Origin of the sequence: Halochromatium roseum, assembly GCF_016653315.1 — a bacterium.
Lineage (GTDB): Bacteria > Pseudomonadota > Gammaproteobacteria > Chromatiales > Chromatiaceae > Lamprobacter > Lamprobacter roseus.
The window spans coordinates 35,143-91,502 of sequence record NZ_NHSH01000040.1; the positions used below are offsets into that span (position 1 = coordinate 35,143).

54 protein-coding genes (1 of these 54 running past the window's edge) are annotated in these 56,360 nt (G+C 62.4%); 36 read left to right on the top strand and 18 right to left on the bottom strand.

Going from position 1 to position 56,360, the window contains the following annotated elements:
* Nucleotides 1–1,944, top strand: a 1,944-nt coding sequence (locus CCR96_RS04165; protein WP_201217716.1) for a hypothetical protein, incomplete at its 5' end; no start/stop codon positions are given.
* A 2-nt stretch (nt 1,945–1,946) separates the two neighbouring features.
* The gene (locus CCR96_RS04170) at nt 1,947–2,885 is read left to right on the top strand and encodes a sulfotransferase family protein (RefSeq protein WP_201217719.1); all 939 of its coding nucleotides are present in this window, start codon (nt 1,947–1,949) and stop codon (nt 2,883–2,885) included.
* 1 nt (nt 2,886) lies between these two features.
* Here the strand turns inward: CCR96_RS04170 and CCR96_RS04175 are convergent, their stop codons facing one another.
* From CCR96_RS04175 to CCR96_RS04210, 8 genes are all read right to left on the bottom strand, one after another.
* Nucleotides 2,887–4,146 carry a glycosyltransferase gene (locus CCR96_RS04175; RefSeq protein WP_201217721.1) on the bottom strand — a complete coding sequence of 420 codons (1,260 nt, stop codon included), beginning with the start codon at nt 4,144–4,146 and terminating at the stop codon, nt 2,887–2,889.
* On the bottom strand, nt 4,139–5,269 hold the full coding sequence (locus CCR96_RS04180; protein WP_338035805.1) for a glycosyltransferase: 1,131 nt from the start codon (nt 5,267–5,269) through the stop codon (nt 4,139–4,141). The genes CCR96_RS04175 and CCR96_RS04180 overlap by 8 nt, the downstream gene beginning before the upstream one ends.
* A gap of 8 nt (nt 5,270–5,277) precedes the next feature.
* Nucleotides 5,278–6,390, bottom strand: a complete 1,113-nt coding sequence (locus CCR96_RS04185; protein ID WP_201217723.1) for a class I SAM-dependent methyltransferase — start codon at nt 6,388–6,390, stop codon at nt 5,278–5,280.
* Nucleotides 6,391–6,511: 121 nt separating this feature from the next.
* Nucleotides 6,512–6,976, bottom strand: coding sequence for a peroxiredoxin (locus CCR96_RS04190; RefSeq protein WP_201217725.1), 465 nt, complete (start codon nt 6,974–6,976; stop codon nt 6,512–6,514).
* A 155-nt stretch (nt 6,977–7,131) separates the two neighbouring features.
* A complete protein-coding gene (locus tag CCR96_RS04195) occupies nt 7,132–8,460 on the bottom strand; it encodes an ATP-binding protein (RefSeq protein ID WP_201217727.1) in 1,329 nt (442 codons plus the stop codon).
* Between the two features lie 12 nt (nt 8,461–8,472).
* Nucleotides 8,473–9,195: a response regulator gene (locus CCR96_RS04200; protein WP_201217730.1), complete on the bottom strand. Its 723-nt coding sequence runs from the start codon at nt 9,193–9,195 to the stop codon at nt 8,473–8,475.
* A 400-nt stretch (nt 9,196–9,595) separates the two neighbouring features.
* The gene (locus CCR96_RS04205; RefSeq protein WP_201217732.1) at nt 9,596–10,633 is read right to left on the bottom strand and encodes a class I SAM-dependent methyltransferase; all 1,038 of its coding nucleotides are present in this window, start codon (nt 10,631–10,633) and stop codon (nt 9,596–9,598) included.
* A gap of 26 nt (nt 10,634–10,659) precedes the next feature.
* Nucleotides 10,660–11,619: a glycosyltransferase family 4 protein gene (locus CCR96_RS04210; protein ID WP_201217734.1), complete on the bottom strand. Its 960-nt coding sequence runs from the start codon at nt 11,617–11,619 to the stop codon at nt 10,660–10,662.
* Nucleotides 11,620–11,945: 326 nt separating this feature from the next.
* Between CCR96_RS04210 and CCR96_RS04215 the strand changes: the two genes are divergently transcribed.
* From CCR96_RS04215 to CCR96_RS04255, 9 genes are all read left to right on the top strand, one after another.
* A complete protein-coding gene (locus CCR96_RS04215; RefSeq protein WP_201217735.1) occupies nt 11,946–12,563 on the top strand; it encodes an SOUL family heme-binding protein in 618 nt (205 codons plus the stop codon).
* A 181-nt stretch (nt 12,564–12,744) separates the two neighbouring features.
* Nucleotides 12,745–13,692: an alpha/beta fold hydrolase gene (locus tag CCR96_RS04220; protein WP_242518458.1), complete on the top strand. Its 948-nt coding sequence runs from the start codon at nt 12,745–12,747 to the stop codon at nt 13,690–13,692.
* A 67-nt stretch (nt 13,693–13,759) separates the two neighbouring features.
* Complete coding sequence (locus CCR96_RS04225; RefSeq protein ID WP_201217736.1) at nt 13,760–15,145, top strand: isochorismate synthase; 1,386 nt, start codon at nt 13,760–13,762, stop codon at nt 15,143–15,145.
* Nucleotides 15,142–17,079 carry a 2-succinyl-5-enolpyruvyl-6-hydroxy-3-cyclohexene-1-carboxylic-acid synthase gene (gene menD / locus CCR96_RS04230; RefSeq protein WP_338035806.1) on the top strand — a complete coding sequence of 646 codons (1,938 nt, stop codon included), beginning with the start codon at nt 15,142–15,144 and terminating at the stop codon, nt 17,077–17,079. The genes CCR96_RS04225 and menD overlap by 4 nt, the downstream gene beginning before the upstream one ends.
* A 171-nt stretch (nt 17,080–17,250) precedes the next feature.
* Complete coding sequence (gene menB, locus CCR96_RS04235; RefSeq protein ID WP_201217738.1) at nt 17,251–18,099, top strand: 1,4-dihydroxy-2-naphthoyl-CoA synthase; 849 nt, start codon at nt 17,251–17,253, stop codon at nt 18,097–18,099.
* Nucleotides 18,100–18,160: 61 nt separating this feature from the next.
* Nucleotides 18,161–19,081, top strand: coding sequence for a 1,4-dihydroxy-2-naphthoate octaprenyltransferase (menA, locus tag CCR96_RS04240; RefSeq protein ID WP_242518460.1), 921 nt, complete (start codon nt 18,161–18,163; stop codon nt 19,079–19,081).
* 165 nt (nt 19,082–19,246) lie between these two features.
* Nucleotides 19,247–20,410, top strand: a complete 1,164-nt coding sequence (gene menC, locus CCR96_RS04245; protein WP_201217740.1) for an o-succinylbenzoate synthase — start codon at nt 19,247–19,249, stop codon at nt 20,408–20,410.
* Between the two features lie 94 nt (nt 20,411–20,504).
* A complete protein-coding gene (locus tag CCR96_RS04250; protein ID WP_201217744.1) occupies nt 20,505–21,116 on the top strand; it encodes a DUF3782 domain-containing protein in 612 nt (203 codons plus the stop codon).
* Between the two features lie 131 nt (nt 21,117–21,247).
* Nucleotides 21,248–22,102, top strand: coding sequence for an alpha/beta fold hydrolase (locus tag CCR96_RS04255; protein WP_338035807.1), 855 nt, complete (start codon nt 21,248–21,250; stop codon nt 22,100–22,102).
* Nucleotides 22,103–22,109: 7 nt separating this feature from the next.
* On the opposite strand, the gene speA is transcribed toward CCR96_RS04255, so the two are convergent.
* The 3 genes from speA to CCR96_RS04275 form a co-directional block, all read right to left on the bottom strand.
* A complete protein-coding gene (speA, locus tag CCR96_RS24415) occupies nt 22,110–24,170 on the bottom strand; it encodes a biosynthetic arginine decarboxylase (RefSeq protein ID WP_242518465.1) in 2,061 nt (686 codons plus the stop codon).
* Entirely contained in the window at nt 24,157–24,390 is a 234-nt protein-coding gene (locus CCR96_RS24420; RefSeq protein WP_242518466.1) for a hypothetical protein, read from the bottom strand. Before CCR96_RS24420 ends, speA begins: the two co-directional genes overlap by 14 nt.
* 270 nt (nt 24,391–24,660) lie before the next feature.
* On the bottom strand, nt 24,661–24,960 hold the full coding sequence (locus CCR96_RS04275; protein WP_201217746.1) for a nucleotidyltransferase domain-containing protein: 300 nt from the start codon (nt 24,958–24,960) through the stop codon (nt 24,661–24,663).
* 187 nt (nt 24,961–25,147) lie between these two features.
* Here CCR96_RS04275 and CCR96_RS04280 point away from each other — a divergent pair, with 187 nt between their 5' ends.
* The 6 genes from CCR96_RS04280 to CCR96_RS04305 all read left to right on the top strand — a co-directional run bounded on the left by CCR96_RS04280 (nt 25,148) and on the right by CCR96_RS04305 (nt 33,618).
* Nucleotides 25,148–26,149, top strand: coding sequence for an AAA family ATPase (locus tag CCR96_RS04280; protein ID WP_201217748.1), 1,002 nt, complete (start codon nt 25,148–25,150; stop codon nt 26,147–26,149).
* 128 nt (nt 26,150–26,277) lie between these two features.
* Nucleotides 26,278–27,321 carry a DUF58 domain-containing protein gene (locus CCR96_RS04285; protein ID WP_201217751.1) on the top strand — a complete coding sequence of 348 codons (1,044 nt, stop codon included), beginning with the start codon at nt 26,278–26,280 and terminating at the stop codon, nt 27,319–27,321.
* Between the two features lie 108 nt (nt 27,322–27,429).
* Nucleotides 27,430–28,032: a DUF4381 domain-containing protein gene (locus CCR96_RS04290; RefSeq protein ID WP_201217753.1), complete on the top strand. Its 603-nt coding sequence runs from the start codon at nt 27,430–27,432 to the stop codon at nt 28,030–28,032.
* A gap of 70 nt (nt 28,033–28,102) precedes the next feature.
* Nucleotides 28,103–29,131: a vWA domain-containing protein gene (locus CCR96_RS04295; RefSeq protein ID WP_201217755.1), complete on the top strand. Its 1,029-nt coding sequence runs from the start codon at nt 28,103–28,105 to the stop codon at nt 29,129–29,131.
* Between the two features lie 213 nt (nt 29,132–29,344).
* Complete coding sequence (locus tag CCR96_RS04300; RefSeq protein WP_201217758.1) at nt 29,345–31,405, top strand: VWA domain-containing protein; 2,061 nt, start codon at nt 29,345–29,347, stop codon at nt 31,403–31,405.
* A gap of 206 nt (nt 31,406–31,611) precedes the next feature.
* Nucleotides 31,612–33,618, top strand: coding sequence for a BatD family protein (locus tag CCR96_RS04305; protein WP_201217761.1), 2,007 nt, complete (start codon nt 31,612–31,614; stop codon nt 33,616–33,618).
* A 40-nt stretch (nt 33,619–33,658) separates the two neighbouring features.
* Here the strand turns inward: CCR96_RS04305 and CCR96_RS04310 are convergent, their stop codons facing one another.
* Nucleotides 33,659–34,849 carry a S1C family serine protease gene (locus CCR96_RS04310; protein WP_201217763.1) on the bottom strand — a complete coding sequence of 397 codons (1,191 nt, stop codon included), beginning with the start codon at nt 34,847–34,849 and terminating at the stop codon, nt 33,659–33,661.
* 89 nt (nt 34,850–34,938) lie between these two features.
* Here CCR96_RS04310 and CCR96_RS04315 point away from each other — a divergent pair, with 89 nt between their 5' ends.
* The 6 genes from CCR96_RS04315 to CCR96_RS04340 all read left to right on the top strand — a co-directional run bounded on the left by CCR96_RS04315 (nt 34,939) and on the right by CCR96_RS04340 (nt 39,962).
* Nucleotides 34,939–35,691: a Nif3-like dinuclear metal center hexameric protein gene (locus CCR96_RS04315; protein WP_201217772.1), complete on the top strand. Its 753-nt coding sequence runs from the start codon at nt 34,939–34,941 to the stop codon at nt 35,689–35,691.
* Between the two features lie 298 nt (nt 35,692–35,989).
* Nucleotides 35,990–36,589, top strand: coding sequence for a ubiquinol-cytochrome c reductase iron-sulfur subunit (gene petA, locus CCR96_RS04320; protein WP_201217775.1), 600 nt, complete (start codon nt 35,990–35,992; stop codon nt 36,587–36,589).
* Nucleotides 36,589–37,848, top strand: coding sequence for a cytochrome b (locus CCR96_RS04325; RefSeq protein ID WP_201217777.1), 1,260 nt, complete (start codon nt 36,589–36,591; stop codon nt 37,846–37,848). The genes petA and CCR96_RS04325 overlap by 1 nt, the downstream gene beginning before the upstream one ends.
* Nucleotides 37,845–38,588: a cytochrome c1 gene (locus CCR96_RS04330; protein WP_201217780.1), complete on the top strand. Its 744-nt coding sequence runs from the start codon at nt 37,845–37,847 to the stop codon at nt 38,586–38,588. The genes CCR96_RS04325 and CCR96_RS04330 overlap by 4 nt, the downstream gene beginning before the upstream one ends.
* Before the next feature lie 320 nt (nt 38,589–38,908).
* Nucleotides 38,909–39,514 carry a glutathione S-transferase N-terminal domain-containing protein gene (locus tag CCR96_RS04335; protein ID WP_201217783.1) on the top strand — a complete coding sequence of 202 codons (606 nt, stop codon included), beginning with the start codon at nt 38,909–38,911 and terminating at the stop codon, nt 39,512–39,514.
* Nucleotides 39,515–39,530: 16 nt separating this feature from the next.
* The gene (locus tag CCR96_RS04340) at nt 39,531–39,962 is read left to right on the top strand and encodes a ClpXP protease specificity-enhancing factor (RefSeq protein ID WP_201217785.1); all 432 of its coding nucleotides are present in this window, start codon (nt 39,531–39,533) and stop codon (nt 39,960–39,962) included.
* Nucleotides 39,963–39,979: 17 nt separating this feature from the next.
* On the opposite strand, the gene CCR96_RS04345 is transcribed toward CCR96_RS04340, so the two are convergent.
* Both CCR96_RS04345 and CCR96_RS04350 read right to left on the bottom strand, forming a co-directional pair.
* On the bottom strand, nt 39,980–40,297 hold the full coding sequence (locus tag CCR96_RS04345) for a DUF3301 domain-containing protein (protein ID WP_201217787.1): 318 nt from the start codon (nt 40,295–40,297) through the stop codon (nt 39,980–39,982).
* Nucleotides 40,294–40,728, bottom strand: a complete 435-nt coding sequence (locus CCR96_RS04350; protein ID WP_201217790.1) for a hypothetical protein — start codon at nt 40,726–40,728, stop codon at nt 40,294–40,296. The genes CCR96_RS04345 and CCR96_RS04350 overlap by 4 nt, the downstream gene beginning before the upstream one ends.
* A gap of 208 nt (nt 40,729–40,936) precedes the next feature.
* Here CCR96_RS04350 and CCR96_RS04355 point away from each other — a divergent pair, with 208 nt between their 5' ends.
* A complete protein-coding gene (locus CCR96_RS04355) occupies nt 40,937–42,148 on the top strand; it encodes a TraB/GumN family protein (protein WP_420827249.1) in 1,212 nt (403 codons plus the stop codon).
* A gap of 66 nt (nt 42,149–42,214) precedes the next feature.
* Here CCR96_RS04355 and CCR96_RS04360 read toward each other — a convergent pair whose 3' ends face one another.
* Complete coding sequence (locus tag CCR96_RS04360; protein ID WP_201217792.1) at nt 42,215–42,436, bottom strand: DNA gyrase inhibitor YacG; 222 nt, start codon at nt 42,434–42,436, stop codon at nt 42,215–42,217.
* A gap of 19 nt (nt 42,437–42,455) precedes the next feature.
* A complete protein-coding gene (gene zapD / locus CCR96_RS04365; RefSeq protein WP_201217795.1) occupies nt 42,456–43,223 on the bottom strand; it encodes a cell division protein ZapD in 768 nt (255 codons plus the stop codon).
* A 238-nt stretch (nt 43,224–43,461) separates the two neighbouring features.
* Between zapD and CCR96_RS04370 the strand changes: the two genes are divergently transcribed.
* The 9 genes from CCR96_RS04370 to CCR96_RS04410 all read left to right on the top strand — a co-directional run bounded on the left by CCR96_RS04370 (nt 43,462) and on the right by CCR96_RS04410 (nt 53,085).
* Nucleotides 43,462–44,211: a YebC/PmpR family DNA-binding transcriptional regulator gene (locus CCR96_RS04370; RefSeq protein WP_201217797.1), complete on the top strand. Its 750-nt coding sequence runs from the start codon at nt 43,462–43,464 to the stop codon at nt 44,209–44,211.
* 191 nt (nt 44,212–44,402) lie between these two features.
* Nucleotides 44,403–44,957 (top strand): crossover junction endodeoxyribonuclease RuvC, encoded by a 555-nt coding sequence (gene ruvC / locus CCR96_RS04375; RefSeq protein WP_201217800.1) that lies wholly within the window; start codon nt 44,403–44,405, stop codon nt 44,955–44,957.
* Between the two features lie 24 nt (nt 44,958–44,981).
* Nucleotides 44,982–45,599 carry a Holliday junction branch migration protein RuvA gene (gene ruvA / locus CCR96_RS04380; protein ID WP_201217803.1) on the top strand — a complete coding sequence of 206 codons (618 nt, stop codon included), beginning with the start codon at nt 44,982–44,984 and terminating at the stop codon, nt 45,597–45,599.
* 155 nt (nt 45,600–45,754) lie between these two features.
* Nucleotides 45,755–46,834 carry a Holliday junction branch migration DNA helicase RuvB gene (gene ruvB, locus CCR96_RS04385; RefSeq protein WP_201217805.1) on the top strand — a complete coding sequence of 360 codons (1,080 nt, stop codon included), beginning with the start codon at nt 45,755–45,757 and terminating at the stop codon, nt 46,832–46,834.
* Between the two features lie 391 nt (nt 46,835–47,225).
* Nucleotides 47,226–49,190: a dynamin family protein gene (locus tag CCR96_RS04390; protein WP_201217808.1), complete on the top strand. Its 1,965-nt coding sequence runs from the start codon at nt 47,226–47,228 to the stop codon at nt 49,188–49,190.
* Nucleotides 49,183–51,063, top strand: coding sequence for a dynamin family protein (locus tag CCR96_RS04395; RefSeq protein WP_201217811.1), 1,881 nt, complete (start codon nt 49,183–49,185; stop codon nt 51,061–51,063). Before CCR96_RS04390 ends, CCR96_RS04395 begins: the two co-directional genes overlap by 8 nt.
* Complete coding sequence (locus CCR96_RS04400; RefSeq protein WP_201217813.1) at nt 51,060–51,974, top strand: dynamin family protein; 915 nt, start codon at nt 51,060–51,062, stop codon at nt 51,972–51,974. The genes CCR96_RS04395 and CCR96_RS04400 overlap by 4 nt, the downstream gene beginning before the upstream one ends.
* Nucleotides 51,975–52,013: 39 nt before the next feature.
* Nucleotides 52,014–52,754 (top strand): hypothetical protein, encoded by a 741-nt coding sequence (locus CCR96_RS04405; protein ID WP_201217815.1) that lies wholly within the window; start codon nt 52,014–52,016, stop codon nt 52,752–52,754.
* The gene (locus tag CCR96_RS04410; RefSeq protein WP_201217817.1) at nt 52,729–53,085 is read left to right on the top strand and encodes a hypothetical protein; all 357 of its coding nucleotides are present in this window, start codon (nt 52,729–52,731) and stop codon (nt 53,083–53,085) included. The genes CCR96_RS04405 and CCR96_RS04410 overlap by 26 nt, the downstream gene beginning before the upstream one ends.
* Before the next feature lie 58 nt (nt 53,086–53,143).
* On the opposite strand, the gene CCR96_RS04415 is transcribed toward CCR96_RS04410, so the two are convergent.
* Entirely contained in the window at nt 53,144–53,308 is a 165-nt protein-coding gene (locus tag CCR96_RS04415; protein ID WP_201217820.1) for a hypothetical protein, read from the bottom strand.
* Between the two features lie 142 nt (nt 53,309–53,450).
* On the opposite strand from CCR96_RS04415, the gene CCR96_RS04420 reads away from it, so the two are divergent.
* On the top strand, nt 53,451–53,777 hold the full coding sequence (locus CCR96_RS04420) for a hypothetical protein (protein WP_201217822.1): 327 nt from the start codon (nt 53,451–53,453) through the stop codon (nt 53,775–53,777).
* Between the two features lie 115 nt (nt 53,778–53,892).
* Here the strand turns inward: CCR96_RS04420 and CCR96_RS04425 are convergent, their stop codons facing one another.
* On the bottom strand, nt 53,893–55,176 hold the full coding sequence (locus CCR96_RS04425) for an ATP-binding protein (protein ID WP_201217824.1): 1,284 nt from the start codon (nt 55,174–55,176) through the stop codon (nt 53,893–53,895).
* Nucleotides 55,177–55,471: 295 nt separating this feature from the next.
* On the opposite strand from CCR96_RS04425, the gene ybgC reads away from it, so the two are divergent.
* Both ybgC and tolQ read left to right on the top strand, forming a co-directional pair.
* Entirely contained in the window at nt 55,472–55,939 is a 468-nt protein-coding gene (gene ybgC / locus CCR96_RS04430; RefSeq protein WP_201217825.1) for a tol-pal system-associated acyl-CoA thioesterase, read from the top strand.
* Nucleotides 55,929–56,360, top strand: partial view of a protein TolQ gene (tolQ, locus tag CCR96_RS04435; protein WP_201217828.1) — the 5' portion only. Its footprint extends 243 nt past the window's final position; only the first 432 of its 675 coding nucleotides appear in the window; the start codon lies at nt 55,929–55,931; its stop codon lies off the right edge, out of view. Before ybgC ends, tolQ begins: the two co-directional genes overlap by 11 nt.

The window sequence follows — 56,360 nt, forward strand, 5'->3', positions numbered from 1 at the left end:
GCCGAGAAGCAAGCCCAGCAGGTGGCGCAGCATAAAGCCGAGGCCGAGAAACAGGCGAAGCTCGCAGCCGAGCGTGGCCAACAGCTGCAGCAAGCGACTCAGGCGCAACAGCAAGCGCAGGCCAAGGTCGAGGAACTGACCAAGACCCTGCAGCAGACGACGGAGGCCAAGAATCAGGCTGAGGTCAAGCGCGACGAGCTTGCCAAGGCAGTGGAGCAAGGTGCACAGGCCAAGAGTCAGGCCGATGCTAAAGCCAACGATCTTGCCAAAGCGCTTGAGGCGGCCAAAGCAGAGTCGAAACAGCAGGCTGAATTAGCCTCGCAGCACAAAGCCGAGGCTGAGAAGCAAGCCCAGCAGACGGCGCAACATAAAGCCGAGGCCGAGAAGCAAGCCCAGCAGACGGCGCAACATAAAGCCGAGGCCGAGAAACAGGCGAAGCTCGCAGCCGAGCGTGGCCAACAACTGCAGCAAGCGACCCAGGCGCAACAGCAAGCGCAGGCCAAGGTCGAGGAACTGACCAAGACCCTACCACAGACGACGCAGGCCAAGAATCAAGCCGAGGCCAAGCGCGACGAGCTTGCCAAGGTAGTGGAGCAAGATGCACAGGCCAAGAATCAGGCCGAGGCTAAAGCCAACGATCTTGCCAAAGCGCTTGAGGCGGCCAAAGCAGAGTCGAAACAGCAGGCTGAATTAGCCGCGCAGCACAAAGCCGAAGCCGAGAAGCAAGCCCAGCAGGTGGCGCAGCATAAAGCCGAGGCCGAGAAACAGGCGAAGCTCGCAGCCGAGCGTGGCCAACAGCTGCAGCAAGCGACTCAGGCGCAACAGCAAGCGCAGGCCAAGGTCGAGGAACTGACCAAGACCCTGCAGCAGACGACGCAGGCCAAGAATCAGGCTGAGGTCAAGCGCGACGAGCTTGCCAAGGCAGTGGAGCAAGGTGCACAGGCCAAGAGTCAGGTCGAGTCTAAAACCAATGATCTTGCCAAAGCGCTTGAGGGGGCCAAAGCAGAGTCCAAACAGCAGGCGGAATCAGTCGCGCAACAAAAAGCCGAGGCTGAGAAGCTAGCCCAGCAGGCCGCGCAACATAAAGCCGAGGCCGAGAGGCAAGCCCAGCAGGCCGCGCAACATAAAGCCGAGGCCGAGAAGCAAGCCCAGCAGACGGCGCAACATAAAGCCGAGGCCGAGAAACAGGCGAAGCTCGCGGCCGAGCGTGGCCAACAACTGCAGCAAGCGACCCAGGCGCAACAGCAAGCGCAGGCCAAGGTCGAGGAACTGACCAAGATCCTACAGCAGACGACGCAGGCCAAGAATCAGGCTGAGGTCAAGCGCGACGAGCTTGCCAAGGCAGTGGAGCAAGGTACGCAGGCCAAGCATCAAGTCGAGGCTAAAGCCAACGAACTTGCCAAAGCGCTTGAGGGGGCCAAGGCAGAGTCCAAACAGCAGGCTGAATCAGCCGCGCAGCACAAAGCCGAGGCCGAGAAGCAAGCCCAGCAGGCGGCGCAGCACAAAGCCGAGGCCGAGAAGCAAGCCCAGCAGGCGGCGCAACAAAAAGCTGAGGCCGAGAAACAAGCGAAGCTCGCCACCGACCGAGCGCAACAGCTCAAGGCCCATGAAGAAGCGCTAGCTGAACTCCAGCGCGACAACGCCATTGCCTTGCGCCTGCAATCCCTGCGCGAAACCGATCTCAAAGACCTCCAGCAGCGCCATGCCGAAGTCGTTGAGCAAAAGAACAAACAAGCGGCGTTACTCAAACAGCTTACCGAGCGCTTAACCCTGGCCTCGCGTTACCTGCATCAACTGGAGCATCAACCAGCCAATGGTGGCAGGGCGCAGACTGATGATCTGAAGCTTGCAGCATCGGCCGCGGCTTCAACTGAGCCACGGGCGGCGCCCTCAACATCAAGGCCCGCTCAAGCAACCCGGCGTTGGTGGCCTTTCGGGAAGTGACGATGACCCAACGCATCTCGGAAAACAGTCGCTTTCACGAAGCCATTGATGATGCGCTTGAGCTGCTTCACGACTATGCGGATCAGGCCACCGGCGACGATCAGGACCTTGCGCTACCGCTGCCAAGTCTGCTTGAGCAATGTCAGCAGTTACTTGCCGAGGCCGGGGTCCATGAGCCACCACCGGTGCGTACGCTGCATCATCTGGCCTGCACCGGCGGCACCCTGATCAGCCGCTGTCTCGCCGCGCAACCCAATAGCTGGGTGCTCAGCGAGGTCGATCCCCTGAGCCCCTTTGTGCCGGGTGGTTTTTTGCCGACCGATCTGATTGGCCTCAGTCGATTCAGCTCGCGTCCTGCCAGTATCGAGACGCAAGCGGAACTCTTTTGCGCTGGTTTACGCGTACTCTATGAGCAGGCGATCCATCAGGGGCAGCAATTGATCCTGCGCGATCACAGCCATGGCCAATTCAATTTCGGTGAGGCGGTTGTTGAGCGGCCGACGCTGCGGGAGCTTGTCAGCCGGAATTATCCGGTGTTGTCCGTGATCAGCGTGCGGCATCCGCTGGATTCTTATCTCAGCCTGCAAGAGACCGGCTGGGTGCAGCATTTCAGCCCGCCTACGCTGGCAGAATATGCACGACGCTATCTCAGCTTCCTCGATGCCTATGACGATTGCGAGTTCATTCGCTACGAAGATTTTGTCGCGAGCCCGGACACCGAGATGGCGCGTCTGTGTAGCCTGTTTGGGCTGAGTTTTGACCCTGATTTCCAACAGACCTTTTCCGCCATCCATTTATCCGGCGATAGCGGCCGACGTGGTGATGTGATTCGTCCACGACCAAGGCGGGCTTACGCGCCTTCGCTGGTGCAAGAAGCCAAGGACGCAGAACCCTTTATGACGTTGTTGGACCGCCTTGATTACGCCTTCGATTTGGACTGATTCATTTCTTGGCTTTCTTGGCTGGCGCCTGCGCCTGCACAGCAGGCCGCGCAAGCTGTCGATACAGTGCAGCGAGCTGCTGCCCCAGCGGCTGAGCAGCAAATAGCTGCTGAAAGCGCGCATGCGCGGCGCTGCCAAAGGCCTCCGCGCGTGTTGGGTCTGTGGTCAGCGAGAGCATCGCCGCTCGCAATCCTTGCGGATCATTCGGCTGTACCACAAGCCCGGTCTCATTGTGTTGGTTGACGAAGCTGGTGCCGGTCCCGAGTTCGGTGCAGATCAATGGGCGCTTGAGCATTGCGCCCTCGAGTAGGGTGATGCCAAAGGCCTCGGAGCGTGCATTGGATGGAAACACAATGCCGCGGCAGTTGCGGATCAATGCAACCTTTTCCGCGTCGGAGACGATGCCCGCAAACTGGATGTTGGACGGGGCGGCTTGGTGGGCGAGTTGTTGTAGGCGCGCGCGTTCAGGACCATCGCCGGCGATCACCACCTTAAGCGAGGTGCCCGCGGCGGCTTGGATCAGTGTATCCAGCCCTTTGTAGTAGCGGAGCACGCCAACAAACAGAAAGTAACCATGGCCAAAGCGCGCCTCGATCGCCTCGCGTTGCCGCGGCGATGGCCGCGGATAGGCGGTTGGGTCTAAGCCGAGCGGTATGATCTCAAGCTTCGCTCGATAGTGCTGCAGAACCTGACTGGACTCGGCATAGGCGGGTGAGGTGGCGATGATGCGGTCCGCCTGGCTTAGAAAATGCCACATCAAGGGCCGATAGAACCGCAGCCAGAGTTGCTGCCTGACAATATCTGAGTGATAGGTGATGATGCGCGGCTTGTCGACCTTGCCAAACAAGTCGAGCACATCGGCAAAGGGCCAGGGAAAATGGTAGTGCACGATGTCTGCCCAGCGCACCAACGCGCGAAAGGGGCCAAGCGCGGAGAGCGAAAACCCGGACGAGGTGATCTCTAGGTGTTGGTTGGCACGATAGACCAGGCCCTCTGGCCGGCGGATGATGCGCGGCTCGGCCCTTGGGCTGAGGGTGAAGATGCGGTGGCGAATGCCATGCGGGTGCGTTGCCAGACAGGCTTGGCGGATCGCTTCTTGCAGACCGCCTTGGGGGTCGGGGAAATAGGTGCGATAGACCTGCAAGACCCGCAGCGGGCGCTGGCCGTCGTTGGGCAGCTGCTGTGTATCCTGCTGCTGCGTCTGCGGGGCATGCGGCTGCTGCGGCTGTTCTGACGCCAGCGGCTCAATGGGCTCAGGCATCGACCACCTCAGCAAGAGCGTCGCGCATTCTGGCAGTGAATCGGGCCTTGCTAAACTGCTGCGCGCGCTGCTCACAGGCCGTGCGCATCTGTAGGGCGCGTTGTGGGCTGAGTGAGCGGACGCTGGCGATGAGCTTCGCCACATTCAGCGGTGGCTGAATCAAGTAGCCGGTCTCGCCGTCCTTGAGCGTTTCCAGTAGCCCGCCTTCGGCGACGCCGATCACTGGCTTGCCAGCCGCCATCGATTCGACCGGTGACATGCCAAAGTCCTCGTCCTTGGCGATGTAGAGGGTGCCGATGCACTGGCCGACCAGCTGGCTTAACGCGCCTGCCTCGAGCCAGCCGGTAAAGCGGATATTCGGCGCATCCTTGGCCAAGCGTTGCAGGCGTTGCTGCTCAGAGCCGCCAGAGGCCACGACCAGTTGGAGATCCGGCAACTGGCGAAAGGCCTCCACGAGCAGGTCAACCCGCTTATAGGGTTCCAAGCGCGCGGTTGAGAGATAATAGCTCTGTTGTCCCTGCCAGCGGTGACGGCTGAGATCGCAAGGTGGATGAATCACGCGCGCATCTAGGCCGAGATAGCGTTGCAGCCGACGGCGAATGTTCTCGGAATTGGCGATGATCAGATCCATCCTATTGAGCGCCTTCTGGTAGCGATGACGCATGCCAGCGGCAGCGAGACTCAAGGCGGGGCGCGCCGCGCGCGGCAGCCGGGAGGTGTAGTCTTGTTGCAGATCGTAGGCGAATCGCGGCACCGTGTGGCAGTAGTACAGATTGTATCCCCGTGGCCGTTGATGTACGGCCTCTACCGCCACCGAGCCACTGAACAACGCCCAATCATAGCGAGCAAGGGCGCTTGTGCGAAAGCGAAAGCCGAGTAGACCGAGCAAGGTCCGGCCACCCGGAAAGCGTGCTGGTAACTTGAGGTCATGCAGCCGTATCCCTTGCAGCCGCTGGTCTGAGAACCAGTGCTGATCCCGATAGCCCACCCAGAGGTCAGCGTCGGGAAAGCCCTCGAGTAGGTCGAGCGTCAGCTGTTCAGCGCCACCCTGGCAGTGAAGAAAGTCGTAGAGGATGGCGCCCCGGCTAATGCTTGCAAGTGGCGGCGGCTGGGTCGCAAGCACTGGCTCGCTCAATCAGTCGTGGACTTGGCCGCGTGCGTTTGATCGCCTACGGTCGCCGGCGCGGGGGTGACGAGAAATACCAGGTTGCCAAGCTCGTCTGCGGCGCGGTCGGTGTGTGCATCCCAACAGCCCGAATAGTAAAAGGCGATGACCTTGCCGCCCGCTTGTTCGAGGAAGCGCAACAGCTCGGCGGCGCCAAACTCGCAGTGATGATGATGTCGATCCCAATTACCATCGGCCGCTGGATAGATCTGCTGCGGATTCTCCAGCGCCAGCCATTGCTCGCGTAGTTCGGCGCGGAACAGGTTAGGGGTGGTGAGGTAGAGAAAGCCATCGGGCTTCAGTAGTTTGAGCAAGGCGCTCATCAGCTCGACCGGATTCACCACGAGATGCTCCAAGACCTCAGCAAACACGATCAGGTCGTAGCTTTGAGCGGCTGGGCGCTGAGGATCGTCATGAGCTGCGCTCAGCAGTGGTGGCTGCTCGAGGTCAAGGGCGAAGTAAGCATCGCAACCGAGGCGCTCAAACCCGACCTGTTCGGTGAAGCCGATGTAATCGGCTGGAGTTGGCCGGTCCGAGAGATGTAAAGTGAGGTTAGGGATCAGCGGTTTGTAAAAGGCGGAGAATTCCGATGCGCCAAACTCGAGCAGGGTTGGCCGCGGCCGATCCGCGAGCAAGGTGGTCACCGCCTTGAACAGTTCGCGAAAGCGTGTCTTATGTTGCGGCAGATAGTCGCGCTGGCCGATGATCAGCTCGGCCTCATCGGCAAGCTTGGCTTGGTAAGCGGCCTCGAACCTGGACTCGTCGAAATCTGCGCCGGCTTGGATGGCGCGAGTCATGGGTGCTTGCATCAGCGTTTCCAACGCCGCATGTTCCCGGCCCTTTTGGGCGTGACGTTGCTGCAGCAACTGCGCCAAGAGGTCCGAGGCATGGTGGATTTCCGCCACGAGTGCGGGCGGAAAGCGGTCAAGCTCATCGGCCCGTGGCGCGCGGCCAAACAGCAGTTCAAAGGCGGCTTTGATCGCTAGCGCCTGTGCGTTTGCCTGCTGAGGCGTTGATGCCGATGCTTGGGCCGCGTTTACAGGCGCTGGCTCGGCAGTCGTGATCGGTGTCGTATGCATTCACTCATTATAGCGTTTGCATGGAGTCCCAGCAGGCCGCTTCGTGGAGTCTGAGCGTCGTTTCTCCGCAAAAAGTCGGGCACAAGATCATCCGTGCCCTGTGCGTTCGTCGAGAGCGGTGTTAATCCGGGCAAGTGAGCGCCAACACCCGCTGGGCATGCCCCTTGGGCACCACGTCATAGAGCGCATGCTGGATGATGCCATCGCGGCCGATAATGAAGGTGGTGCGCAGGATGCCGAGACGGCGCTGGCCGTTCTTCTCTTTCTCACGCAGCACGCCATAGGCCTGGCAGACCTCGCCATCCGTGTCCGCTAGTAGGCGCATGGTGAGGCCGTATTTGTCTCGAAATGCGCCATGACTGGCGCAGGTGTCGCGGCTGATGCCGACGATGGTCGCGCCGCAGGCCTCGAACTCGGGCTGCAGGTCGGTGAACTCGAGCGCTTCCATGGTGCAGCCGGGGGTGTCGTCCTTGGGGTAGAAGCAGAGGATGAGGGTGTTGTCTCGCAGTAGGTCGGCGCTATTGACGCGCGCCATGTCCGCGTCGGGCAATGAGAATTCTGGGGCTTGGTCACCCGCTTGCAACATGTTGCTCTCCTCTGGCGGACACCTCTTTGGGGCGTCTTATGTTGATCGTGATGGGCGGTGCGTGTCGCCTGAGGCGAGTTGCCCGATTCGGGTTGCACCTCGGTGCCGAATCTAGGGGGCTGAACCCTGACCGTCAACTGTGGATATCAGCTGGCTCAGTGCACCAGCTCGGTATCATCGCCAGCACGCGCTGCTGGCAGCCGGATACTCGCGATCAGGCCGCCGCCGTCGCGGTCGTTGAGCGCGATCTCCATCGCGTTGGCGACGGCGAGCTGGCGGGCAACGGCGAGGCCGAGTCCGGAGCCGCCAGTGTTGCGGTTGCGTGAGCGTTCGAGACGATAGAACGGCCGGAAGACGGCCTCGCGCTCGGCCTCGGGGATACCGGGGCCGCGGTCGAGCACGAACAGCGCTGGCGTCTCGTGGCGGCAGTCGAGCCGGACCTCGACCGTGCCGCTGCTGTAGCGCAGCGCGTTTTCGATCAGGTTACCGAGGATGCGCCGCAGGGCGAGGGCGTTGACGGAGTGGATGCAGCGTCCAAGCGGGCGCCAGAGGATGCGTGGTCGATGCCCGACGACCTCGCTGACGAGCTTGGCGAGGTCTTCCGGGTCGCGGGCACCGGCGCCGAGCGTGCCGCCGAGTTCGACGGCCTGGCCGATCTGTGCGCTCATCTCCTCGATGTCGCGACGCATCCGCGCCTTGAGCGCTGCATCGGTGCTGTCCGGCAGCATCTCCAGCGCGAGCCGAAGGCGGGTGAGTGGTGTGCGTAGATCATGCGAGATGCCTGACAGCAGCACGGTTCGGTCCGCAAGCAGCTCTCTGACCTGTTGGCTGGTCTCGTTAAACTGGCGCGCCAGGTTGGCGAGTTCTCGCGGTCCGGTCTCCTCGAGGGGCTCGGGTGAGCGGCCTTTGGCAACCTCCTCGGCGGCCTGCGACAGCCGGGTCAGTGGCGCGGTGACGCGTCGTGCCAGGATTGCGGCGGTGAGCACGACCAAGAGCACCGCCAGCGCGCAGATGACGACCACGCCGATCATCGGTCGGGTGCCGATGCGGTCGCGCGGGATGCCGGCCCAGACCCTGCCAGACGAGGTCTCGAGATCGATCCAGAACCAGCGGCGTCCATCGATGAGGTTGCTCTGCATGCGCACGGGCCGCTCGAGCCGCTGGCTGAGGGCCTGGCTCAGCCGCACCACGTAGGGGTAGAAATAATCGTCGAGGTTCTGGGGCGGTTCTGCGCCGCTGAGCAATCGCACTTGGTACTCGTCGAGGAGCTTCGCCTGATAATCCTCCTGAGCCTGGGCGGGGAGAAGCGCCAAGGTGCGCGCGGAGAGTTCCATGAAGGCGGCGAGGTCAGCGGTGGATCGCTGCACCACCGGATAGAGCACGTAGTACATCACCGTGCCGAAGGTGATGAGTGCGAAGCTGCCGAAGCTGAGCACGAGGGTCAGCAGCACCCGGGCGAAGAGTGAGCTGGGCCACAGGGGCATGCGTTGGGTGCCTCAGACTTCGCCCGTCGGCGTAAAGATGTAGCCGCGACCCCAGACGGTGCGGATGAAACAGGGCGTCTTCTTGTCTGGCTCGATCTTGGCGCGCAGTCGCGCAACCTGCACGTCGACGCTGCGGTCGAATGGATTGCGCTCATAACCCTTGAGCAGATCCAGCAGTCGGTCGCGATCGAGCACCCGATTCGGATGCTCGGCGAAGATGCGCAAAAGATCGAACTCGCTGCCGGTGAGTGAGACACTTTCTCCATCGCGCGTCAGTCGCCGGCTTGCCGGGTCGAGCCGATACGGACCGAAGCTGATCTGTCCGGCCAGGCTCGCATCGACTGGGTTATGCGAGGGCCTGCGTAAGACGGCGCGGATTCGCGCCAGTAGCTCGCGCGGGTTGAACGGCTTCGCCAGATAATCGTCAGCGCCGACCTCCAAACCAACGATCCGATCGACCTCATCGCCGCGGGCGGACAGCATGATAATCGGCACTTGGGTCTGCTGGCGCAGCCTGCGCGCGAGCGTTAGACCGTCGTCACCGGGCAACATGAGATCGAGGATGATGATGTCCGGCTCGGTCTCGCTAAGCCATTCGAACATTGCCACGCCATCCGCGACGCCGCTGACCTTGAAGCCCTCGCGTTGCAGGTAGTTCTCGAGCAATTCACGCAGCGAGGCGTCGTCGTCGACCACGAGCACCTGCGTCTTCGCATTTACATCGTCGCTGTTCATGAGCGGTTCCGGGCGTCTGCGTGGCTGGCGTCGTTGTTACAAACTGTTACAGCATCAGTATATGCTGAAATACCCTGGTTGTTGACTGCGGCGATACTGACAACAACGGATGGAGTCTATGGTGCCGACTCCGCCTTGTCTCTCTTCGATGCGCGAAACGGAGGTAGTTGTTATGTGTTTCGATGCGTTAACGGTCGGTGGTCTGATGCTTGCCGTGCTCAGCGGGGGCTTCTTAGTTGGTCTGGTCTCACATAACGATCGCAGGTCGGCTAAGGCCGACTCTGAATCAAATCGTCATACCGCAACCATGAGCCCGAGCGACTCCTAGAGTTGCTTCTAGCGTCGCCTCGCTGCGAGCTAGCGCCTCTCTGACAAGGGTTGTCTGCAGCCAGCCGGGTCGTCAGTCACTGTTCAACGGTTTCTGGGCAGCAAGCCTCTTTGGCCGCCTCGACGGATACACACCCCGTCGCTGCGGCCGTTTTTTTGCCCGCTCAGGTGGCAGTGCCATGAGATCGCGATGGCCAACCTGAATCTGGAGCTTGCCGGTCTTGATCTGCATCTGTCGAGCCCGTTGCCACTCCAGCAGCCAAGCCCGTGCGGACGGATCGAGTTCCAGAGTCGCTTCAACCCAGCCAGCGATCAGGGCCTGCTGCAGTTCCGGCTCGTCCGGGCCGATCCGCCAATCGCTCTTCGCGCTCCGCCATCGGTAACCCGCAGCGGCCACCATGGATTCTGCGGCATCGGGCGCGGTTGGACCTAATGCCGGGCCGAAACCTTTATCGCCGCGCTGGTGTTGGTTGACCCGTTCGTTGACTGCTTGATCCTCGGGCCTGGCCGGCGTTAACGTCGATCGTCCATCGTAGCTTAGCGCAAACAGAAGGGCACAACCCGCGCTTTGGCAGTGGCTGATCAGGGCACTGAGCCAGGCTTCGGAGACGAGATCGAGCAACGCGGATGCGGTCACGAGGCTACCAACGGCCAAGGTGAGCGGAAATGGCGGCGATTGCGGACTTGAGTGCTGTGCCGTTGTCGAGATCGGCGCCAACGCAAGATCGCGCTGTTCCGTCTGTGCTTGGCCGTTCCAGCCTGGCCCGGCAAAGCGCAGTCGAGCGGTCGCCAGTTCGACTTGGATCGGATCATCATGGCGATCCGCCCAGGCGGCGGTGGCGTGTGGCAGTTGCGCCAGCAAGCGCGGATTCTGATCGATACAGCGCCAGCGCTGCCCGCTGCCCAGTCGTGGGGCAAGATAGCGGAGATTGGCGCCGGTGCCCGCGCCGAGATCCAGGATCTCGGTGAAGCGGCGCTCGGGATCATGCCAGGTGCTGGCTGCAGCCAGCATGAGGGCGTCTGGCAGCTGGCTGGCCCGGGCGCGGGCATCGGCCGCTTCGCGGAGCCTTAGCCAGTCGGCGCTGAAGTCAGCGGCTTTGAATTCAGGCATTTTAAAGTCAGTCAGACACTCTCGAGTCAGATACGGTCGAGTAATTCCGCCCAGCGTTGGGCTTGGCTTGGCCAGTTCGGTCGTTGCGCGCTTGCGCGCTCGGCGCCTGCTGCGAGTTGTGCGCGTTCGCTGGGATTGCTGAGTAGTCGGCGCAGGGCGGCTGCGAGTGCGGTGCTCGATCCAGGCTCGACCAACAGGCCGGCGGTGTTCGGCACCGTATCGGCGACGGCCCCGGCGTCGCAGCCGAGGATCGGGAGCCCGTGTGCTAAGGCCTCGCTGAAGGCCATTCCGTAGCCTTCGAACAGGCTTGGCAGCACGAACAGGTCTGCTTGCTGATAGGCTGCCTCGAGCCTGCTGTCATTCACCACGCCGCTCAACAGAACGCGCTCGCCGAGCCCTAGCGCCTGGATTTGAGACTGGATATTCAGCGCGGTGGCGCGATCCTGCTCGAGGCTGCCGATGATCGTCAGTCTCCAGTCAAGGTCGCGCAGCGTCGCCAGGGCTTCGATCAAGAACCGATGACCCTTGCGCGGGATCAAGGCTCCGACGCAGAGGAGTTGCAGAGGCTCGCGCCCGGCGCGGTCGGCGATCGGCGCGGGATCAGTGCCGGGCTCGATGACGGTGATCTGCGCGGCATCGAGACCCATGGCTTGCAGGCGGCGAGCAGTCGCATTGCTGGTGACGACCAGCGAGTGCATCATCGCCAGGGCTGCGGATTCGGATGTCCGCAAGGCGCGGCTCCACTCGATGCTGAGCCCGGTCTCATCGGCGAGAGGATGATGCACCAGCCCGATCAGTCGCAAGCGCGCTTGCTCTTGCTCGACGAGTTCAGGTATCACCCCGAGTGCGAGTCCGTCGATCAACACCCGTTCGTTGTCGGCAATGGCCTGCAGCTTGGCCGCGGCATCGGCGCGAGCCGTGGCGTTCGGTGCGGGAAAACTGGCATCGAGGGCGATCGGATCGACCTGCCAGCCCAGCGCACGCAACCCAGCGATGATCTGCCGGTCATAGCGGTAGCCGCCGGTGGGGGCGGCGAGGTTGCCCGGAATGAGAAAGTGTAGCCGTCGATGCGGGATGGGCCAGCTCTCCAGGTGTGTCGCGGTTCAGCCCTTGCCAAGCCAGGGGGGCAGCAGGGTGGTCGGTTCAGCGGTGTTGCCAATCAAGGCCATCGATCATAGCCATCGATCATAGCAGTCCGTGATGTCGCCGGCCTCGGTCTTGCCGCGGGAGCTTGACGTTGGACAACGCGCCGATGAAGGTGACATGGTTGAATCGTTGGTTAACCTGCGGATTGGGCAGTTCGAGGCTTGGTATGAAACGCAAAACGCTGATCGCCCTTGCGGCGCTGATCCCGCTGGTGCTGATCGCCATTGCGCTGATCTCACTGCCGGAGCCTGATTTCGAGGTGGTCGCCAAGGGCGACGGCTTCGAGCTGCGCCGCTATGCGCCATTCAATGTTGCCCAGGTCCAGGTGTCGGCCGATTTTGACCAGGCGAGTTCGCGCGCCTTCGAGCCTTTGGTGAACTACATCCAAGGGGGCAACAGCGGTGGCCGCAACCTGCCAATGATGGCGCCAGTGAATCAACAGCCGCTCACCGAGGCGTCTGAGACTGATTGGCTGGTGCAGTTCGTGATGCCGAAGGAGTATCCGATGTCTTATCTGCCAGCACCGGCCGATGAGCGTGTCTCGTTACATCGGCTGCCGCCGCGGCTGATGGCGGCTAAGCGCTATCGCGGCGGTTGGGGCGAGGACCGCTACCGCGAGCGCGAAGCCGATCTGCTGGCAGCGATTGACGCGTCTGGGCGATCAGTGATCGGCGCGCCGATCTTCGCGCGTTACAATGCCCCCTTCGTGCCAGGTCTCCTGCGCCGCAACGAGGTGCTGGTTGAGGTTGCCGATCCCGCGATGTCCGCGAGCGCAACGGATTGAGTCATCGGTATTGACTCCACAGCATCCATCCGTTGCCAAACAGGCGTTTCGCGATCAGGGGCGCGAGCGCGTCGCCGATCCTGCAGAGGTCGATCCGTCGTCCTTCATCCTTCATCCTTCATCCTTCATCCTTCATCAGTCATCCCTCACAACATCCGCCATCAACAGTTAGGTGAATCCCATGTCCGCAGTCACGGGAGCCCGTCTCGATTCCGGCTTTAGCCAACAGACATCGGCCAATGACGCACCGATGCGTCAGCAGGTCATGCTGCCTGAGGCCCTGGATGCGACGCGCGACAGCTTCGCAACCTCGCACTTGAAAGAGATCAGTTATTACGTCGGCGGGCCGGAAGACGGCCGTCCATTAGTGCTGTTGCACAGCATCAACGCGGCCCCAAGCGCGTTCGAGATGAAGCCACTGTACGATCACTACCGGGCGACTCGGCGCGTCTATGTGCCGGAGTTGCCCGGCTTCGGTTTCTCTGATCGCAGTGATCGGCAATACTCGCCGGAACTCTATGCCAACGCGATCGTGGCCTTTCTCACCAATGTGGTGCAAGCGCCAGCCGACGTGATCGCCTTTTCGTTGAGCAGCGAATTTGCCGCCCGTGCCGCGCTGAGCGCGAGTGAGCGCTTTCTCAGCCTGGCCCTGCTCTCGCCAACCGGCTTCAGTGCACGCAGGTTGCCATCCGGCAGGGTTGGACGCGCGATGCACAGCGTCTTCACCCTGCCTGGCCTCGGCCAAGGGTTGTACCAGTTGCTGACCAAACGCCCGAGCATCCGCTACTTCCTGCAGCGCAGCTATGTTGGCACGCCGCCGGAGGCGATGGTCGATTACGCCTATGCCACCTCGCATCAGCCAGGTGCGCGGCATGCGCCGTACTATTTCTTGGCTGGTCAATTGTTTACCCGGCAGGCGACGGAGACGCTCTACGCCAAGCTGCAATTGCCGGTGTTGGTGCTTTATGACCGCGATGCCAACGTTGGTTTTGAGTTGCTGGCGGATCTGGTCGCCAGCCACAGCAATTGGAAGGCGGTGCGCATCGTGCCCACGCTCGGTATCCCGCAATGGGAGCGGACCGCTGACTGCAGTGCGGCGTTGGATGCCTTCTGGGCCGAGCAGGGATGAAACCGCAGCAGGCCGCTGGCATTGTTTGCCAGCGGCCGCTGTGCTGGCAGACTTGGAAGGCCCTCAGGTGCGCGCTCCCCTGCAAGTGCTCGATCAACTCAAGGCCGCCCTGATGGAGGGCGTTGCCGCGTTGCCGCTCGACCAGGATCAGGGGCTGGTGTCGCTGCTGCTGGCGTTGCCGCGCGTGCCGACCTCGCTGCCACAGCTAGCCGGCCCGCACTTTCAGTTCCGCCATGTGCATCGCGATGAGCTGCGGGCGGGCTATGGCTGCGCCGCTGAGTGGAGCGCTGAGGGGGCCGATCGACTACAGCGGCTTGCGGCGGCCGGTCGTGCGCTGCGCCCGCACTGGGATCGCGCTGATCCCGATGAGACCGGCCTTGATGCCTTCGCGATGTTCGGCTTCGCGGCAACGGGTGACGCGAGGCCGATGATCGAGGACCATCTGCCGAACGCGCTGTTCTGGGTGCCTGAGGTGGGCGTTCGCGCCCGCCAGGGCGAGGCGGTTCTCGTGCTCTCGGCCGCGCGGCCGACGACCGCCGAGGGGCTGATCCAGCGTTGGGGCGAGGCGCTCGAGCGGTTGGTGCCGGGGCTCTATCGGCCAGTTGATGGCCCCCTCACCGCGGCGCGCCTGCAGCGCGACTTTGCTGAGCCGGACCAGGCCGGCTGGGCAGCATTGGTCGATCAGGCGCTGCACGAAATCAAAAGTGGCAGCCTGCAGAAGGTGGTGCTGTCGCGCCGTTTGGATGTGGCTGGCCCCCGCTGTTTCGATGTCGATCGGCTACTGGGTGCGCTGAGTTGCCTGTTTCCATCGTGCCAGGTGGTTCAGCTGCGTCGTAATGGTTCCAGTTTCGTCGCCGCGACGCCGGAACGGTTGCTCAGTCAGCAAGGCCGGCAGATCGAGGTCGATGCGATTGCCGGTACCGCGGGGCGGGATGCCGACAGTACCGCCGATACGGCGCTGGGGCTTGCCCTGCGGGCCTCGGACAAGAACCTGCGTGAACATCAATTCGTCATTGATGCCATTCGCGAAGCGCTTGGTCCTTGTAGCACCGATATCGAGACACCAGCCGAGCCCCAGCTCATGCAGCTTAGCAACGCACAACATCTGTGGAGCCCGATCCGTGCCTACGCCGACGAGGCCGTCGATGTCTTCCATCTCGCAGAGCAGTTACACCCGACCCCGGCCACCAATGGCCAGCCCAGACATACCGCGCGAGGTTGGCTGCAGCATGGCGAGCCGTTCGATCGCGGTTGGTACACCGGAGCCGCTGGGACCCTGGAGCCCGATCTCAGCGGCGAGCTTTGGGTGCTGCTGCGTTGCGCGCGTATCTGCGGCCACCGTGCCGAGCTCTACGCCGGCGCCGGTATCGTCACGGGTTCTGATCCGGCCACCGAGTGGGACGAAACCGAGGCCAAGCTCGGCGCTATGCTCAGCGCACTGCAGTTCGCGTGAGTACCGCTGACGATATTGGCGGCGGCGATATCGGCTGCCTCAACCTGCGCTGGTCGCTGGCGCTGCTGGAGGGGATGATGTCGGCCGGTCTGCGCGATCTCGTGCTCTCGCCTGGCGCGCGCTCGACGCCCTTGCTGATTGCGGGACAGCAACTCGAGGCGACCGGTTGTTTGCAATTAACGCCGATTCTGGATGAGCGCAGCGCAGCGTTTTTTGCGCTGGGGATGGCGCGCGCGCAATTACGTCCGGTCGCGCTGCTCGCAACCTCCGGCAGCGCCCCGGCGCACTGGTACCCGGCTGTGATCGAAGCCGCTGAGGTCGGCTTGCCGCTGCTGCTGCTGTCCGCCGATCGGCCGCCTCGGTTACGAGGCTGGGGTGCGAACCAGACCATCGACCAGACGCGCTTGTTCGGTGCCTTCGTGCGTGAATTCCACGACCCTGGCCTGCCGCAGGCAACAGCGGCGGCGCTCAAGGCGCAGCGGGCGTTGGGTCGCCGCGTGGCGCTGGTCAGCAGCGGTCAGCGTGCCGGGCCGGTTCATCTCAATCTGCCCTTCGACGAGCCTTTGGTGCCGGGTCCAGACTGTGCCGCGGCTGCAGTCCTTGAAGGCGCGGCGCCACAGGTGCATTCGATGAACATGGGGTCGGTTGCTGCTGCATCGGTTGGCAATGCGGCTGAGCCCATGGCGTCTCGGCTCGGGGTTGAGCTCAGGAGCTGGCCAGCCGGCCGCGGCCTGATCCTGTGCGGCCCTGGTTCAGAGCTGCGTACGCCGGTGAGTCGTGCTGCGCGGCCGAGTCTGGCGTCGAGTCTTTGGCGTTGTGCCGAGGCCTTAGCCTTGCCGGTGCTGGTTGATCCGCTCTCAGGGTTTCGCGCCAGCGCGCGGGCAGCGATCGCTGAGACTCAAATCAGTGCCTACGACAGCTTCTTGCGTCACCCCAAGCTCGCCCGAGTCCTGCGCCCGGACTGGGTACTGCGCATCGGGAGGGCGCCGATCTCAAAGCAGCTCGGCCAATGGTTAGAGGGCGTGCCCGCGATCTTGGTCTCCGAGACAGGCGTTTGGTCCGATCCCAGTCATGATGCGTTGCTGCGGCTTGAGTTCCCGGCTGCGGCGGTCTGCGATGCCCTGCGCGTGCAAGGACAGGTCAAACCCTGCCCTGATTGGCTGGCGCGCTGGCGTGCAGCCGAGCAGATGACCTGGTGGCTCGTTGCTGCGAGCCTCGTGCCAGCGAGTCCTTGTGCCGAACTGGCCTCCTCAGCAACGGAGACAGCAACGGATCTGCGTCTGCGACCCAGCCCAACAGGTCGGGAGGCTAGAGTCGACGAGCGCGAGGCGGGCCTGCTGCGGACGCTGCCTTGGAACGAGGCCCAGGTGATCACTGCGCTCAGGGCGGTGATCCCCGACGGCGAGGCCCTGTTCTGCGCCAACTCGATGCCGATCCGTCAGCTGGATACCTGGTGGCGTACCAGTAGCGCGCGCGTCACGCTGATCGGCAATCGCGGCGCGAGCGGCATCGACGGTTATCTATCGACCCTGGCCGGCATCAATCAGGCCGGCCTAGCTTGCTGGGGGCTGGTGGGTGATCTCTCATTTTGCCACGATCTCAGTGGGCTGCTGTTGGCGGCCCGACTCGACCGGCCGCTGCTGGTGCTGAATAATGGTGGCGGGCATATCTTCGACTATCTGCCGCAGCGTGGGCTCGCGGACTTCGAGCGCCTTTGGCAGACCCCGCAACGCGTCGAGCTGTCGGCCCTGGCGGCGCTCGCCGGGCTGCGCCATTGGCGCGTCGAGGATGTTGCAGGTTTGGACGCGGCACTGGCTGAGGTGGGTTTGACACCAGGTCTGATTGAGTGCGTGATCGATCCTGAGGTCAGCCGCCAAGCGCATCTCGCCTTTTGGGGGTCGATACGCATGTCTCCGTTACTGGGGCGTGATTGAGTCGCCTGCCGGCCCGACTGCGGCGTCGCGCTTATACTGCACTGCCGCAGTGCTGGCCGCGAGGTTCAGCGTTGTTCACTGCTGCTAGAACCAGTTGAGCGGCTCGACGAGCGGCTCGACGAGCGGCTAGCGCCGAGGGCTTGCCTGCATGAGTAGACCAGAGAACAGACCATGATCGAACAACACGTCGACCGCCGGCCCATTGCCTGGGAGTCCAAAACCGCGCCTGGCTATCAAGATATCCTGATGCACCAGGCCGAGGGCATCGCCAAGCTCACCATCAACCGCCCGGAGGTGCGCAATGCGTTCCGTCCGGAGACGGTGCTGGAGCTGATCGACGCCTTTCATCGCGCGCATCTGGACCCTGAGGTTGGCGTCATCATTCTCACCGGTGCCGGCGAGCTGGCGTTCTGCTCCGGTGGTGATCAGCGCATCCGCGGCGACGGTGGTTACCGTGATGCCGCCGGTACCGAGCATCTCAACGTGCTCGAGCTGCAGCGGCAGATCCGCAGCCTGCCGAAGCCGGTGGTGGCGATGGTGGCCGGCTATGCGATCGGTGGCGGTCATGTGCTGCATCTGATCTGCGATCTCAGCATCGCCGCTGAGAATGCCCGCTTCGGCCAGACTGGCCCCAAGGTCGGCAGCTTCGACGCGGGCTTCGGCGCCGGCCAGATGGCGCGCACCATTGGTCTCAAGCGCGCCAAGGAGATCTGGTTCCTGTGCCGTCAGTACGATGCCCAAGAGGCGCTGCAGATGGGGTTGGTCAACAGGGTGGTGCCCGTTGCCGAGCTGGAAGCGACCACGGTTGACTGGTGTCGGCAGATGCTGCGCCACTCACCGACGGCTCTGCGGCTGCTGAAGGCGGCCTTCAATGCCGACAGCGATGGGCTGGCCGGCATCCAAGAGCTGGCCGGCAACGCGACCGGACTCTTCTATCAAACCGCTGAGGCTCAAGAAGGCCGTGACGCCTTCCTCGAGAAGCGCGCGCCGGACTTTGGTCCATTTCGGCGGCGTCCGTAAACCGCGGGCAGCCGAAGCCCATGTTGCTCATCATGTATCCGTCATGCCTGATATGGTCCAGATGCCACCTACAGTAGAGCAGCCCGCGCCGCCCCGCTTCGGCCTGCAGTTGCAGCGTTGGATTGAGGCAGCGCGGCCTCGCACCCTGCCATTAGCGCTGTCGCCGGTCTTGGCTGGTCTGTGCTTGGCACTGGCACAAAGCGGGCGGCTGGCAGTCTTCACCGCCTTGGCGACGCTGATTGCCGCAGCTGGCATCCAGATTGGGACCAACCTGCACAACGACGCGGCTGATTTCGAGCGCGGCACCGATACCCCGGACCGGCTTGGGCCGGCACGCGCCGCGGCGCAAGGCTGGTTCAGTGCTGCTCAGGTCAAACGCGCTGCGCATCTGGTCTTCCTGTCCAGCTTCCTGCTCGGGCTGCTGCTGGTCGTGCGTGGTGGTTGGCCGATCTTCGCCCTGGGCGTCACTGCGATCGCCGCCGGTTATGCCTACACCAGCGGCCCCAAGCCGATTGCCTATGGCCCTTATGGAGAGCTGTTCGTGCTCGCCTTCTTCGGCATCGCCGCGGTTAGCGGTACTTACTATCTGCAGACACTCACGCTCTCGGTGCAGGCCATCACCCTCGGCGTCGCGCTGGGATTGCCGGCCGCAGCGGTGCTGCTGCTCAATAACTATCGTGACTTCGACACCGATCGCAGCGCCGGTCGGCGGACCCTCTGCCATCTGCTCGGCCGCCCGGCGGCGCGCGCCGTCTATGCGGTGTTGCTGGTGAGTCCGATCCCGCTGTTGATGCTGGGCGGTCTGCCGCTGCAGGGCTGGCCGCTGCTACTCGCACTGCCGCTGGCCGCGCTGCTGATCCGCAAGCTTTGGCACACCGAAGGCAGGGCGTTGAATCAACTGTTGGCCCGGACTGGCCAGTACCAGCTGGCCCTGACCTTGCTGTTGGGGTTGGGATTGCTGCTTGACGCTTGGTGGGTCTGAGCCTCAGAAGAGCGAGGCGGAAGTCGCTGCTCCAGAAGCTCTTCGAGTCTCTTGCTTGGGCTGAGTAGCCGTCCATTTTCTACTTCCCGATTCTTGCCAGACAGTGGTGCCCAAATCGGGAAGCAGTTGGGGAATGGGTGCCCAATGTCGCCGCGACTGGTACTGATGCCTTACAGACTACCCTTGCGCCAGCCCTGGCGCAGCGCGCATGGCCTTCGCCGCGAGCGAGAGGGTTGGCTGGTGCAGGCGTCTTGCCAAGGCGACTGCGGCTACGGTGATTGCGCGCCCTTGCCCGAGGCGGGAACCGAAACCTCGGGAGCCGCTGCAAAACGCTTGTCGTCCTGGTTACGAGATCACAAGCAGTCCAGCTTGGAGACGCAGCTCGCCCTGCTCAAGCGGCAGATCCCGTCGCCCACGCCCGCCGCTGATGCGGCACTGGAGACGGCCTTGCTCGATCTGTCCGCGCGCCACTGTGGTCTGACGCTGTATGCCTATCTCATGAGTTTGCAGGGCATGGAGATAGCGGGCGACCAAGAGTCGGTCTTAGATCAGCATGCAGAGCGCGATCTAGCACTGAAGCCTGCGTCGGCACGCGCACCTGATCTGAAGTCGGACCAAGTTCGAGAACAAGCGCTGCAGTCGAGGGTAGAGATCCAGATCAACGCCGCGCTTGGCGCCGTTGCCGATCTGCAGCCTGAGCAGATCGACCAGGCGTTGGCCGCCGGCTTTCGGGTACTGAAGGTCAAGGTTGGGGTGGCACCGATCGAGCCTGAGCTCGAAGCGATCCAGCATCTCTGCGCGCGGCTTCCTGCTGCTGTGCGTTTGCGTCTGGATGCGAACCGTGCTTGGACGCTCGCAACAACGGGCAAGCTGATAGACGCTCTACGACCGATCGCGGATCAGATCGACTGTCTTGAGGAGCCTTGTGCGGAAGCGACTGACACCCAGCTTCGCACCCTGCAGGCGCAGGCACCTTTTGCATTGGCGCTCGACGAGTCCTTGCCGGGGCGCGGCTGGCCGCTCGATCCGGAACAACTGCCGCTGCGCCGCCTGGTGCTGAAACCAGGCGTCATCGGCGGTCTCCGACCAACCCTATCGCTAGCGCGGCGTGCTCAGGCCGCGGGCCTAGAAGTGGTGATCACCAGTCTGATCGAATCTGCCGCTGGGCTCTGGAGCAGCGCCCAGCTGGCGGCGGCGACCGGCTCGGCGTTCGCGCACGGGCTCGCGACCGCCGATTGGCTGGCAGCGGATTTGGGTGCAGCACCCGCGATTGAGGCGGGTCTTATCCAATTGCCAAGTCGTCCTGGAAGCGGCTTCGTGCACGGCTGATGCATCCGTCAATCGCGATGGCTCTCGACGATAGCCTTGTGCCTCGTCAATGCGGTATGTTGTTCGCGATCTTTGCCTCGAAGGATGCACAGCCATGGCCACATCAGCAGAAGACATTTGGGCGCTGTTCCAAGAAACCGACCGGAAGATTCAGGAGTCCGATGCCCGTTTAACCCAGCTTTTCAAGGAGACCGACCGAAAGATGCAGGAGGCTGATGCACGGTTGACGCAACGCTTTGAGCAGACTGACCACAAGATCCGAGCGCTGAGTGAGCTGATTGGCCGTCAGGGGAATCGGCTTGGCGAATTCGTGCAGGAGATGGTCCGTCCGGCGGTGGTGGGTCTGCTGCGTGAGCGCGGTCTGCCGGTGCATCAGGTAGCACCCAATCTGAGCGCTTATGACGACAATGGTCAGCTCCTCGCTGAGATCGACCTGCTCGCGCTCAACGCTCAGGTGGCCGTGGCCGTGGAGTGCAAATCTCACCTCAGCATTGACGACGTCAACGACCATCTAGAGCGTCTCGGGGCCTTCAAGCACTGCTTTCCGCAATACCAGACCTATCAGCTCTTAGGGGCCGTCGCTGGCATGGTGGTCCCGGATCAGGTCGGGCGTTTTGCCTACCGCAAGGGCCTGTTCGTGCTCGCCCAATCCGGCAACGCCATCGAGATTCGTAATGACAGCCGCTTCCAGCCAAAGACCTGGTAAGCCAGCCTCACGGATCGATCCGGGCCTCGTTTTCGCGAGATTCTTTCACGACGATCAGCGCCGACCCTAATCCGGCGCCTCGGCCGCAGCGCACGGCTAGACTCAGCAGCAGAGGCTGCGAGCCGCGAGGGGTGACCAGGCTGATCAAGCCAATCGAATCAGCACGAACGTGTCTCAACGGCGCCGATGCGCACCCTGCGCTCGCCGAGCAAGGCTTTCGCGCAGTACGCATCGGTGGCCTAGAGACCGATCAGCCACCGCAAAGCCTGTTGCTGCATGGGTTCACCGGCTTGGCCGAAGACTGGTGCGCGTGCTGGCCGTGCACTGTGCCCGCGCTGGCGGTCGATCTTCCCGGGCATGGCGGCAGCATGGCTCCTGAGGGCGGGTTCGATGACGCCCTACGCCGTCTGCTCGTCGCCCTACCGGCTTCAATCGATCGCATCGTCGGCTATTCGCTCGGCGGTCGGCTCGCACTCGGTTTGCTGCGGCTCGCACCAGAGCGTTTTGACCAAGCGATGATCCTGTCTGCCCATCCGGGCTTGATTGAGCCTGATGAGCGTGCATCTCGCCGCTTCGCCGACCAACGCTGGATCAGCCTGCTTGAGCAGAAAGGGCTTGCCGCCTTTGTTGAAGCATGGGAGCGGCTGCCTTTGTTTGCGTCCCAGATGGGCCTGTCGCCGGCATCTTTGGCGCAACAGCGCGAGCGGCGCCTGAGCCAGCACCCGAGCGCGCTCGCGGCCTCGCTGCGTGTGCATGGGTTGGCTGAGATGCCGCCCATGCAGGATGCCATTCGCGACTATCCGGGCGAGCTGCACTGGGTTGCGGGTAGCCAGGATCGAAAATTCAGCGTACTGGCGCGCGAGGTCGCGGCTTGGCGTCCAGCGACGCGGCTGCACCTGTTAGCAGGTGTCGGCCACAATCTGCTGCTGGAGGCGCCCGAGCAGCTGCAGGGCTTGCAGCTGAGACGCCAGCCCTTTGCAGGTTAAAGCCAGGTTAAAGCCGCCCGAGATAGGTATACCCATAGAGCCCGGCCTTGAGTTCGGAATAAAGCTGCTCGCGCAGCTCGCGCTCGAGCGCGGCGCCGTCGAGGCGGCGGCGGTATTGAGCGAGCAGGGCGCGGGGCTCGAAATGCACCCTGGCCAAGAGTTCATCGGCCGAATCACCATGCTCGAGCTCGAGCAGCCGCCAGCCTTCGGGCTGGTCATCGTCGAGTTCGATAGCGACCGCGTCGGTGTCGCCGAACAGGTTGTGCATGTCACCTAAGATCTCCTGATAAGCGCCGACCAGGAAGAAGCCGATCAGGTAGGTCTCCTGCTGCGGATCGAAGGCATGTACGGGCAGACTGGCCTCGATGCCGTCCTGATCGACATAGTGGGCGATGCAGCCATCGGAGTCGCAGGTGAGGTCGTGGATGACGCCGCGCTCGGTGGGTGCCTCGTCGAGCCGCTGCAACGGGCAGATCGGGAAGATCTGATCGATGGCCCAGACGTCCGGCAGCGACTGGAACAGCGAGAAGTTGCAGAACAGCTTGTCCGCGAGCTGAGCGTCGATCTGCTCCAGTACTGCGCGCTGGCGGCGATTGGCGTGCGAGAGACGCGGGCGCAGCGCGCGGCAGCTGGCGATGAACAGCTCATCAGCACGGGCGCGGGCGATCAATCCGCGCGGGCCAAGCGGGCCGAGCTGACCAGTGGCAAAACGCCGGCGCAGCGCTTGGACCGCCGCTTCGGCCTCCTCGTAGACCGCAAGCGCTGGAGCCTGGTTGGCCTCGCGCAGCGCTTGCTCAAGGCGCTCGATTTCGGGTTCGCGGGTCGCTGATCTTTGCGCTGCGCTATGCGCGTCTTCAAGCCTTTCTCCCTCTTGCACTCTCCATTGCGCTTGCTCAGGCCGGTCAACCGGTTCTGGTCCACGAGGCGCCGGTGCTTGATGAGGCGCGGCCCCTTGCGCTGAGGTGACTGGCTCGAATGGGACCTGCGAGCGATGGCTCGGCATGCCCTCGCTGGCCCGCTCGCGATCGACGACATCGGTGATCAGCACGGCATGATGGGCGGTGAGCGCGCGGCCGGATTCGGTGATCAGGTCTGGCTCAGGGAGCGCGTGCTCGGCGCAGAGCCGGGCGAGGGTGGTGACGATGGCCTCGGCGTAGTCCTCGGCGCGATAGTTCATCGAGCAATAGGCGCGGGTGTGGCTGCCCTCGTAGTCGACGCCGAGTCCGCCGCCGAGATCGAGGATGCGCGGCCGGGTGCCAAGCGCGTGCAGCGCGGCGTAGAACTGGCCCAGTTCGGCGACGCCGGCGCGGATGTCGTCAAGGCTCGGGATCTGCGAGCCAAGATGCGCGTGTAGTAGTTGCAGCCAGTGCAGCTTGTCGGCGCCGCGCAGGCGTTCGACCAGCGCTAGCAACTGGCTTGCTGAGAGGCCGAACTTGGCCTTGTCGCCGCCGCTGTTCTGCCAGTTGCCAGTGGCCGCTGCGGCCAGACGGATGCGCACGCCCAGTGCTGGCTCGATGCCGAGCCGTTCAGCCTCTTGCAGCACCAGATCGAACTCTGAGGGTTTCTCGATGACGATGTGCACCCTCAGCCCGAGGCGCTGACCGATCAGCGCCAGGCGGATGTATTCGCGGTCTTTGTAACCATTGCAGATGACTGGCTGATCGGGCGGTACCAGCGCCATTACGGCCATCAGCTCGGGCTTGCTGCCGGCCTCGAGGCCAAGGCCGCCGGCGCTCAGTAGTGCCTGCACCACGCTGCGTTGCTGGTTGACCTTGATCGGATAGACTGGCCGATAGCCGCCCTGGTAGCCGTGTGCAGCAATGGCCGCGGAAAAGGCGCCTTGGAGCCGATGCACGCGATGGCGCAGGATGTCGTCGAAGCGCACCAGCACCGGCAAGGAGAGTCCGGCATCGCGCAGCCGCTCAGCGAGTTGGATCAGGTCGATGCGCGTTTCGGAGCCGGGATGCGGGCGGGCGCGGAGATGGCCGCTAGGACCGATCTCGAAATACCCTTCCCCCCAGCGCTCGATGGCGTAGATGAGATCGCAGCGGGGGTCAGGGGGTGCCATGGTTTGAGGGCGAGACGTTCATGCGGGTTTGTGCAAAAGCGCGGATGCGCTCGTAGGTCTCCAGTAACAGGGCCGTGTACTCGCCGGCGAGAATCAAATCAGCGGCTAATGCGTCCGCACTCTCCATATATTCATGCACGAGTCGATTGCGCAGCTTGCGCGCCTGCAGCCAGTCTTCGGTGCTGTCCAAGACGCCGAGTCGTTCTTCTCGATTGAGCACCTCGATCTGGGCGCCCCGGTCGCTCTGCCAAGGCCATGAGCCAGCGTGGCAGGAGTTTATCGGCGATGGTGTCCTGCATGCGACCGTAACGTGAGATGAAGGCCTCCATCTGCTCGGCAAGCTCGGGCGCTGATTCCAGTTTTCTTACCCAATCGGCATCGATCGGATGCGCGAAGAGCCGCTGATGGTTGAAATGCAAATGCCGCGCCTCGCGTCGAACGATCTCCAGTGTCGGGAGGAAGCGAGCAAGCGGAAGCAGTGTGTCAGCGGTCATAATTGAACTCCCGTGCGTTGGGCTTCGCGATGCACTGGACCCGCATTGGTCTGACCGTCGACGGTCAGTACATCGATGGGCTGATCGCCGAGGCGCATCTGAAGCCGAGCCACCAGTTGCAGCCGTTTTCGTGCCTGGTCCAGGATCGTCTGATCTGACTCGACGAGTAGGTCAATGTCACCCCCGCGGCGCTGGTCATCCAGGCGTGAGCCAAACAGCCGCACGCGGACATGATCGCCGAAGACTTCGTGTGTCGTCTGGCGAATGATCTCGATCTGATCGGGAGTGAGTCGCATGGCTCCACAGTATAGATCGGAGAGACTTTGTCTGTGCGGGTCGCTGTGCGGGTCGCTGTGCGGCAAGGGGCCTCGACGAATCCTTAACGGGTTGTAATCTTCGGTTACGCTTGCGGTAACGGCTGAGCCCATATCCTTAAATAGTGGTTTGAGTGTCGATACGATTCAGCGACGAGGAGGGCAGGTGATGGCGAACAGCGATGAGGCATCAGCGGCAGGCAGTTCGGTACAGCAGGCGTTTGCGCAAGCGCGTGCTGATCTGTGTGAGCGAATTGTCGGTCAGGAAGCGCTGATCGAGCGGCTGCTGATCGCGCTGCTGGCCGATGGCCATCTGCTGGTTGAGGGCGCGCCAGGCCTGGCCAAGACGACCGCGATCAAGGAGCTTGCGCTGCGCATTGAGGGCGATTTCCAGCGCGTGCAGTTCACCCCGGACCTGCTGCCTGGCGACCTGACGGGCACCGATGTCTACCGCCCTGAGACCGGCGAGTTCCAGTTCCAGCGCGGACCGCTGTTCCATAACCTGGTGCTGGCCGATGAGGTCAATCGGGCGCCTGCAAAGGTGCAGTCGGCGTTGCTCGAGGCGATGGGTGAGCGCCAGATCACCGTTGGCGGGCAGACCTATGCGCTGCCGGAGCCGTTTTTGGTGATGGCGACGCAGAACCCGATCGAGCAGGAAGGGACTTATCCGCTGCCGGAGGCGCAGCTGGACCGTTTTTTGATGCACGTTCGCGTTGGTTATCCAGACCCGAAGACCGAGCGCGGCATCCTAGCGATCGCGCGCGCAGAGGCGCGTGGGCAGCTGCGTCAGCGCTCCGATAAGGCGCCGATGATCAGCCGCGAGCAGGTGTTCGCGGCGCGTGCTGAGGTGATGGCGCTGCATATGGCCGACAATCTCGAGGAATACCTGGTGCAGCTGGTGCTGGCGACCCGTGACCCGGCGCCTTATGACTCAGGGCTGGCGCGCATGGTCGACTATGGCGCTAGCCCGCGCGCAACGATTGCCTTGGACCGCTGTGCTCGCGCGCGTGCCTGGCTGCGTGGCGGGGACTATGTGACGCCCGATGATTGCCATGCGGTTGCGTACGATGTCCTGCGCCATCGAATCCTGCTCAGCTATGCCGCCGAGACTGAGGGGCTAACGTCGGATGCGCTGGTTGCGCAGCTGATCCGTCGGGTGCCGATGGTCTGAGGGCTGAGGGCTGAGGTTGAGCTAACGCTCATATACGGCGTGGCGCCATCCCGGAAGATGAATCGCATGAGCGTCAGAAATACGATGCGGATGCGCGAGATCAGCGGTTGGTATTTGGGGACTTGACGATGAGCCTGAGTGACGACGAGCGCGTTTATCGCGTCGATGCCGATGAGCTAGTCGCCTTGCGCGCCGCTGGCGAGCGCTTGCGTCCGGCGCGGGTGCAGACTGCGCGCTCGGCCTTGGCTGGTGGGCATCGCTCGCGTTTTCACGGGAGAGGGATGGATTACCGGGAGTCTCGTCACTACCAACCGGGCGACGATATCCGCAACATGGATTGGCGCATCACGGCCCGTAGTGGTCATGCGCACATCAAGGTCTTCGATGAGGAGCGGGAGCGACCGGTCGTGGTCTTGGTCGACTTTGGCGCCAGCATGTTTTTTGCTTCGCAGGGAGTCTTCAAGTCGGTTCAGGCGGCGCGCCTTGCGGCCTTGATCGGTTGGTCCGCGATCGGCCACGGCGATCGGGTCGGCGCTTTGCTGTTCACCGATGCGGTACAGGCGAGCCAACATCAGGAGCTGTCACCAGCTGGTGGCCGTCGTGGACAGATGCGGCTGATCCGGGCCTTGGCTCAGGCTGGTGCGCTGGCCAATAGCGAAGTGGGAGGTGGCAACGGGGACAGCAGCGGTAGTGGTAGCGGCCTGACTGCGGCGTTGATGCGACTGCGTCGGGTAGCGCGGCCCGGCAGCTTGGTGTTCTTGCTGTCCGATTTCTACAGCGCCGATGCCGACAGCAAGCACCACCTCAGTCGCCTGGCACAGCACAGCGACCTGAATGCGATCCAGCTGCTCGATCCGCTGGAGCTGGCGCCACCTCCGCCGGGGCGCTACGGAATCAGTGACGGGCACCGACGTTCGGTCATCGATACCCGCTTGCGCGCAGAGCGCGAACATTATGCGCGGCAGCTCGCCCAGCATCACCAGCGTGTGCGGCAGCTCACGATCGAGAACGGCATTGGTCTGCTGCAGTGCCTGACCACCGATGATCCGGCGGTGAGGCTGAGCCAGCTGCTCGCTGGCCGCGACGGCCAGCGCAGCGATCTGCAGAGTGGGCCAGCGGCTAAGGACAAGTTGATGGCCCGATCAGCAGGAGTCGCCTATGCCAGCCCCTGACCGTCTCCATTCGCCAGCAGAAACGCCCTTATCCTCGGTGCCAACGATTGCCCCGACCTGGCGTGCCGTCCGCGTCAAAATCGGCAAACTTCAGGCCAGGATCAGACCATGACTGCGCTGTCGAATACCGCTTCGAATCCGGCTGCGAATCCTAATCCTAGCGCGAATTCAGCCCGGTATCTCGACGCGAATCTGGGCTCAAATCCGACTCTAAACCCAGGTGCGGACCCCGGGATAAATCCCGGCTCGAGCCTCGACCTGCGCGATATCCATTTGCCCGCCGAGCCCGGATTTTGGCCGCCGGCGCCGGGCTGGTGGCTGCTTTTCGTGCTGCTGTTGGGGGTTGCACTCTGGCTGGGGCGGTTGGGCTGGGGGCAGTACCGGCGCCTGCGTCGGCGCCAGCGTATCTTGGCCGAACTCGATCGCTTGCAAGGTGCTGGCCTGCAGGGTCCGGCGTTGATCGCGGCGCTGTCGGCATTGCTCAAACGGGTCGCGCTGAGTCGTTATCCGCGCACGGAGGTGGCGGCTTTGACGGGCGCGGATTGGTTGGCGTTTCTCGATCGCAGCGGCGGCAATGGCGGTTTTGCCACGGGTCCGGGGCGAGCGCTAGCGGATGGCGCCTATGCTCCTGCAGCCCTCGGGGGCGACCAAGGCCTTGATCGGCAGGCGCTGCTGACGGTCGTCCGCGACTGGCTGCGGAGGAACAGTTGATGAGGCCGCGATTGATGGCGCTTCGAGGGGTGCCGGTCCGAATGCTAGAGCCGCGATTGATGGAGGCGCTATGGACGGATTAATTCCCTGGCCTGAGCTGGCGCTGGCCTGGCCCTGGCTGCTACTGGCGTTGCCTGTGCCTTGGTTGGTGCGTCTCGCGTTGCCGCGCGCCGAGGTGGCAGCCCCGGCTGCCGTGCGGGTCCCCTTCTATCGGCTGCTGAGCCAAGGCCAACCCCACCAACAAGCGGCTCCGCGGCGCTGGACGCTGCTCCTAGCGCTCTTGGCCTGGCTATTGTTAGTGCTCGCCGCGGCCCGCCCGCAATGGCTCGGTGAGCCGGTGGCGTTGCCGATGGCGGGTCGTGATCTGATGCTGGCGGTCGACATCTCCGGCTCAATGACCGAGGAGGATATGGTGATCCGCGGCCAGGTGGTTGATCGGCTGATGGCGGTCAAGGCGGTGGCTGGCGATTTCATCGAACGACGCGAAGGTGATCGCATCGGGCTGATCCTGTTTGGCCAACAGGCTTACATGCAAACACCGCTGACCTTCGATCGCGCGACCGCGCGCACGCTGCTGTTCGAGTCGGCGGTCGGTCTGGCCGGGCGTGAGACCGCGATCGGTGATGCCATCGGGCTCGCGGTCAAGCGTCTGCGCGATCAGCCCAGCGAGGAGCGGGTGCTAGTGCTCTTGACCGATGGTGCCAACACCGCCGGGAGCATCGCGCCACTGAAGGCGGCGGAGCTGGCCAGTGCGGCCGGGGTGCGTGTCTACACCATCGGTGTCGGCTCCGACCCGCGCGCCGGTTTCGGCGCCTTCGGTCTGAGCATGGGCCGCAACCCGATTGATGAGGCGACGCTCTCGGCGATCGCTGAGCAGACCGGTGGACGTTATTTCCGGGCGCGCGATGTGCGCGAGCTGCAGGGCATCTATGCCGCGCTCGATGAGCTGGAGCCGGTCGAATCGGATCAGCAGACCTTTCGTCCGGTCGACGAGCTGTTTGCTTGGCCGCTGGGATTGGCGCTGCTGCTCAGTGCTGTCGTGGCGGCGAGTCGTGTCGGTGCGGTCGAGCGCGTTCTGGATGGCTTGCGGCTGAGGTGACCGAACCGCTGAGGAGACCGAGCCGCTGTAGCTTGCAAGCATTGAGGCATGCATGCCTAAAAGTAGGCAAGGGCTGTTGGCCGCCGTGCGTTAGTGGCTCTGATAAAACAGCCGTGCCGATTACAACAGCCGTGCTGATCAGGCAGGCGAGTGTCAACGGGATCGAGATCTCAGACGCGTGCGAAGACACTGCTTATTGGAGGAGTCTCACTGGTGGACGAGTTTCATTTCATCGAGCCGCTCTGGCTACTGGCGCTGATCCCGCTCGGGTTGCTGCTGTGGCTGGCTTGGCGCGCCGATGCGGGTGCCACGGCCTGGCAGCGCGTGATCGATGCGCGCTTACTCGCGGTGTTGAACGTCGGCGGTGGCGGACGCGCTAGCCGGCTGCCAGTGCTGCTGTTGGCAGCGGGTTGGCTGATCGCGGTGATCGCCTTGGCCAACCCGACCTTCGAGCGACAGCCGGTGCCGGCCTTCCGCAGCGATGCGGCGCGCGTGGTGGTTCTGGATCTGTCGCGCTCGATGCTGGCCGAAGATCTGACGCCGTCGCGGCTGGAGCGTGCGCGCTTTAAGGTGGCTGACATCCTGAGCCGGAGCGGTGATGGTCAGGTTGGGTTGATCGTCTATGCCGACGACGCCTTCGCCGTGTCACCTCTGACTGACGATGCGGAGACCATCCGCGCCATGCTGGAGGCGCTCAGCCCGCAGATCATGCCGGTGCAGGGGAGTCGCCCAGACCGGGGTATTGCGTTGGGGCTCGATCTGCTGCGCCAGGCAGGCGCACGCAACGGCGAGGTGATCCTATTGAGCGATGATGCCGGCGGTGCGCGCGCGCTGACGATGGCCGAGCAGGTCCGCGATGCTGGACACAGCCTTGCGGTGATCGGCGTCGGCACCGCGGAGGGCGCGCCGGTGCCAGGGATCAACACGGCCGATGGTCCGGTGATGAGCCGATTGGATAGCGCGGCGCTAGAAACGTTGGCTGCGGCTGGTGCGGGGCGCTACGCAACCCTGAGTAGCAGTGATCGCGACCTGGATCAGGTGCTGATCGATCCGGAGGCCCGCCCGCGCGTCTTGGCTGAGCGTGATCCGATGCTCGCCGAGCGGTGGCGCGAGCTCGGCCCCTGGGTCACGCTGTTGTTGCTGCCGATGGCGGCCCTTGCCTTCAGGCGCGGTTGGCTGATGATGCTGCTGCTTGCGCTCGGGCCGGGGGCGGCCCTGGTGCCAGAGCCAGCGTTGGCGGTCGGCTGGACAGATCTCTGGCAGCGCCAAGATCAGCAGGCGGCGCGGGCGTTCGCAGCGGGTGAGCTGGAGCAGGCGCGCGCACTGGCCAAGGCACCGGCACGTGCCGGCAGTGCGGCCTACCGACTCGGCGATTATCAGGATGCGGCAGCGCGCTTCGAGGCCGGAGATGCGGCCGTGGATCACTATAATCGAGGCAATGCGTTGGCCCGCGGTGGCGAGCTTGAGGCCGCGCTTGCGGCTTATGATGAGGCCCTTGCGCGCGACCCGACGCTCGAGGATGCGCGTTACAACCGTGAACAGGTCGAGGCTGCGCTGCGCGCGCAGTCACAGCAGCCTGATCAGCCGAATCAAGCTGATCAGGACCAAGATCAGCGCCAAGAGCAGCCGCAAGATCAATCGGGAACGCAGCCGTCGGAGTCGGGCCAGCAGAGCCAGAACGGCGAGACACAAGGCGAGGATAGCGCAGAACAACAGGGCGATTCTTCGCCTGGCTCGCAGGGTGAGCAGCCGGGCGGAGAACAATCCTCTGGCGCTCAGCAAGCCGGGGATCAGCAGGCCGACGACCAGCAATCGGGCGAGCAGCAGGCCGGCGACCAACCCGCATCTGGGCAGCCAGGTAGCGATAGCTCATCGACTGCTGGCCAACAAGGCTCCGACCAGAATCCCTCCTCGAATGAGGCTGCCGATGGTCAGGCCAACCTTGCTGGGGCGGAGTCCGACACCGCGGATGCCGCAGCGGATCCTGCTCGAAGCGAGCAGGCCGCGGCCGATTATCGCGATGAAGCAGCACGTGCGCACGCCGCTCAGGGCGGCGACGCAACGCATCAAGACACTGCTCGCAACGAACAGGAACGCTCGGCGGATGCCAACGCGGCCCTGAGCGCCGAGGAGCGTGAGGCCCAACAAGCCGCTGACCAGTGGCTGCGTCGCATCCCGGATGATCCAGCCGAGCTGCTGCGCCGCAAATTCCTCTATCAATATCAGGCCCGTCAGGATGGAGGGGACCTGTCCTCTTCCGGAAAACCCTGGTGATAGCGATAGCGATAGCGATAGCGATGGTGATTGTGATGGTGATCAAAAACGCCGCGTTTCACTGCAATCGACCTTTCTGTCTCTGTCCAGCTTGGCCTGCGGCAATGCCGGGCATGTCGAGCCTGCGGCGGTGGCAAGCCCGGTCTCTGCTTGGGAGCCTGAAGGGGCTCGAGAAGAGGTCCATGAGGAGGCTCATGAGGAGGCTCATGAAGGGTTTAATGCCCGGTTTCATGCTTGTCCTGTTGCTCTTACTGCTGCCCGGCCTTGGTCTGGCTGCCGAGGTGCGCGCATTTCTCAATCAAAGCCAGGTCTACGAGGGCGATCGGGTGCTGCTAACGATCGAGGGCACTGGGCGTTCCCTTGGCCAGGAGCCTGATCTAACGGCATTGAATGCAGACTTCGAGGTGGGTGGTACCAGCACCTCTCAGCAGACCCAGTTCGTCAATGGCCGGCGCTCAGACAAGACCAGCTGGCAGGTTGTATTGATGCCAAAGCGCTTGGGCCGCCTGCGTATTCCGCCGCTTGCGGTGGGTTCGGCCACGACCGAGCCCTTGACCCTTGTGGTCGAAGCTGTGCCCGAAGGCGGCTTGGGGGCGCCTGGGGATCTGGTTTGGCTTGAGGTCGAACTGGGCAGTGATCCAGTGGGCGATGTCCCAAGTGGGTCGCCCGAGGTCGCGTCGAGCGGCAGCGGGTTGAACGATGGCGGCCCGAATCAGCCCAAGAATCGGGTTGCAGACAAACTCGTCGTGCAGCAGCAGGTGCCCTTGGTGGTGCGCGCCTACAGTGCGCGTCCGCTGCTTGACTATGCCATCGATCTACCGCCGATCGAGGGCGCGGTGTTGACGCGGATCGGTCGCGACCAAGGCAGCCTGACGATGCGGGCCGGTGAGCAGTATCGGGTGATCGAGCGGCGCTACACCCTGAGCCCGGAGCGCAGCGGAACCTTGCGCATCCCACCGATCACCTTCGATGCTGAACTCAAGACCGATGCCGGCCGACGGCCGGGCTCGCTTGGGATGTCGGGCCTGCCCGATCTGTTCGATGATCCGATGCTCGAACGCATGCTGGGCGGCATGCGCTTGGGGGCGCCAGGCTCGATGTTCGAGCGCGGCGAGCCAGCACGCGCGCAATCGGAGGCGCTGACCCTAGAGGTGGCTCCGAGCGCCGAGGGTTTCAGCGGTGAACATTGGCTTCCGGCGACGGCGCTCGAGGTCGATGACTCCTGGCGTCCGGCTGATGGCGGCAAGACACCGCGACTTGCGGTCGGAGAGCCGGCGACGCGCATCCTGACCCTTACGGCGCGCGGGTTAGCCGGTAATCAGATCCCCGAGATCGAGATCCCGGTGCCGCCCGGTTTCCGCGTCTATCCGGGGCAAACTGAGTCAGAGACGCGCAGCGATGGTGAAAATCTGATCGGTATGAGTCGCCAGCAGCTGACCCTGATCCCGACCACTGCGGGCGAGCTCGAACTGCCGCGGATCGAGGTGCCTTGGTGGGATACCGCCTCTGGTCAGGAGCGCACGGCGACGGTGCCGGCACTCGCGCTAAGCGTGTCTGGTGCGGCCGCCGGAGCCGCGTCTGAGGCGGCCGGGCGGGCAGCGCTGGACAGGCTTGAGGCGGAAGATGCCCCGGGGGCGGCTAGGCTGGGCACGGGTGCGGAGCATGCTGATGAGCACGCTGATGAGCGCGCTGATGAGCGCGCTGATGCTGGCCAAGGCGCTGAGGCATCGGCTGGTACGGGTCGATGGCGATGGAGCTTCGGGAAGCTGTTAGTGCTGGCAGTTGCGGTAGTCGTTGCTGGGGGCGTCATGTACCGAGTATGGCGCCGGCGGTCTTCCACCAGGCGGGCGCTGCCAGGCGAGCAACAAGGCCAGCGAGATGTGACGCCGTCAGCCGAGGCACGCCGGGCACGCGATGCGCTACGCAGTGCTTGCGAGCGCGATGATGCGCCGGCGGCGGCCGCTGCACTGCTCGCCTGGGCCGGCGCGCTCTGGCCTGATGATCCGCCGAGCGGCCTAGGTGCCTTGGCCGAGCGGGCCGAGCGCGGTCGCGCGCAGATCCAGGCCCTCGAGCGCCACCTCTACGCTGCTGCTCAGAGCCAGCCTGCTTGGCGCGGCGAGGTCTTGTGGTCAGCGGTCAGGGCCGGCCTGAAAGGGGCCGCGATGCACGCCCGCGAGCAAGGTGATGATCAGCTCGCGCCACTCTATCCATGACGAGCCTATGACGCTCGCCTGGTCACGGGGGCCGGTGTTGTTATTCTCGCTGCGTTCTCGCGGCGCTGGCGAGATCGCGGCGATCCGCTGCAATCCATTCGGCGGCGCGAACGCTGACCTCGATACGCTCGCTGCCGCGCCACAAGACGAGCGGGATCTCACGCTGGGGCGGTGTGGCGATGATCAGCTCCCGAAGCTGGGACGCGTCGGTGATCTCGGTGCCGGCGAAGGCGGTAATCACGTCGCCGGCACGTAGCCCGGCGGCTGCGGCTGGACCGTTCTCGACCAGGCTCGAGACCAGGACGCCGCTCGATGCACGAAGCCCAAAGCGCCGTTCCAGCTCATGGGTGACGCTGCGGCCGCCAAGCCCGATCCAGCCGCGGTCGACTTGGCCGTGGTCGGCGATCGACTCGACCACCTGCATCACCAGGGTCGAAGGGATCGCAAAGCCGACGCCCTCGGCATGGCCACTTTCGCTTAGCCCAGCGGTGGCGATGCCGACCAAGCGGCCGGTGGCGTCAACCAGCGCCCCGCCCGAATTGCCGGGATTGATGGCGGCGTCGGTCTGGATGAACTCTTCGATCTCGGTGAGACCGAGACGCGAGCGGCCGGTAGCAGAGACGATTCCGAGGCTCACGGTCTGGCCGATGCCATAGGGATTGCCGATTGCCAGGACCACATCGCCGACCCGCAGCGTGCTCGGATCACCGAGGGCGATCGGCGCCAGCTCAGACAACGGCGCCCGCAGGACAGCAAGATCAGTGGCATCGTCGATGCCGAGCAGCTCAGCTGAGAGCATGCGTCCATCGACCAGTTCGACCTCGATCTCGTCACAGTCACGCACGACGTGCCCGTTGGTTGCAATCAAGCCTTGACTGGCGATGACCACGCCAGACCCTAGTCGGGTCTGAGCCCGGTGAGGCTGTGCACTGCTGAGCGTTGATGCCAGCATCTTGCTGGGCGCATTGCTGCGCGCAAGCTCGCTGCTGCGAGTTCGGCTGTCGACGGGGCCTTTTGCATAGACCTTGACGACTGCAGGAGCGGCTGCGGCAACGGCATCGGCGAAGCCAGGTGCGGGGGACTGGTGCGTTGCGGGGCTGGCTTCCTGTGCCTGATGATCAGCGTCGGCTTCGCTTTTGATCGCTGGCAATTGATCGAGCGCGGAGACGACGGCGGCACCGGCCGTGAAGCCGAGGAGCGTTAGTGCGATACTGTGGGTTGTCGGAGGCATCCGAATAAGCTATCACGGCTCCGGGCCGATCGCCTATCGAGCCCCTGAGTCCGCATTTTATCGCTGCAGCATCCTTATTTCGAAATTAAATGACCGCCGCCGTCGACATCGCCGATTATTGTAACTTTCTGCTCGGAGTCGAACGTTTCAGTGACTACTGCCCTAACGGGCTACAGGTCGAGGGCGGACGTCAGATCAGGCGCCTGCTGACCGGTGTCACGGCTTGCCAGCGCCTGATTGACGCCGCGGTTGAGGCCGATGCTGATGCCCTCTTGGTGCACCACGGGTTCTTCTGGAAGGGCGAGCTGGCGCCGCTGATCGGGGTCAAGGGGCGTCGGATCAGAACACTGATGCGCGCCGATATGAGTCTTCTGGCCTACCATCTCCCGTTAGACGCGCATCCGGAGCTTGGCAACAACCAGCAGCTTGGACTTCGGCTCGGGTTGCTCGATGCGGCGCCCAGCGCGGGCGCTGATGACCTGCTTTGGACAGGCGCCCTCGCGGAGCCGATGGCCGGCGCTGGCTTTGCTGAGCGGGTCGAGCAGGCGCTTGGGCGCGAACCTTTGCACATTGCTGTGGTCGACCGTCCCGTGCATCGTGTTGCATGGTGCACGGGCGCTGCGCAAGGCGCGATTGAGCGGGCGGCTGCGCTTGGGGTGGATTGCTACCTCAGCGGCGAGGTCTCGGAGCAGACCGTGCATCTGGCGCGTGAGCTTGGCATTGACTACCTCGCTGCGGGCCATCATGCCACCGAGCGCTATGGCGTTCAGGCCCTGGGAGCTGAGATCGCAGCGACCTTCGGGATTGAGCATCGGTTCGTCGAGATTGATAATCCGGTTTAGCCGATCATCATGAAACCGTGCGTAACCTTGATCCTTGAGGAAAATCCATGCGTTTCGCTGGTTTTTGACCTTTGTCGTGGTTCCTTCGGGCGCTATCGGCTTAAATATAGCGTTCAGACAGAGCGCTCTAAAACCCTGATCAGTAGGGGGCTTTCTTGACCTAGCTTGGCCGCATCGTAGAGAATGCGCGGTCAGTTATGCAACACTTAGCGATATTCTTATCTTCATCATCAGACTGTTCGACCATCTCGTCGCTCGGGAGGTCGTGCATCGAGCCTAGCGAGGGGTCGACAAACGCATGAACGAACAAGGAACGGATAAAAGCCGCAGGCGCATACTCGTCGCCGCAACGAGTGCAGTCGGTGCCGTTGGCGTCGGCTTCGTGGCCGTCCCTTTCATCTCTTCCATGAACCCAAGTGCCCGGGCGCGAGCCGCGGGTGCTCCAGTGGAGGCAGATGTCAGTAAGCTGGAACCAGGCGCGCTGCTTCGCGTCAAATTTCGCGGTCAACCGATTTGGGTCGTGTACCGTACCGACGAAATGCTCGAAGCGCTTCCAACCAACGATCCGAAGCTCGTTGATCCGGGCTCCGAGTTGGCCACACAACAGCCCGAGTATTGCCAGAATCCGGCTCGGGCGATCAATCCACGTTACTTCGTGGCGATCGGTATCTGTACCCATCTCGGGTGCTCGCCGACCTACCGCCCCGAGTTCGCGCCGGATGATCTCGGTCCGGATTGGAAGGGCGGTTGGTTCTGCCCCTGCCATGGCTCGAAGTTCGACCTGGCAGGTCGAGTCTTCAAGGGGGTTCCGGCGCCGACGAATCTCGTCATCCCGAAACACACATATTTGAACGAATCCACCATCCTAGTGGGTGAGGATGAAGCAGGAGCCGCCTGATGAGCGTTGAGACGGTAGATACGCCGCCGAGAGGGTTTCTCGGCTGGCTCGACAAGCGATTCCCGGTCATGGGTCTGTGGAACGACCACATGGCTCAGTACTACGCACCCAAGAACATGGGCCTTTGGTCGATATTCGGCTCCTTGGCCTTGGTGGTGCTGATCATTCAGATCGTGAGCGGTCTGTGGCTGGCGATGGCCTATAAGCCCTCCGCTGCTGAGGCCTTCGCATCGGTTGAGTACATCATGCGTGATGTCAACTGGGGTTGGCTGCTGCGCTATATCCACTCCACTGGCGCCTCATTCTTCTTCATCCTGGTCTATCTGCACATGTTCCGAGGGCTGATGTGGGGCTCCTACAAGAACCCGCGTGAGCTGCTCTGGATCATCGGTGTGGTGATCTATCTGGCGATGATGGCGACTGCGTTCTTTGGCTACCTGTTGCCCTGGGGGCAGATGTCGTACTGGGGTGCGCAGGTTATCGTCAACCTCTTCGCCGCCGTGCCAGAGGTCGGCGCCGACCTCTCGACTTGGGTGCGTGGTGACTACGTCATCTCCGATGTGACGCTGAATCGCTTCTTCGCCTTCCACTTCGTGATTCCGTTCCTGCTCGTCGCGCTGGTATTCCTACACATCGTCGCGCTGCATCGGGTCGGCTCGACCAACCCGGACGGCATCGAGATCAAGCAAGGTCCAAAGGGCAACAAGTGGGACCCAAACAAGCCAGCCGACGGCATCCCCTTCCATCCGTACTATACGGTCAAAGATGTCACCGGCTTGGTGGTCTTCCTCGCAATCTTCTCACTGGTGGTGTTCTACGCCCCAGACATGGGCGGCCTGTTCCTTGAAGGACCCAACTTCCAGCCTGCCGATCCCTTGAAGACCCCTGAGCACATTGCACCAGTCTGGTACTTCACTCCCTACTATGCGATGTTACGTGCAGTGCCGCCGATTGCAGGCTCGCAATTCCCCGGCGTGGTCGTGATGTTCGGTGCGATCCTGATCATGTTCTTCCTGCCTTGGCTAGATCGCAGCCCGGTCAGGTCGATGCGCTACAAGGGGCCGATCTCGCGCTTCTTCCTGGGTGCCTTCGCGGTGTCCTTCGTGGTCTTGGCCTATCTCGGGCTACAGCCTTCGACTGACCTCTACACCCTGCTCGCGCAGATCTTTACGGTGGTGTACTTCGCCTTCTTCCTACTGATGCCGATCTATACCAAGCTTGAAAAGACGAAGCCGGTCCCGGAGAGGGTGACGTCATGAGAAACGCGATCTTTGCACTACTCCTCCTGGTCGCTCCCTTTGCGGCGATGGCTGCTGGTGGTCACGGCCCGGAATTGGAAGAGGCCAACATCGACCTGAAGGACAAGGCATCGCTGCAGCGCGGTGCGAAGTACTTCGTCAATTACTGCATGGGTTGCCACTCGCTGCAGTACATGCGCTATCAACGGATGGCCGATGACCTGGGTATTCCGGATGATGAGCTGCGGGCGAGTCTGCTGTTCGGTGATGCTAAGCCGACCGACATGATGACCAATGCCCTCAATCCGGCGGATGGCGTCAAGTGGTTTGGTACTGAAATCCCGGATCTGACCTTGGTGACGCGCTGGCGCTCGCCGGACTGGGTTTTCAGCTATCTGAAGTCCTACTATGTCGATGATACGCGGCCATACGGGGTCAATAACCTCGTCTTCCCCGATGTTGGCATGCCTCATCCGTTCGTCCATCTACAGGGTGTGCAGGCGCCGGTTTATGCTGGTGGTCACGGAGACCATGGCGAAGGAGGCGGTCATGTGGTGGGCGTCAAGCTGGTTGAGCCCGGCCAGATGACCCCAGGCGAATACGACCTGATGGTAAGGGATCTGACGAACTTCCTGACCTATGCCGGAGAGCCGTCCAAGCTGGAGCGTCGCCAGCTCGGTCTCTACGTGCTGCTATTCCTCGGCTTGATGTTCATCGTATCCTTCTATCTGAAGCGTGAGTTCTGGAAGGACGTGCACTGATGACGGCCTAGGTGTGTCGGGCGCATAGGCACCCTTCGCGTCATCTCTCAGGCGGCGACCAATGGCTTTTGGCTGCTGGTCGCCGTTCTGCGTTCGAGGTATGCACGCATAAGCCCGATGCGTAGTCGAGCAATGTACCGCAACCTATTCGTCGGGTTTCGGTGTATCCTTCGGCTGTGGTGTCAGTCTCTGGGGAGGGCGGCACCTTGTCATTATGACCCTTCGGTAACCATTTGTAGCCTGCTTCTGTGCTCCCCGTCGTGCAGCGGTAAGCTCTTCGTCAGGAAACAGAGCCAGTGGCTGGCAACAGACGATCGACCATGACGCTCTTCTCTGATCCAACCTGTCCGTACTGCCATCGTGTTCGGATGGTCATTGCCGAGAAGCGGGTCAATATCGAGATTGTCGAAGTAGACGCACATGCGCTGCCCGACGAACTCATCGAGTGTAATCCGTACGGCACGGTTCCGACCCTGGTCGATCGCGATCTGCGTCTTTACGAATCGCTGATTGTGATGGAGTATCTGGACGAGCGCTTCCCGCATCCGCCGTTGCTACCAGTCGATCCGGTCGGGCGTGCGAATGCTCGCTTGTTCATCTATCGGGTTGACCGCGATTGGTACGATCGGATGCGGATCATCCGCACGGGCGATGCCGCGGCTGCCGACCAGGCTCGAAAGGAGCTGATCGAAAGCCTCGTCGCGGTTGCGCCGATCTTCGCCGCGAACCGTTTCTTCATGAGCGACGAGTTCTCGCTCGTCGACTGCTGCGTTGCGCCACTGCTGTGGCGGCTGCCGGTGCTCGAACTCGAGCTGCCTGCGGCAGCGAGTCCGGTCACGGAGTATGCGGCGCGCATTTTTGAATGGCCATCATTTCGCTCTAGCCTGACTGAGGCCGAGCGCGACATGGTCACCGGCCTGGCCTAGACGCTAGGAGCTGCCGATGACGTCCAACCGTCCTTATCTGATCCGCGCCCTCTACGAGTGGATCGCCGACAACGACATGACCCCACACCTATTGGTGGATGCCGAGAAGCCAGGGGTCGTTGTGCCTCGCGGCTATGTGGTTGACGGACGGATCGTGCTGAATCTGGCCACTGGCGCGGTTCAGAGTCTTGTGCTGGGTGATGAGGCCATCCTGTTTGCGGCGCGCTTCAGTGGAAAGTCCTTCCCTGTCGAAGTGCCGGTCGGGGCCGTGCTCGGAATCTACGCCCGCGAAAATGGCCAGGGTATGCTGTTTCCGGAAGAGCATGCCGATGATGCAGCGGCCTCCGATGATGAGCAGGGTGCAGAGTCCTCTGGCGGTGACACTGGCCCCACCGATGGCCCGAATGACAAGTCGCCGAAGCGCCCTGCGCTGCGGGTCGTTAAATAATCCGCACAGCGTTCCGATCAAGCGTCGTCACTGAGCTGCGGTAGCCCGAGGCTCAGGTCGACCAGCTCGAGGCCGAGCAACACCAGATAGCCGGTGCGTCGCCCGATGCCTTCCTCGCTGAACTCGAAGCGATAAACGCGTCGAATACGCAAGCCGCGAGAACGCCAGCGCAGACCAAGCCGACGCAGTGCGACCGCCTGATCCAGCAACTGGACGTCCCGCTCTTTGCACGCGCGTTGCGCAAGGCCGACAGCCATCTCTCGCGCACGAGCGGCGTCGAGCCAGAACCAGCCAACACCGAGCACGATGATCAGTGCCAGCAGTTGATCAGTCAACGCCTCAGGTCCTGCATGCGAGCCAGCGCCTGTTCGTCGCCGAACGAAGGCAGACCCGATTCGAGCCACCAGGCGCCGCTGATTGGATCGTAGCGCCAGTGCTGGCGGTCGGCGACCTGCTTCAGACGTTGTCGGTCTTTGAATACATACGCGATCTGGACGAGCTGTACCGCCGTATCATCCGGTGAGATGACACCTGGTTGCACGACCTCGTAGCCGGTGATCTGGATATTATTCAGGTGTTCCATATCCAGATCGGTGCGACGCTCGGGGCTGACGAACCCCGCTGCGGTTGGGAAGTAGCCCCAGCGGATCGCTTGGCGGTAGCTGCTGAGCGTGTTCTCTAAGGCGATACGCTTGGCGTCTTCTTTAACGCGTCCGCAACCGGCTGTCATGCCAGCGATCAATAGCAGGATCAGCACCAGGGCCAAGAGGGGCCGTCGGGCACAGGGTGCGGTCTTGTGGGGGCGGGGGAGCGGGCATTTGGTCACAGCGGGCTGGGTACTCGGGGGCAGGCGAATGCTCGGTGCGCCCGATAATAGGCGAGCGGATAGGTTGGTGCCAGTTGGCTGTCGGTGAGTGGCTGCGGCAATGTCATCGCCCGTGTATGATGCGGGCCTTGATTGATCATGCTGCCCGGTGTTCGTGAATATCCACTCGCCCGAAGAACCGATTCGCGAAGTCCAGACCGACTCGACCCACATCAGGCTACTTGGTACTGCGCATGTTTCCAAGGCCAGCGCCGATAAGGTGGCAGAGCTGTTGGGGCCTGATGGCCCAGAGGTCGACGCGGTTGCGGTAGAGCTATGCCGCAGCCGTGCTGAATCGATGACCGATCCCGAGGCCTTGGCGCGCCTAGACCTGTTCGCGGTGATTCGTCAGCGCCGGGTCTATATGGTCGCGGCAAGTCTGGCCTTGGGTGCCTATCAGCAGCGGATTGCCGATCAATTCGGTATCGAGCCAGGTGCCGAGCAGCGCATGGCGATGCGGATGGCGGAGATGCGTCAACTGCCGCTCTTGTTGATCGATCGTGAGGTCGGTATCACGCTGCGGCGAGCTGCCCACAACGTCGGATGGTTCCAGCGCTTAAACCTGTTCACTGGGCTGCTGGCCGGGTTGCTCACGCGCGAGAAGGTGACCGAAGAAGAGGTCGAGGCTCTCAAGCAAGGTGACATCCTCGAGACGGCTTTCGCCGAGTTCGCACAGGATCGCTCAAGCCTATTCACGCCATTGATCCACGAGCGCGACCAGTACATGGCCGCGCGCTTGAGGCAAGAGGCTGAGCAGCATGGTTATCGAAATATCCTAGCCGTGGTTGGTGCCGGACACCTGAAGGGCCTTTCAGAGCAGCTTGAATCGGCGACCGAGCCGCCCGATCAGACCATTGCGAGTCTGGATCAGGTGCCGCCGCCCTCGCGCTTCTGGCGTGCCTTTCCTTGGCTGGTGGTGGTGGTGATTCTCAGCGTCTTCGCCTACGGATTCACCCGCAACCCCGAGCTGGGCTGGAACATGGTCGCCGACTGGGTGTTGATCAACGGTGGTCTGTCAGCGCTGGGCGCGGCACTTGCCGCTGCGCATCCGTTGACCGTGCTCGGCGCCTTCTTTGCGGCCCCGTTGACCTCGCTCAATCCCACCATTGGTGCCGGCATGGTTGCCGGGGCATTGGAACTCTCGCTGCGGCGTCCTAGCGTAGGTGATTTCAGTAGCCTACGTGAGGATGTGACCAGCCTGCGGGGTTGGTGGCGCAACCGTGTCTCGCGGGTGTTGCTGGTGTTTATCTTTAGCACCATGGGTTCTGCGGCTGGCACCTATTTGGCGGGTTTTCGGATCATCGACCGCCTCGTGGTCTGACCAACTCCGCCCTGGTGCCAGAGACCTCTGTGCCTGACCTTCGGTGCTGGGGTTGCAGCAGTGCGCTCAGTGCCGCGGTAACCCGTCTTCTTGATCCGCTTCGCTCCAGTTGTCCGCCTCTGATTCAGCATCCGTGCTGCCTAGGGGCTCGCTGATGCGATGCGTCTCATTGAGCCAGTCGCCGAGGTCACAGAGCTTGCAGCGCTTGCTGCAGAAAGGGCGCCAGGCTGACTCTGGCCCCCAGACAACCTCTTTGCCGCAATGCGGACAGGCGACGATTGTTGGCATCGTTGAACAGTCCTGTGATCTAGAACAGGCAGCAGGTGAGCAGGAAGGGCACGTCATCTTGCGATTGCAGGGGTCGACCGGTCTGGTTAGCCTGCATGAAACGGATGCTGAAACGGTTTTTGTGCCCGCTGATCTCAGGGTATACCGGCCACTCTGGCTCGAGTGCGACCCGCAGCAATTGTGCCGGCGCCTGGCTATCTAACGACTCCTGGAAGAAGCCCTCGGGCGCGATCAGCTTGCGGGGTGTAGCGCTGGTACGCGCTAGCGAGAGGACTAGCCGAATGGCTTCGCTGACGGGTTTGATCTCGTCGGTCCAGCTGGCGATGCGGGCTCGTCGTTGCTCGATCGGCTGAGTGAGAAAGTGGTGATAGAGCGGAACGTCAAAGCTACAGGCGCCGCCGGGGATACTGCTGCGTTGGGCAACGGCCTTGAGAAAGGCATCATCGCGCGCTCGGCTGCTGATCTGGCCATTGATCTCATGAATGGCCGCGGCGGCATGCTCCAGACCACTGAAGACTTCCTTGAGGGCCGCGGGGTCGACGCCGGGCTGATTGCGCACGCGGGCGAGGGTTGAGAGATTGCGGTCGATCTCCTTGAGCAGCTCGGTCTTGATATCAGCGCGAGCGGTGATAGCGATGATGTCGAGCAAGGCCTCGATGGCAGCGCGCATGCACCAGTGTTCGGGCTGCGCGACAAAGTAGTCGAGCTTCTCGAACAGGTGCTCGAGCCTTAGGAAGGTGCGAATGCGCTCGTTCAGCGGATGCTCGAAGATGATTTCATGCGACACGATGCGGCTTCCTTAGGCGCTTTGGATAGCGGTCAAGGTGCCAGATTCTGCGCCATCAAGGGTTCAGGGTAAAGGCACCGATCCTGCCGCTGTGCTGCCGTTGCCCTTAGGCCAATGATAGACTGACGCGCTTGGGTGCGATGCAAAAAGACTGAAGCGCGCATCAACGAACCTGATTTTTGTTTTCAATTGTTGCTGAGGCCTCCGATCATCCGGGGGCTCGAATCGAGGGATTCACATGGCCGGTCACAGTAAATGGGCCAACATCAAACACCGCAAGGCGGCGCAGGACAAGAAGCGCGGCAAGGTTTGGACCAAGCTGATCCGCGAGGTGACGGTCGCAGCGCGCGAGGGCGGCGCTGATCCAGCCTCAAATCCGCGCCTGCGTTTGGCGATGGACAAGGCGCTAGGCGCCAACATGCCGCGCGATACCATCGATCGGGCGATCAAGCGCGGTGCGGGTGCCGATGATGCGGACAACTACGAGGAGATCCGCTACGAAGGTTACGCCCCTGGTGGTGTAGCCGTGATGGTGGATTGCATGACCGACAATCGCAACCGCACCGCCTCCGAGGTGCGGCATGCGTTCAGCAAGTACGGGGGCAACCTCGGCACTGATGGCTCGGTGGCCTACCTGTTCTCGAAGCAGGGCGTGGTCAGCTTTCAGCCTGGCACCGATGAAGATGCGGTGATGGAGGCGGCGTTGGAGGCCGGTGCTGAGGATGTGGTGTTGAACGATGATGGCTCGCTTGATGTGATTACCGCACCGGAAGAATTTAGTGCGGTCTGTGATGCCTTAGCCGCCTCGGGCTTTGATACCAGCGTCTCCGAGGTCAGCTTCAATGCGGCGACCCAGATCGAGCTCGATGCCGAAGGCGCCGAGAAGCTGCTGAGGATGGTCGATGCGCTCGAAGACCTGGACGACGTGCAAGAGGTCTACAACAACGCCGACATCCCCGACGAGGTCATGGCCGCGCTCGATAATTGATGCAGACAGCTGAGCAGATCACTGACGCAGATCACTGACGCAGTTAGCAGCGCACAGCCTGCCGAGCAGCCAATCACGCAGCCACCAGGATCGCCCTGTAAGCCCTTATGGACTCAGCCAGTCAGTTCGCCCATGGCGCCATCGCCGCTTAGCAACTGTCCATCAACCTCTTCCCGATTTGAGGGCCCGTGGTGGGCGATTATCGGGAAGTAAAAAATGGGCAGCCACTTAGGCATCGCGTGCTTGGCATCGACCCGGGCTCGCGCAATACGGGCTATGGCGTGATCGATACCGATGGCCAGCGCAGTGTCTGCATCGCGCGGGGCTGTGTGCGGGTCGGGCAGCATGCCTGGCCGGATCGACTGGGCTTGATCTTCGATCAGGTCGCAGCGGTCGTCGCTGAGCATCGCCCGCATGAGATGGCTGTCGAGCAATTGATTTTTGCCCGTGATGCGACCGCCGCGCTGAAGATCGGTCAAGCGCGTGGCGCCGTGCTCTGTGCCGGCCTCAAGGGCGGTGTCGTGGTCCACGAATACAGCCCTAAGTCGGTCAAGCTCGCCGTGGTTGGGTCAGGCAATGCCGAGAAGCGTCAGGTGCAACACATGGTGCGGATACTCTTATCGCTGAGCGATCAGCCGGGTGAGGACGAAGCCGATGCGCTGGCCATCGCGCTCTGCCACGCCCATTCGATGGGCATCCCGCAGCGCAAGCGGGCAGCGGCGAGCTGGCGGGATTTCCGGCCATGATCGGTCAACCATGAGCAGCCACCCATGATCGGCCGGTTGCGGGGCGAGGTCATCGCCAAACATCCGCCCCAGGTGCTCATCGAATGCGCCGGCGTGGGCTACGAGGTCGAGGCGCCGATGTCGACCTTCTACGACCTGCCCGCGGTCGGCGAGTCGGTGACGCTGGTCACCCATCTGCTGATCCGCGATGACGCGCATGTGCTCTACGGCTTTCGCAGCGAGCATGATCGGGCGCTGTTCCGAGCCTTGCTGCGGGTCACGGGCGTGGGCGCCAAGATGGCGCTGGCGATCCTCTCCGGGATGGACGCGGCGCGCTTCGCCCAATGCGTCGAGCAAGAAGACATCGCGATGCTGAGTCGGCTGCCGGGGATCGGCAAGAAGACCGCGCAGCGGTTGGTGATGGAGATGAAGGATCGGATTGCCGAGCTGGGTCAGGGGTCGGCCGCGAGCCAGCCCCTGGGCGCAGAGCGGGCGGCGGCGCTGGCCGCGCCTGATGATCCGTTAAACGACGCCGTCAGTGCACTGATCGCGCTCGGCTACAAGCCAGCGGACGCCAATCGCATGGCGCGCGCCGCCGATGATGGTGCCAAGACCTCGGAGGAGATCATCCGCGCTGCGCTGCGGGCGGTGACGCCGAGCTAGCAAGGCCTTGCCCGATGGGTGCGCGTCCGCAGTGCAAACGGAATGCCTCATCAACGAAAGCGGTTACCGACCCTTTAGGGTCAGCTTTATCGGTCCAGCTTTATCGGGTCAGTTTTATAGGGCCAGTTTTATCAGGTCAGCCTTAGGATTCCACAGTGACCGAGCCAGAGCGCCTCATCAACCCCGCGGCAGCCAGCGATGATAGCGCGCTCGATCGCGCCATCCGTCCGCGCCGGCTCGCCGATTATGTCGGCCAGCCGGCGGTCTGCGAGCAGATGGAGATCTTCATCGGAGCCGCCCGCGGGCGTGGCGAGGCGCTCGATCACACCCTGATCTTCGGTCCGCCCGGACTTGGCAAGACCACGCTGTCGCACATCATCGCCCATGAGATGCAGGTCAACCTGCGCCAGACCTCGGGGCCGGTGCTGGAGAAACCCGGCGACCTGGCCGCGTTGCTGACCAATCTGGAGTCGGGCGATGTGCTCTTCGTCGATGAGATCCATCGCCTGAGCCCGGTGGTCGAGGAGGTGCTCTATCCGGCGATGGAGGACTTCCAGCTCGACATCATGATCGGCGACGGACCCGCGGCGCGCTCGATCAAGCTCGATCTGCCGCCCTTCACCCTGGTCGGCGCAACAACGCGTGCAGGGCTTTTGACCTCACCGCTGCGCGACCGCTTCGGGATCGTACAGCGGCTCGAATATTACTCGGACGAAGACCTAGCGAGCATCGTTCGCCGCTCCGCCGAGATCCTGGCGATTAAGACCGATGTCGATGGCGCTGCCGAGATCGCACGGCGCTCGCGCGGCACGCCACGCATCGCCAATCGGCTGTTACGACGGGTGCGCGACTACGCCCAGGTGCGTGCTGACGGCGAGATCAGCCGCCAGGTCGCCGACCAAGCGTTGGCGATGCTCAAGGTCGACGCGCGCGGCTTCGATCACATGGACCGACGGCTGCTGAGCGCGGTGATCGAGAAATTCGACGGCGGGCCGGTCGGGGTCGAGAGCCTCGCCGCGGCGATCGGCGAGGAGCGCGGCACCATTGAGGACGTGCTCGAGCCGTTCCTGATCCAGCAGGGTTATCTGATGCGCACCCCACGCGGGCGCATGGCCACAAAGACCGCCTATCAGCACTTTGGCCTGATGCCGCCGCAGCCGGATTTGCTCGATGTTGCGTCGGTCCCGGCTGATTCGGCAGGATCTGTGGGTCTGTTCGACTCGCCGCTCGATTGAACGCATGAGTGAGGCGTAGCTTACTCGTTTCTGCTTGGACTAAACCCTTGCAGTTGATTTGCGCCCGGGTCATTGCCGCCGTGCAGGTGCAAGAGCGACGGCTGTCATCGATTCGATTGTGCGCGGCGCGTTCTCAGCCTCAGAAATCTTGTTCCGCTATTAACTATGCGGATTAGCAGATTTTTAATATCATAACAAAATCAGCTGGTTGCGAAAATGAGGCTGTCCGGATCATTGTTAACTGGACAATCAGTCTCTAACTGACGCTATTAGCGCAGAGGTTTGGGCAATCGCATATCCAAGAAACGCGCAGTGGCGATATCATTAGTCGTTTGGTGCCGTGATCACCATGCGTGGCGCGGTCTACAACTTAGGATCTCACTCGCAAGGTATGCCTATCACCATGGAAACCGCTCATCCTATCGACGCCAGCCTGCAAACACTGACCGCACTGCTCGACGATGCCGCCAATATCGACGGCCTGACACCCCTTGACCTTGCCGCCGAGCGCGCACTACTCGAGCAGTTACGTGAACAACAGGACCGCCCGCTGCGCGTTGCGATCATCGGCGAGTTCAGCACCGGAAAATCGACGTTCATCAATGCTGTTCTCGGTCAGGATCTGCTGCCAGCACGGTACGACCCAACTACCCGGCAGCTCATTTGCATCAGCCACGACGAAGGCCTCGGTCGGGTTTCCGTGACGGCAAGCGCAGATCTTACGGATACCCAAACCTCTGCCGAAACCGATAATGCGGACGAGGCTTCAATCATTCCGGCGTCTGAAGTCTCGCTACCAAAAGCTGCGCCACAGCAACCCCTGTCACAGCAAGCAATCGTAGATCTCGCAAAAACTGGCCAGCCATTGGACATCAGGTTGCCGATACCAGCGCCCTGGTCGGATTTCCACATCTACGACACACCAGGGGTAAACGACGCGACCAGCATGGCCGAGTCCGTGATTTTCGACCTGATGGATCAGGTCGATGTGGTGATCATGATGTTGCGCGCGCAGCAAGCACTCACGGCGTCGGAATCCGACTTTCTCGGTCATCTCGTGCGCTATAAGGCTCTCGATAAGTTCTTCTTCAACATCAATTTCTGCGACAGCAAGGCGGCTAACGAAGCCGCTTCCGTGCGCGCCTATGTGGTTGAAACGCTGGGTGAACTGCGCAACTGGCCGATGCAGGCCTTGAGCGAGCGCATCTTTCTGTGCAGTGCTCGTCAGAGTCTAGAGGCCGCTCTCGGCAAGGCTGATCCGGCGGTGAGCGACGCCCCGAATGAGCATGCGCGTCTGCTCACCGCTGTCTACGACTATGCTGCGACACGCAAACAGGCACTGCTGCAAGAAGCTGCTGACAGTCTGTTGCGCAGCGTTGCGGAGTCTGCGGCGAACAAGCTGAGTGCGGCTTTGGAGGTTGTGGATGATGAGGACGCGAGCCAAGGGCAGGCGCTGATCGAGATCAACCAGGCCATTACCGACTTCCGGGTGGCGATCCGCGAGGAAGAGCTGGCGCTGCAAGGGCACATTAGTGACCGCAAGACAGCATTGCTGCGCGAGATCGATAGCGCTTTTGATGACATCGAGCAGGTCTTGCAAGACTGGGTCGCCAGTGCACCACTTAACATGCTCGCCGGCGATGGCCCGAGCACGCGCCTGCGAATGGCTGTGGAAGAAAAGTTGACCCCCTTACTCGACGCCTTTCGCGAGGATCTGAGCGGCGCCTTCACGGATCTTGATCAGCGCATCCTGCCAATGGCAGCGCGCGCTAGCGCACGCATCGATGGTGTTCGTCAGGGCTTCGACCTCGGGCCGTTGTTAGCGGGTACGAGCCTGGCGACGGCAGGCTATCTCGTGGTCAGCGCGGCCTTACCCTGGGTGCTCGGCGCAACCGGTGTCTTTGCTGTGACTGCTGGGCTTGCCAGCCTCATCCCCGGCGTCGGTGTTACCGTTGGTGCGCTGCTTGGCGCTGGAGTCGGCGCCGCAGCCAGCAACGCGCCGCAGATGTTGCGGGGAGCAGCAGGAGGCGTTGTGAGCGGCTACGGTTGGCTCCGCGACTGCATCCGCAACTGGCAGGAGCAGCAAAGTCGGTCCGCCTATGCTCAGCAGCTCGCCACGCTGCTCGATGGCTTGCGTTCTGAGGTGAAACCGCGTCTCGATCAGGCCATCGACCCCGAGCGGATAGTCGATGGTGCGCTCAATGCCCGCTTCCCCGAGGCCCTGATGTTGGAGGAGCGCCGCTTGCTCGCCATGCGGCTTGAGCGCGACCAACTCCGTGCAGCCCGACAGCGCATCGAGGCCTTGCGCACCGGTTTCATTGCGGCGATCCCGCCGGCGAGGACGCCCCGTGACTGATTTGTTAACCTTTGAGCAACGTAAACAGCAGCTGCAGGCACACTATGACCGACTGATTGGGTTGGTCCAAACGGGTGAAGTGTTGCCCGAGCCAGCGCCGAATCTGGCCTTGCTGCGGGCCGCTCGGGACGCGCTCGACGGCGACTTGCGGCTCCGGGTGCTGCTCGTCGGGGATTTCAGTACGGGCAAAAGCAGCTTTATTAACCGCTTTCTGCTCAAGCAAGATCTGCTGCCGGCTTGGTCCACGCCGACCACCACCTTCCCAACCCGCATCCGCCATGGTCAGCAGCTGCGCACCGTCCGCTATCAGCGATCAGCGCGGGAGAACGTGGATCTGGAGGAAGAGGTTGTCACCGAGAACATCGCCGAGACACTCAAGGCATGGGTCTCGACTGCGGACAATAGCGCGGCCGACAGTAGCTCCCCAGTCTTTTTAGAAGCCCCGACACTGACAGCCGGGCTCGAGATCGTTGACGCACCGGGGCTCAACGATCCCAACCCTGAGCGCATGAAGCTGACGCTCGACTACCTGAACCAGGCCGATGGCGTCCTGTTCTTCATCAACGCCATGCGGCCTTGGGCGCGTTATGAGGAGACTGTCTTCGAGTGGGAGTTACTCAGCCGTGAGCTGCTCGGAAGGCTCTATGTCATTGTCAATTATTGGGATCAGATCGAAACCTCGCAACGCGATGACGTGTTGGAGTACATCGATCAGCGGGTTCATGCATCGCTGGCCAAGAGGGCGGCTACAGCCGCCGATCACCCCATCCCGATCCTGCCCGTATCGGCTAAGACTGGCGAGAATGCGGCCCTCATCCAGGAGCAGGTCTGGGATGTTCTCAGCGCCCGCAAGTCGAAAGAGGTGCTGGCGTTGCGGGTTCGCCGCTTCAACCAGGAGCTGGCCAAATACGCGAAGATTCTCGATGACCGCCTCGGGCTGCTCGGGCTCGATGCACAGGGTCAGGGTCGGCGACGGACCCAGCTGCAGCAGGAGATCAAGGACTATGAGCAGCAGCGCGAGACCTTTCTCAACAATCTTCAACGCCTGTTGGTGCTGGATTTTCAGCACTATCACGCGCAGTTCCAGCGTCTGTTCAAGGCCTTGGTGGCAGATGTGTTGGCGCTGGAAAAAGACGCCTTTGCATTGTGCTCCGCCAAGGAGCTCAACGACTTCTTGTCTCAGCGTCTCAGCCATCTGCAGAAGCAGACCGCTCGCAAGCTGGAGGCTATGGATACAGCCTTCCTCGAGCGCCTGCGGACAACCATCGAAGGTCAAAAGGCCAACATTGGTATCCTGCCGAGCAATGCCTTGACCATGGAAGAGTACGTGCTGCGCTGGCAAGGGCTTGATGGTGAACCTCTAGCGGAGAGCGCACCCATCGCCATGGGTGGAATGGGGCTCGCTGGGCTGCTGGTTGGGGCTGGCGCTGCCTGGCAGACCGCAACCGTGGCCACGGCAACCCCGGGAGCCCTGACAACGATCGGCGCCTTTTTCACCGGCGCTCCAGCCGCTGCGGCGTCCAGCTTCATGCTCTTCGGCGTGCCGGCGATCGCGCTCGGCGGCTTACTACTCTTAAGCGCCTACATCACGAAAGAAAAGGGGAAAGACACTCTCAGGAAGCAGGTTCGCGCAGCCTGCCTCAAGCTGGCCGAGGGGATTGATGACGAGCAATGGAAGACGCTCGATCAGCTCAAGGCGAATCAGTCACAATGCATTGCGCAGATCTGTGCCAACGTGGACGACGACATTGCGCGTGCGTTGCAAGAGCGGCTAACGGAACTCGACGCTATTCAGCGCATTGAAGACCAGGGGGCTGCGCTCAGAGTCACGCGGGACCAGATCGTAGGATTAGAGCTACGGGTGAATGGATGAGTCAGTCCAGCAAGAAAGAATTGCTGCGCTACGACCAGCGCGTCGTCGCTGCGAAGAGTATAGAGAAGGTCGTCGCGGGGCAACACGCTTCTATTTCTGAGATCGCCGCACGCATCCGGCATCTGGCCGAAGCCCCGCTCACCGTGGTGGTTCTGGGAGAGTTTAGTGCGGGCAAGTCGAGCTTCTTGAACCGTCTGCTTGCAGCCGATGCCCTACCGATGGCCATCCTGCCCAAAACCGCGACTCTGACTCGGCTCGTCCATGCGGGCCAGGGAGAGGTCGGCCGGGTTGAGATCGACCGTCGCGGTGCGCTGTGCATTGAGACTGAGGTCATCAGCCATCAGGACTTCTCCGAGCTGCAGCGGGCCGCGAAGGTGCACGACATCACTGTGGCTCAGGATCTCGGACGTATTCGCGAGGTGCGGGTGTTTCTCGATGAGCCACTGCTGACCAAGCTGCAACTGGTTGATACCCCTGGCTTCAATCACGATCAGGCCATGGACGACAGAACCCTTGGCATTCTGGATAGCGCCGATATCGTGCTCTGGATCACCGACGCGGTGCAGCCTGCCAAGCAAACCGAGTTCGAGAAATTGCGGCTGCTGAAGGCGCGTGGAAAGCGCATCTGGCTCATCGTCAACAAAGCTGATGTCAACGTCGTTGATGGCACCGCATGGGAAGAGTCTCGACGCAGCCTGGAGGCGTACTTCAGCGAGATCGGCTTCCTCGAGTTTTTTGAGTCCAAGACCGTTGAGCTGATCTCTTGTCGCGAGACTGGGGAGTTCTGGGATGGCAAGTTCGAGCAGGCTAAGGCCCGCCTGGGAAACGAGATCTTCAATCAGGACGCGACCTGGTCCCATCGGCTCATCAGCGATGAGTGGGAGCGGCTTAAGCAGACCTTAGAAGATTAGGCTGAACGCTATTGGGAGCTTGAGCGCCGATGCGAGGCCATGCACGCCTTGACCCAGACTCAATCGCGCGCAGACCGCAGTCGGGCTAAATTGAGAGCGGCGCTGGCGGAACAGATGATGGATTTACGTGATGCGTTAGGGAAGCATGGCGAAACTGGGCGGGAAGCGGCAAAGCAGGGTACCGCGTCCATGATAGCCTTCGTCATGGAATATACCCGCGAATCGCTCGTGCAGGCGTTTCAAAAGCTGGCCCGTGCTTATGATCGGTTCCTCAAAGAGTGGCACACCCAGCACCTGACTGAATCAATCCAGTTGCTTGAGATCATCCAGAGCACATTACCCCAAGCGCATGCAGCCCTGCGCGCCGAGGCACTGACGCTGAGGAATTACCATCGCCTGCTGCTGGAGCAACTGGCGCACACTAGTGATCATATTTGCGGGTATGGCCTGCCTGCACTAGAGCGGACGGTGGAACTGCTCGATCACCTTAGTATCCAGTTTGAACCGTTCAATTGGCGATTTTGCTTGGCCATCGAACAGGATGGCGTGTTGCCGGTCGGAATCTCCGGGACAGTGATGACCTTATCCAAGTACCGCGAGCGCCAACTGCAAGCAGCACTGGAACGGGATTTCTACTCTGACGTGGAACGCCTCGTTTGCGATCCGGCCTATCTGGAACTGCTGGCAAAACTGCAAGAACTGTGCAACGGGGCCAGCGAGCGCCAGAAGGCGGCCCTAACGATCTGGAGGGACCATGGAGCCAGCTCTGAATCTGACTGAACAGGATCGTCTGTGCTTCATGCAGGCGCTCAACGCGGTTGCCTATCGTAAGAAAAACCCCGAGGCAGTCTGGCTAGAGTTGCTTCGCCAGTTCCGCGATCTGTTCGGGGTTTCTAAAGCCGACTATCAGTTTCAAGCCGGCGTGCCCGGTATTGCCGAGAAGATGAATCAGATCAAGAGCCCACGCGCACGTCTGTATTTTCTGCGCATCATTCATGATGTCCATCTGAAGGAGGTAGAAGCCCAGTTTTGGCCGAGGGATAAGAATGACTCCCTCACGACATTCAAATGCCTCTACAGAGAGCTCGTCGAAGACATTCGAATTTACTAATCGACGCGCTGTCTGATCTTCGTGAGCCGGAGAGGCGGACTGTTCGCGACCAAGGCCGCTACCAGAGCCAATGCCATTTTCGACGCTTATCTGCGGCACGATAGAGGCCTTTGCGGGTGGTGCCGGCTTGTTTCGCCATGGAGTCGATCAAGTCGAGGCTGAAGGGGGCCTTTGGGCAATCGACCGTCACCTTGTAGAGCCGCTGCGGATCGCGGCGCTCCACTGTTTATGCGATGTTCCGCGCCCGGGTGTCGGCGCAAAGCCCAGGGTTTTGAGTGCGCGCTTGACCTCTGCGCAGGTCAGCGGAGGCCAACGGCTCACGGACGCTGTGATGAGATCGTGAGCGGCATACCACGGATGAAGTCGTGCACCGAGCGGCGCAAAATGACGCTCGCGATTTGAAGATGGGCGAGATAATACTTAACGCGCTGGCGCAGGGGCGCCTTGCGCGGCATGAGCTGATCGAAGTAGGCGCGGTCGACCGTAAAGGCTTCTTCAACATAATGGTCGATCTGGGCATCGAATTTATTGCGCGCCTCTTCGCAGGTTTCGTCTTGAGCGGCAAGGCAGAGATCGATACAAACAGCAACCCAAAGCTGCGGCCCTTGGTGTTCTGCGTAGCAGCGCAGGCGGAGTTGGTTAGGAAACATGAGATGGGCTGTCGGTTGTTGGTTGCTTTGGCCAGGTGTTGACTGACGAGAGTCTCGTTTCTAAGACCTGCCGCCGATTGGCAGGACCGTGAGGCGGGTCATGTTAGCCAGAACCGACAGGGGCTGCCGATCTGTTCAACTCGCCGGAGGCCGCTCCCTAACGACCAACGCCAGAAGGACCAGGCGCACTAGGCGCACCGAGCGCGCTGATAGGAATCGCCGTCACGCTCGCCGAGAGCGCTGCCGGCGTCTGCTTCAGACAGAGTACCGCACCGTGACCGCATACGCGCCCCAGCGATTCGACGAGGCTGAAGCTGCGGCTGGCATGCTGGCTTGGGGTCGCGGTCTTCTTGATCTCGATCGGATAGAGCCGTTGATCCCTTTCGATGAGCAGGTCGATCTCGCGGCCATCACGATCCCGATAGAAGAAGAGTTGCACCGCCTCGCCGTTGTGCCAATAGCTCTTTAAGACTTCCGCGACGGCATAGGTCTCGAGGATCGCGCCTGACATGGCGCCGGCCTCCAGGGCTTCCGGCGTGGTCCATTGCGCAAGATAGGCGCAGAGCCCGGTGTCGAGAAAATAGAGCTTCGGCGTCTTCACCAGCCGCTTGGTCAGATTGGAATGCCAGGGTGGGAGCAGATAGACCAAGCCGGCGCCTTCTAAGATGCCTAGCCAGGCCTTGACGGTCTTCTGGTCGATATCGACATCCCGGGCTAGATCAGCATAGTTGAGCAACTGGCCGGTGCGCACGGCAGCGGCCCGGACCAAACGCAGAAAAGCCCCGGTGTCGCCAACCCGGGCCAATGCCTGGACGTCGCGCTGCACATAGGTCTGCAGGTAGGAGCTGAAGAACAGGTTGTGCGAGATGCGTTCATCTAGGGCGAGCCGAGGAAAGCTGCCACGCCAGATCCTGCGATAGAGGTCGAGCAACCCGGTCGACGCCGACTCCGACCTGTGATCGATCCGCTCAATCCGCTCGATCCAGTCTGGCGAAGGCAGGAAGGGTGTGGCCTCCTTAGCATGCCCAGCGCACTCCGCAGCCGAAAGACCGAGCAGATCGAGAATTGCGACCCGTCCGGCGAGCGATTCGCTGACGCCCTGCATCAGATGAAACTTCTGCGAGCCGGTCAGCCAGAACTGACCCGGCATCTGGCTCCGATCCACCAGCAGCTTGATTGCGCTAAATAGCTGCGGCGCATACTGGACCTCGTCGATCAGCAGCGGCGGCGGATAGCGCTGCAGAAACAACGCCGGGTCGTGCTGCGCCAAATCCCGCGCATCAAGATCATCCAAGGTGACGCGTCGACGCTCTGGACCAGCGCATTGTTCGAGCACCGTCGTCTTGCCGACTTGCCGTGGGCCGGTCAGCAGCAGAACCGGGAAGCTCTGGGTGGCGCGCTCGATTGTGCGAGCGAGGGTGCGTGGGAGCAGTGTGGGCATAGCGCTCTCGGCTAATCTGGAATGTCACTCCAGATTAGCCGCGCTGGTGTCTTGCTGCAACTAAACCACGGTTGTAATACAGACAAGCGGTTCCGCGCTTCGGTGTCGGCATAAAGCACAGGGACTTGAATGCGCCCTTGACCTTGGCACAAGCCACGCGACGATCCCGAAACGTCGCGATCACGCAAGCCATGGCTTTCGCGGCTAATCCAGGTACACTCGTCGGCTGTTCCGAGCATTATCCGAGCGCCGAGACCGGCGCATCCCTTCAACCGCTGTCCCTCGATCCGTTGCTATGTCCCCGCAGGCCCCTGCATTCGAATGGCCGGTGCGCGTCTACTATGAAGACACTGATGCCGGCGGCGTCGTCTATCATGCGCGCTATCTTCAGTTTCTCGAGCGCGCCCGCACCGAATGGCTGCGCTCGCTCGGCTTCGAGCAGGCGCGATTGCGGCGCGAGCAAGGCGTTCTGTTTGCGGTCCGCAAGATGTCACTGGATTTCGTACGTCCGGCTTGTTTGGATCAGGCGCTTCGTGTCAGGGTGACGATCGCTGAACCCGGCCGCGCCTGCCTGGATTTTGAGCAGCAGGTGCTGGATGCCGCGGAGGGGCATCTGTGCTGCCGGGCCCAGGTGAATGTCGCTTGTATTGATGCCGCACGGATGCGCCCAACGCGCATTCCAGAGGCCTTGCTGAACGCCTTTTCAACAGCCTCAACCACCACAGACGCCCTTGCCAACGGAGATCTCGCCCATGGGCTCTGAGCTGTCACTGATCGATCTGGTCGCGCAATCGGGGCTCGTCGTGAAGCTCGTCTTGCTGCTGCTGGTGTTGGCCTCGATCCTATCCTGGGCGGCGATCTTCGATCGCGCGCGCGTGCTGCGTCAGGCGCGCTCGACGGCCGATGCCTTTGAGCAAAAGTTCTGGTCCGGCGGTGATCTGAGCGCGCTCTATCGCGATCTGGGTCAGGAGGAGCGGCGCTTGACGGGGCTGCCGCTGATCTTTCGCAGCGGGTTCAAAGAATATGTGCGCCTGCGCAAGGTGACGCCGGACGATGTGCAAGGTCTGATCCTGGGGGCTGAGCGCTCGATGCGGGTCGCGTTGAGCCGAGAGGTCGATCGGCTTGAAACCAACCTGCCGTTCCTCGCCACGGTTGGCTCCACTAGCCCCTACATCGGCCTGTTT

Excerpts from the sequence above, each read along its gene's own strand:
- CCR96_RS04200 (WP_201217730.1), bottom strand. The coding sequence starts at position 9,195 with ATGAACAGCGACGATGTAAATGCGAAGACGCAGGTGCTCGTGGTCGAC.
- CCR96_RS04290 (WP_201217753.1), top strand. The coding sequence starts at position 27,430 with ATGACTGCGCTGTCGAATACCGCTTCGAATCCGGCTGCGAATCCTAAT.
- CCR96_RS04370 (WP_201217797.1), top strand. The coding sequence starts at position 43,462 with ATGGCCGGTCACAGTAAATGGGCCAACATCAAACACCGCAAGGCGGCG.
- ybgC (WP_201217825.1), top strand. The coding sequence starts at position 55,472 with ATGTCCCCGCAGGCCCCTGCATTCGAATGGCCGGTGCGCGTCTACTAT.
- CCR96_RS04425 (WP_201217824.1), bottom strand. The coding sequence starts at position 55,176 with ATGCCCACACTGCTCCCACGCACCCTCGCTCGCACAATCGAGCGCGCC.
- ruvA (WP_201217803.1), top strand. The coding sequence starts at position 44,982 with ATGATCGGCCGGTTGCGGGGCGAGGTCATCGCCAAACATCCGCCCCAG.
- CCR96_RS04310 (WP_201217763.1), bottom strand. The coding sequence starts at position 34,849 with ATGCCTCCGACAACCCACAGTATCGCACTAACGCTCCTCGGCTTCACG.
- CCR96_RS04410 (WP_201217817.1), top strand. The coding sequence starts at position 52,729 with ATGGAGCCAGCTCTGAATCTGACTGAACAGGATCGTCTGTGCTTCATG.
- CCR96_RS04405 (WP_201217815.1), top strand. The coding sequence starts at position 52,014 with ATGCACGCCTTGACCCAGACTCAATCGCGCGCAGACCGCAGTCGGGCT.
- CCR96_RS04215 (WP_201217735.1), top strand. The coding sequence starts at position 11,946 with ATGAAACGCAAAACGCTGATCGCCCTTGCGGCGCTGATCCCGCTGGTG.
- CCR96_RS04390 (WP_201217808.1), top strand. The coding sequence starts at position 47,226 with ATGCCTATCACCATGGAAACCGCTCATCCTATCGACGCCAGCCTGCAA.
- CCR96_RS04295 (WP_201217755.1), top strand. The coding sequence starts at position 28,103 with ATGGACGGATTAATTCCCTGGCCTGAGCTGGCGCTGGCCTGGCCCTGG.
- CCR96_RS04250 (WP_201217744.1), top strand. The coding sequence starts at position 20,505 with ATGGCCACATCAGCAGAAGACATTTGGGCGCTGTTCCAAGAAACCGAC.
- CCR96_RS04340 (WP_201217785.1), top strand. The coding sequence starts at position 39,531 with ATGACGTCCAACCGTCCTTATCTGATCCGCGCCCTCTACGAGTGGATC.
- CCR96_RS04400 (WP_201217813.1), top strand. The coding sequence starts at position 51,060 with ATGAGTCAGTCCAGCAAGAAAGAATTGCTGCGCTACGACCAGCGCGTC.
- CCR96_RS04195 (WP_201217727.1), bottom strand. The coding sequence starts at position 8,460 with ATGCCCCTGTGGCCCAGCTCACTCTTCGCCCGGGTGCTGCTGACCCTC.
- CCR96_RS04185 (WP_201217723.1), bottom strand. The coding sequence starts at position 6,390 with ATGCATACGACACCGATCACGACTGCCGAGCCAGCGCCTGTAAACGCG.
- CCR96_RS04190 (WP_201217725.1), bottom strand. The coding sequence starts at position 6,976 with ATGTTGCAAGCGGGTGACCAAGCCCCAGAATTCTCATTGCCCGACGCG.
- menC (WP_201217740.1), top strand. The coding sequence starts at position 19,247 with ATGCCTTACAGACTACCCTTGCGCCAGCCCTGGCGCAGCGCGCATGGC.
- menB (WP_201217738.1), top strand. The coding sequence starts at position 17,251 with ATGATCGAACAACACGTCGACCGCCGGCCCATTGCCTGGGAGTCCAAA.
- menA (WP_242518460.1), top strand. The coding sequence starts at position 18,161 with ATGCCACCTACAGTAGAGCAGCCCGCGCCGCCCCGCTTCGGCCTGCAG.
- CCR96_RS04305 (WP_201217761.1), top strand. The coding sequence starts at position 31,612 with ATGAAGGGTTTAATGCCCGGTTTCATGCTTGTCCTGTTGCTCTTACTG.
- CCR96_RS04330 (WP_201217780.1), top strand. The coding sequence starts at position 37,845 with ATGAGAAACGCGATCTTTGCACTACTCCTCCTGGTCGCTCCCTTTGCG.
- CCR96_RS04285 (WP_201217751.1), top strand. The coding sequence starts at position 26,278 with ATGAGCCTGAGTGACGACGAGCGCGTTTATCGCGTCGATGCCGATGAG.
- CCR96_RS04315 (WP_201217772.1), top strand. The coding sequence starts at position 34,939 with ATGACCGCCGCCGTCGACATCGCCGATTATTGTAACTTTCTGCTCGGA.
- petA (WP_201217775.1), top strand. The coding sequence starts at position 35,990 with ATGAACGAACAAGGAACGGATAAAAGCCGCAGGCGCATACTCGTCGCC.
- CCR96_RS04205 (WP_201217732.1), bottom strand. The coding sequence starts at position 10,633 with ATGCCTGAATTCAAAGCCGCTGACTTCAGCGCCGACTGGCTAAGGCTC.
- CCR96_RS04280 (WP_201217748.1), top strand. The coding sequence starts at position 25,148 with ATGGCGAACAGCGATGAGGCATCAGCGGCAGGCAGTTCGGTACAGCAG.
- CCR96_RS04335 (WP_201217783.1), top strand. The coding sequence starts at position 38,909 with ATGACGCTCTTCTCTGATCCAACCTGTCCGTACTGCCATCGTGTTCGG.
- CCR96_RS04220 (WP_242518458.1), top strand. The coding sequence starts at position 12,745 with ATGTCCGCAGTCACGGGAGCCCGTCTCGATTCCGGCTTTAGCCAACAG.
- CCR96_RS04275 (WP_201217746.1), bottom strand. The coding sequence starts at position 24,960 with ATGCGACTCACTCCCGATCAGATCGAGATCATTCGCCAGACGACACAC.
- speA (WP_242518465.1), bottom strand. The coding sequence starts at position 24,170 with ATGGCACCCCCTGACCCCCGCTGCGATCTCATCTACGCCATCGAGCGC.
- CCR96_RS04175 (WP_201217721.1), bottom strand. The coding sequence starts at position 4,146 with ATGCCTGAGCCCATTGAGCCGCTGGCGTCAGAACAGCCGCAGCAGCCG.
- CCR96_RS04360 (WP_201217792.1), bottom strand. The coding sequence starts at position 42,436 with ATGCCAACAATCGTCGCCTGTCCGCATTGCGGCAAAGAGGTTGTCTGG.
- CCR96_RS04170 (WP_201217719.1), top strand. The coding sequence starts at position 1,947 with ATGACCCAACGCATCTCGGAAAACAGTCGCTTTCACGAAGCCATTGAT.
- CCR96_RS04325 (WP_201217777.1), top strand. The coding sequence starts at position 36,589 with ATGAGCGTTGAGACGGTAGATACGCCGCCGAGAGGGTTTCTCGGCTGG.